Source organism: Pseudomonas sp. GP01-A4 (assembly GCF_058780865.1).
Genome location: NZ_JBYSWF010000059.1, coordinates 1 through 48,746, shown reverse-complemented (window position 1 = coordinate 48,746; position 48,746 = coordinate 1). Strand labels below are relative to the sequence as shown.

Genomic DNA, 48,746 nt, shown 5'->3' with positions numbered 1-48,746 from the left:
TGAATGAACGCGGCGCTCTCAGGTTTTTCGCGAGCAAGCCCGCTCCCACAGAAAAGCAGATCTGTTTTCGCTCTGGTCTTTGCTTTTAACACTCAAGCCCGCCGGGAGGCCGCTGTGCTCTTGCTTTTGATTTTAATCTGACTGCCCCAATAAGTCCGAGGCCGAACGCAGGTATTGCGGAGCGGCGGCCCGCGGAGCAATGCCGTTTGGTGGACTTTGCCGCTGTTGCAAAGTGACTCGCTGTAAGAGCGAAACCATACGCCGCCGTTACCCAAATAACGGATATGTACCCAATCACTGAGCTGGCTTGCAGGCCATGGCATCAGGTTTTTGCAGCCAACTCCCGCAGCACCTTGAGCAATGTGGTCTCACCCTTAACCACGTCCGCCTGCTCAAAGCAGATCCAACCTTCGTTAAACCCATCAATCATGCGCATGCGCGGCATTGGATTCTGCGCGCCTTGCTCACGAAACATCGGCTCCCACGCATCGCGAGGCACCACCTGTGCTGTCACACCACGACCAAGCACTTCGGTCAACGTGCGAGCGATGTCGTTCGGGCTGACCCATTGGCCTTCCAGCTCAACTACCCGACGCCCGCTCCAGTGTTGCTGCAACAATTGCGCGGCAAGGCGGCCGACGTCGGCAGTAGCGATCATCGGCACGGCTTTATCCAGCGGTTGCAGGAAGCTGTGGATCACTCCGTGTTCGCGGGCGGTGGCTACGTCGTAGGCGGCGTTTTCCATAAACCAGCCCGGACGCAAAAAGGTCACCGGCACGTTCAACGCGCTCAGCGCCTGTTCCATCAAGGTTCGTTGGGTCAGCAGGTTCAGGTGTTCGGCCTGGGCGCCGATGGTCGACAGGCAAACAACTTTCTGCGGGGCCGCAGCTTCAATGGCCTGAGCGACGGCGGCAATCACCTTGCGCGCCTCGGGAAAACCCGGCTCCGGGTCGAAATCCGAAGGCGGCAGGATGAACACGCCGGTGGCACCCTTGAATGCTTCAGTGAGGGCCGCAGCGTCGTCCATATTGGCGATGGCGACCTCGCAACCAAGGGCGGCCCATACGGCGCCTTTGCCCGCATCGCGAATGACTGCGCGCACGGGTTGACGATCGTTGAGGAGAAAGCGCGCGAGGGCGCCGCCGACTTTGCCTGTGATTCCGGTGATGACATACATGGTGTTTACGCCTGTTGTTCCAATGTGTGGATCAAGCATAAACACCGCCCTGGATTGACAGAATAGCGATCCCGTCACTGCATCAGTGACTCAAAATCACGAATCACCCAGCGGTGGCAGCCGGCGCTTTACCGGGGTTTTCTTGACGATGGCCGTGTTGGTTTCGGCGTACGCGTTGAGCCGGTCCAGCAGGGTGTCCAGTTGGTCCATGGTGCGCACATGCAGGCGTGCGATGAAGCAGTCATCGCCGGTCACCTTGTCGCACTCGGTGAACTCGGGGATCGCCTGGATCTGGCGCTCCACCTCCTGCAGTTTCCCGGGCAAAGGGCGAATGCGCACGATGGCTTGCAGCAGATAGCCAAAATGCTTGGGGTCAATGTCCACGGTGTAGTTCTTCAACACGCCACGCTCTTCCAGGCGCCGCAGCCGCTCGCCGACGCTGGGGGAGGACAGGCCGGTGATACCCGCCAAGGCCTTGAGGGACAGGCGCGAATCGTCCATCAGCGCGGCGATCAGTTGCTGGTCAATGCTGTCAATCATGGTCTCTCCGAAAGCGATTGCTCAGGTTTGCCTAATAAGAATAGGCGAAATGCAAGGTTCGCCTTATTTAGAATCTGGAGTCGCTACAGGCCAGATTGCCATAATTGAGCCTCACTTGAGGAGCTCAATCATGGACAAATCCATACGTCGCGGTTCATGGGAAATGGTCGCCGCCATGCTCATATCCGGCACCATCGGCTGGTTCGTGCTGGTATCGGGAGTGCCGGTGGTCGAAGTGGTGTTCTGGCGCTGCGTGATCGGCGCGCTGACGTTGCTGGTGGTGTGCTGGCTGCTCGGCTATCTGCGCCTGGACTTGCTGGACTACCGCAAACTCGGGCTGGCGATGCTCAGCGGCGTGGCGATCGTGGGCAATTGGTTGCTGCTGTTCGAGTCCTACGCCAGGGCATCCATTTCCATCAGTACAGCGGTGTATAACGTGCAGCCGTTTATGTTGGTGATGCTGGCGGCAGTGTTCCTGGGCGAGAAAATCACCGTGCAGAAGCTCGCCTGGCTGAGCGTGGCGTTCGTGGGAATGCTGGCGATTGTCACTGCCCATGGCGATCAGTCAAATACCGGGGACGACTATCTGGTGGGCGTGGCATTGGCGCTGGGCGCGGCGCTTTTGTACGCGATTGCCGCCCTGATCATCAAGCGCTTGAAGGAGGTGCCGCCGCATTTGATGGCGTTGATCCAGGTGACCACAGGCGCCTTGCTGCTGGCACCGCTGATGCAGTGGCACAGCCTGTCTGCATCGATGGATGCTTGGGCGGCATTGCTGACCTTAGGCGTGGTGCATACCGGCTTGATGTACGTGCTGCTGTATGGCGCGATCCAGAAGTTGCCGACGGCAATCACCGGGGCGCTGTCGTTTATCTACCCGATTGCGGCAATCTTTGTCGACTGGATTGCCTTTGGGCATCGCCTGGGCTGGTTGCAATGGCTGGGCGTGGCGGCGATTTTGCTCGCGGCGGCGGGGTTGCAGCGGGGTTGGTGGTGGCGTTCGAAAACAGTGATGAGCGTCACGCCGTAGCATGACGCTCACCGGCGACTCAATGTGCGCCGCGCGGGATGGTCTTGAGCAGGTCATCCGGGCTGATATAACCCACCACGCTGCCCGGTTGCGGCAGGCCGAGGATGTGGCCCTTGATCTTGCCGATCACGTGCATCTCGCAAGGCTTGCAGTCGAACTTCAGCGTCAGTACTTCGTCGCCGTGGATCAACTGCATCGGCGCAACCTTGGTCTTCACCCCCGTCACACCCTTGGCCTGTTTGGGGCAGAGGTTGAACGAGAACCGCAGGCAGTGCTTGGTGATCATCACCGGCACTTCGCCGGTTTCTTCGTGGGCTTCGTACGCCGCGTCGATCAGTTGCACACCATGGCGGTGATAGAAGTCGCGAGCCTTCTGGTTGTAGACGTTGGCCAGGAACGACAGGTGCGATTCCGGATACACCGGCGGCGGCGTGGTTTCTGCCTTGCGGCCGCCCCGTGGATGGGCCTGGATACGCGCCTCGGTCAGCGCCTCGATCACTTCACGGCGCAGGGCCTTGAGCTGCGAGTTCGGGATGAAGAACGCCTGCGGCGCATCCAGTTCGATCGCGGTGGCGTGGTACTGGGTGGTGCCCAGTTGGCCCAGCAGGTCGCGCAAGGTTTCCAGTGCCTGTTCCGGTTTGTTGGCCACGCCAAACGGGCCGGGCAGCGCAACGCTGGCGCTGATGCCTTCTTCGCTGGTGACGGTCAGTTCCAGGCGGTCTTCCTGCAGGCGAACGTTCCACGACACACCGATACGGCGCTCGGCGGAAGTCTTGAGCAGCGCCTGTTGCCAGTTATGGTCCAGGTTGCGGTTCAGCGGATGATTCGGGCGCAACTGATGCAGGCCGGCCGGCATCTCGTTGGGCTCGACGCGGTAGCGGTAGCGCTTCTCGCCGTCTTCTTCGAACTCACCTTTTGGCTCGGCGATGTTAGCGCGGAAACCCACCACTTCACGCTTGATCAGTACATTGAGACCGTCGCCATTGGACAGCGGCTCATGGGTGACCACTTGCAAGTCACGCTTGCCGGCTTTTTCCACCACACCCACCGGCAGGCCGGTAAAGGTCGGGGTGTCGAAGGCGCCAATGTCGACCTTGCGGTCGGTGACGAAGTAGTCGGTGCTGCCACGGTGGAAGGTCTTTTCCGGGTCCGGCAGGAAGAAATGCGCGGTGCGGCCGCTGGAAGCGCGAGCCAGGTCCGGACGGTCTTCGAGGATCTCGTCGAGGCGCTGGCGGTAATAGGCGGTGATGTTCTTCACATAGCCCATGTCCTTGTAGCGGCCTTCGATCTTGAACGAACGCACGCCGGCATCCACCAGGGCGCGCAGGTTGGCGCTCTGGTTGTTGTCTTTCATCGACAACAGGTGCTTTTCAAAGGCAACCACACGGCCCTGGTCATCCTTGAGGGTGTAGGGCAGGCGGCAGGCCTGGGAGCAATCGCCACGGTTGGCGCTGCGGCCATTCTGGGCGTGGGAGATGTTGCACTGGCCGGAGAAGGCCACGCACAAGGCACCGTGGATGAAGAACTCGATGGCGGCATCGGTTTCATCGGCAATCGCACGGATTTCCTGCAGGTTCAGCTCACGGGCCAACACCAGCTGCGAAAAACCGGCCTGGTCGAGGAACTTCGCCCGGCCCAGGGTGCGGATGTCGGTCTGGGTGCTGGCATGCAGTTCGATGGGCGGGATATCCAGCTCCATCACCCCCAGGTCCTGGACGATCAGCGCGTCGACGCCGGCATCGTAAAGCTCGTGGATCAGCTTGCGCGCCGGCTCAAGCTCGTTGTCGTGCAGGATCGTGTTGATGGTGGTGAACACCCGCGCATGGTAGCGCCGAGCGAACTCCACCAACTGCGCGATATCGCTCACGTCGTTGCAGGCGTTATGGCGCGCGCCGAAACTCGGGCCGCCGATGTACACGGCGTCGGCGCCATGCAGGATGGCCTCGCGGGCGATGGCAACATCGCGCGCAGGGCTGAGCAATTCCAGGTGATGCTTGGGCAAGGACATAGTTTTTTTAGTCAGGCTTGTCACGGAGGCGGGCATTGTAGCTGTGAAATGCGCTATCGACATCTATCAAGCCCCAGGTGTGCTCCCAAATTGGAATGCACTCAACGGTGGGAGCCGGGCTTGCCCGCGATGCAGACACCGCGGTGTATCAGTGACACCGCGGCGATCCCATCGCAGCCTCGCTGGGGCTCGACAGCTCCCACATCTGATCATCGTTGGTTGATATAGAGCGTTTGGCTCAGCCCTTGGCGGCCATCGCAGTGACTTCAACCCGCATGCCTTCGACGGCCAGGGCGGCAACACCAACCGCCGCACGCACCGGCCAAGGCTTGGCGAAGTAGCGCTTGTAGACTTCATTGAAAGCGGCGCGGTCGGCCATGTCGGTCAGGTAGATGGTCAAATGCATGACCCGGTCAATCGAACTGCCGGCACGTTCCAGGGCCACCTTGAGGGCTTGCAGGGTGCATTCGCTTTGCAGGGTGATGTCGCCAAGCTCCAGGCTGCCGTCGGCGCGGGTAGGGATTTGCGTGGAGACGAGGATGCCGTTGAAGCCGATAACGTCGGAAGAGATGGAGTCCGGGTCGAGATCGGGGGTGAAGGCGAGGTCGTGGTTGGCCATGGGATTCCCTTGGGTGACATCAGAAAGAAGGCCGATATGGTCCCCGAAAAAAAGGCCCGGGGCAAACCCGGGCCTTTTCGGCGAAGCAGCAAGGTAAAACGAAAGTCCACGATCAACCGTGTTTGTTTAACTAGCCTGTTGTTTCGTGGATAGTTTAATTGCCAATAGTTGCGTGCGCAGGTGCACTGCCGATTAAACTCGATTAATTAAAATTCACTGTGCATATGCGCACGCTGCTGTAGTTTTAACCCTGTCTTAGCCGCTCTGCTTCGACAACATCCTTTGGTTTGCCGCCGCAGTCTCTGCGGCGGATTTTTTATGGGCGCTGATGTATATATATTTAACTTATTTATAAAGTGGCACTTTGATAGTTGGTTTAATCAAACTATCAGTACACCAAGAGAGGCTTGTGCCTGCCCCATTTCGCACAACTGCTGTGCAAGATGAGGGATTAATCCACCGCCGCTGAATGCCTATAGTTCTTTCACCGCCGCAGCGCCCCACGGGGCATGCGAAATCCAGTCGTAGATTGAGGTGATCATAATGAATAGCGAATTCAAGCCTGACGTGGCCGATACCCAACCGCAGCACCTGCTCGATGCCGAATACTTTGAATACAGCAAGGCCGCCAATCCCATCAGCGCCAACCTGATCACCCGCATTCCCTATCACAGCTTCCCGGCCTCGCTGTACGACAGTGGGCCCTCTCGGGTAGTGCCGCTGGACCTCAGCGATGCCTTGGGTTGCGAAGGTCCGGCCACCGGTCCGGGGCTGTGTGCGAACTTCATTCGCCTGAACGCCGGCGATACGCTGGAACTGCACCCCAACGCCACCTCACAGGTGTTTTATGTCATCGCAGGGCAGGGCAGTGTGGTTCAGGGCGCGCACCGCATCGACTGGACCAAAGGCTGCTTCATTGCGCTGCCAGGTCTGCAGCAAGCGCAGTTCAGCGCATCAGAGGATGCGCGCCTGTATTACGTCCACGATGAGCCGCTGTTGCGTTACCTGGGCGTGACCCGCAGTGCCGATCGCTTCGTGCCGACGCTGTATCCCGCGGAGCTGGCCAACGCAAAACTGCGGGAAGCGGCCGATGATCCCCGCGCCCAGGACCGTAGCCGTATCAGCATCCTGCTGGGCAATCGCAACTTCCCGCAGACCCGTACCGTGACCCATGTGCTGTGGGCGATGTACGGCATCCTGCCGCCGGGGTCGATTCAGAAGCCCCACCGACACCAGTCGATTGCGCTGGATTTCATCATTGATTGCCCCAAGGGCTGCTATTCGCTGGTGGGCACCGAACTGGACGCCGATGGGCAGATCCGCAACCCGGTGCGGGTCGACTGGTCGCCGGGCCTGGCGTTCGTGACGCCGCCAGGTTACTGGCATGCCCACTTCAATGAGTCCGACACGGAAGCCTTCCTGATTCCGATCCAGGATGCGGGGCTGCAAACCTATCTGCGGTCGCTGGATATCCGCTTCAGCTGAGACGTTTCCAGTGCGGTGTTTCGCCCAGTTGCTCGACGATAAAGTCGATGAAGCACCGCACTTTGGAAGACACGATGCGCTTGGGTGGATAAACGAACCAAACCGCCGATTCACGGCCTGCGATGCGGATATCCCACTCAGGCAACCACACCAGCAACTCGCCGGTTTCAATGGGTTTGGCTACCAGCCAGTCGGGGAGCAAGGCAAATCCCAGGCCCTGTTGTGCGGCGATCAATTGTGCGTCCAGGTCGTTGATCCGGATGCTGTCTTTATGCACCAGCGGTGACACCTCACGCCCGTTGGCAAATGCGCTGTCAGCCGCTCCCAGGATCGCCGGCATGGCAGCCAGGTCGGCAGGGTTGACCGGCGCCGGATACTCCCGGCAAAACGCCGGGCTGGCCACCAGCCGGTAGCGCTCATCGCAGATCTTGCGTGCCTTCAACGTGGAATCCGCCAGGGTGCCAATGCGGATCGCCAGGTCCGCGCCGGCATGAATCAGGTTGACGTGGCTGTCGTCCAGCACCAGTTCCAGCTTGATCTGCGGGTAGCGGGCCAGGAAGGCATTCAAGGTGGGAAGGATATGGTGGCGGGCAAAGGCGGGCGGCAGGTTGAGCTTGAGCACGCCCCGTGGTTGTTCGTTCAGCGCGGAGGTGGCCGCCTTGGCTTGTTCCAGCTCGTCCAGCACCCGGCGTGCGTGCGTCAGGAATGTCTGGCCACCCTCGGTCAGGTGCAGCGTACGGGTAGATCGGTTGAACAAGGCGATGCCGAGGTCCTGTTCAAGGTCCTTCACGTAACGGGAAACCGTGGAGGCCTTGATGCCAAGCCGGTCGGCGGCGCGGGAGAAGTTATTGCCCTCGGCGGCTTCGACAAAGGCGGTTAACGCAGCGAAGTAATCCAAGGGCGGCCTCGACTTGACGGTGGGTTGCCTGGCGCTACAGCGGCGTCAGCACGTTCATCACGGTGTCCAGCGCCACCCGGGTATCGTCCAGTTGCACCAGGGAGGCATGCCGCGCGCCGAGGGCGTCACGGTTCTTGATCGCGGTGAGGATCGCTTTGTGCCGGGGCAGGCTGAGGCCCTGGATGTCGGGGCGACGGTTGGTGATGTTGATGGACTCGCGAAGTGGCAGCGACAGCATATTGCACATGTAGGCCAGCAAGTCGTTGCGGGTCGCATCGGCAATCGCCCGGTGGAAGTCCAGGTCGGCCTGCAGCAACGTTTCGTGGGTATTGGCGGTTTCCATGCCGAGGTAGGCTTTTTCGATGGTGGCGATGTCGGCGTCGGTGGCGGTGGTCGCGGCCATCGCGGCGATTTCCGGCTCGAGGATCCGGCGCACACCGGCCAGGGTGTTGAAAAACTCGCTGTGGGGTGTCGACTGCATCAGCCAGGTCAGCACGTCCGGGTCCAGCAGGTGCCACTGCACCCGTGGGCGCACCACGGCGCCGACCTTGGGCTTGGAAATCACCAGGCCCTTGGCGCTGAGCACTCGGGTCGCCTCACGCAATACCGAGCGGCTGACCTTGTACTCCTCGCACAAGGTGGCCTCCATGGGCAACCGTTCTTCCGGCTTGAAGCGCCCGGAAACGATGTGCATGCCCAAGTCCTGGACGATTTGGGCGTGCATGCTCTTGCGCGGCTTGGTCGGCTGCTGATCCATAACAGGGAGGCTACTCTGGCGAAATACGCGGCATCATAGCATTGCTCCCGTCCCAATTAGTGGGAATGACGCGGCACTTCCGCACCACGGCAGCCCACCAGGAAGTCGAAGTCGCAGCCCTGGTCTGCCTGTAATACGTGGTCGATGTACAGCTGCCGGTAACCCCCGACAATCAGTTGCTCGGGCGGCGCAAGGTCGGCCATGCGGGCCGCCAGTTCGGCGTCCGGGATGTCCAGGTGCAGGCGGCCATTGGCGCAATCGAGTTCGATCCAGTCGCCTTCCTTGACCGTCGCCAACGGGCCGCCGGCCGCCGCTTCCGGGGCCACGTGCAACACCACGGTGCCGTAGGCCGTGCCGCTCATGCGCGCATCGGAAATCCGCACCATGTCGGTCACGCCCTGGGCCAGCAGTTTGGCCGGCAAGCCCATGTTGCCGACTTCCGCCATGCCCGGATAACCCTTGGGCCCGCAGTTTTTCATCACCAGGATCGAGTTGGCATCCACGTCCAGTTCCGGGTCGTTGATCCGTGCCTTGTACATGTCGAAGTTCTCGAACACCACGGCACGCCCGCGATGCTGCATCAGTTCGGCACTGGCAGCCGAGGGCTTGAGGACTGCACCCAGTGGTGCGAGGTTGCCCCGCAGCACACAAATGCCGCCGTCGGCGCGGATCGGGTTGTCGAGGATGCGGATCACTTCGTCCTGGCCGTAGATCGGCGCTTCCCGGGTGTTTTCGCCGAGGGACTTGCCGTTGACGGTCAAGGCATTCGGGTGCGGGATCAGGTTGGCCTCACCGAGGCGGCGCAGCACCGCCGGCAGGCCGCCAGCGTAGTAGAACTCCTCCATCAGGAAGCGCCCGGACGGCTGCAGGTCGACGATGGTCGGCATGCCACGGCCCATGCGGGTCCAGTCGTCCAGGTCGAGCTCGACGCCGATGCGTCCGGCGATGGCTTTCAGGTGAATCACCGCGTTGGTCGAGCCGCCGATGGCTGCGTTGACGCGAATCGCGTTTTCGAAAGCCTCCTTGGTCAGGATCTTCGACAGCTTCAGGTCTTCACGCACCATCTCCACCGCACGCATGCCGGACATGTGCGCCAGTACATAACGCCGCGCATCCACCGCTGGAATCGCCGCGTTGTGGGGCAGGGAAGTGCCGAGTGCTTCGGCCATGCAGGCCATGGTCGAGGCGGTGCCCATGGTGTTGCAGGTGCCCGCCGAGCGGGACATGCCGCCTTCGGCCGCGAGGAAATCGTCGAGGGTAATGGTGCCCGCCTTGACCTGTTCGCTGAGCTGCCACACCACGGTGCCCGAGCCGATGTCCTGGCCCTTGTGCTTGCCGTTGAGCATCGGCCCGCCGGTGACGACGATCGCCGGCACGTCGCAACTGGCGGCGCCCATCAGCAGCGCCGGGGTGGTCTTGTCACAGCCGGTCAGCAGCACCACGCCGTCGATGGGGTTGCCGCGAATGGCTTCCTCCACGTCCATGCTGGCCAGGTTACGGGTGAGCATCGCGGTGGGGCGCAGGTTCGATTCGCCGTTGGAGAACACCGGAAATTCCACCGGAAAGCCACCGGCTTCGATCACGCCGCGTTTCACATGCTCGGCAATCTGGCGGAAGTGCGCGTTGCAGGGCGTCAGCTCCGACCAGGTATTGCAGATCCCGATGATCGGTTTGCCGTGGAACTGATGATCGGCAATCCCCTGATTTTTCATCCAGCTGCGGTACATGAAGCCGTTTTTATCGGCGGTACCAAACCAGCTGGCGGAGCGCAGGACGGGCTTTTTCTCGGACATGGCTGACTCTCTTATTGTAAGACTATATTGATCCATTCTCGGCTTAACATAGGCGTAAATTCGGGTGTTTGGAAGTGTTGTTGATTAAATAGTATTACTATATAGTCCGATTCAACGAGGCCTGGCCCTGGCGGTTTTCCGCGAGAGGCGACCCGAAACGCTCTATAAAAATAACAATCGGAGACCGCTCACATGAGCCAGGAACAGCGGCTGATACGTCGCATCACGCTGAAACTGATTCCCTTCCTGATCTTGCTGTACCTGATTGCCTACGTGGATCGCTCGGCCGTGGGCTTCGCCAAATTGCACATGGGCGCGGATGTCGGCATCGGCGATGCGGCGTATGGACTGGGAGCAGGGCTGTTCTTTATTGGCTACTTCCTGCTGGAAATCCCCAGCAACCTGATGCTCGACCGTTTCGGCGCGCGGCGCTGGTTCGCACGAATCATGGTGACCTGGGGCGCGATTACCATCGGCATGGCATTCGTCCAGGGCCCCCACAGTTTCTATGTGATGCGCTTTCTGCTGGGCGCCGCCGAAGCCGGGTTCTTCCCGGGTGTCCTCTACTACATCACCCAATGGTTCCCGGTGAGGCACCGCGGCAAGATCCTCGGGCTGTTCATCCTGTCCCAACCCATCGCCATGATGATCACCGGCCCCGTGGCGGGCGGCTTGCTCGGCATGGACGGGATACTCGGCCTGCACGGCTGGCAGTGGTTGTTCATCGTCATCGGCACCCCGGCGATCCTGCTGACCTGGCCGGTGCTGCGCTACCTGCCGGATGGGCCGCAACAGGTGAAATGGATGGACCAGGCGGAGAAGGCCTGGCTCACCGGCGAGCTGGCCAAAGACCTGCAAGCCTACGGCCAGACCCGGCACGGCAACCCGCTGCATGCGCTGAAGGACAAGCGCGTGCTGCTGCTGGCGCTGTTCTACCTGCCGGTGACTTTGAGCATCTATGGCCTGGGCCTGTGGCTGCCGACCTTGATCAAGCAGTTTGGCGGCAGCGACCTGACCACCGGGTTTGTGTCGGCAGTGCCCTACATCTTCGGGATCATCGGTTTGCTGATCGTCCCGCGCAGTTCCGATCGCCTGAATGATCGCTACGGTCATCTCGCCGTGCTCTACGTGTTGGGCGCCATCGGCCTGTTCCTCAGCGCCTGGCTGACAGTGCCGCTGTGGCAACTGACAGCGCTGTGCCTGGTGGCGTTTGCGCTGTTTTCTTGCACGGCGGTGTTCTGGACCTTGCCGGGACGTTTCTTTGCCGGCGCGAGTGCAGCGGCGGGCATCGCCTTGATCAACTCGGTGGGTAACCTCGGCGGCTACATCGGGCCGTTCGTGATCGGCGCCCTCAAGGAGTACACCGGCAACCTTGCGTCGGGCTTGTACTTCCTGGCGTGCGTGATGCTGTTCGGGGTGGTGTTGACCGGGGTGGTCTATCGGTTGCTGGAGCGCAGGCACGTGCTGCCGCCCGATCAGTTCGCCGCCAGCGCCCGTGGCGCCACGCGTACTTAATTGGCAATCAGGAGAACACTCATGGGGTTAGTGCAGTTTGAATTGAACAACGGCGAACGCCGAGTGGGCGTGGTCGACGGCGATCAGGTACGCGAGGTGCGGGCCGCCCGCACGGTACGCGACCTGGCACTCGCCGCCATCGAGGCTGGCGTCACCCTGCAACAGTACATAGACCACCTCGGCCTGGCCGAGAGCCACGACTACGCCAAACTGCTGGCCGCGCAGAAGATCTTGCCACCGCTGGATCACCCGGACCCGGCCCACACGCTGGTCAGCGGTACCGGCCTGACCCACCTGGGCAGTGCGTCGGCGCGGGACAAGATGCACCAGAACGCCAGTGACGAAAGCGCGATGACCGACAGCATGCGCATCTTCAAATGGGGCGTGGAGGGCGGCAAACCGGCTGCTGGCCAGGCCGGTGTGCAGCCGGAATGGTTCTACAAGGGCGACGGCAGCATCGTGGTGCGTCCGGGCCAGCCATTCCCGTGGCCGGCGTTTGCCGAAGACGCCGGCGAAGAGCCGGAAATCGCCGGGCTGTATGTGATTGGTCACGACGGCAAGCCGTATCGCCTGGGCTACGCGGTGGGCAACGAGTTTTCCGACCACGTGATGGAGCGCAAGAATTACCTGTACCTGGCCCACTCCAAGCTGCGCAGTTGCAGCTACGGTCCCGAGTTGCGCCTGGGTGAACTGCCCCGGCACCTGGCGGGCACCAGCCGTATCGTGCGCAATGGCGAGGTGTTGTGGCAGCACGAATTCCTCAGTGGCGAAGCCAACATGTGCCACAGCCTCGAAAACCTTGAATATCACCATTTCAAATACACCCAGTTCCTGCGCCCAGGTGACGTGCATATCCATTTCTTCGGCACCGCCACCTTGTCGTTTGCCGACGGCATTCGTACCCAGCCAGGCGATGTGTTCGAAATCAGCCAGGCCGAATTCGGCGCGCCATTGATCAACGGCATTGCCGTGGCCAACAGCGGCGTGGCACCTGGCGGCATAGGCACCCTTTGAAGGAGACAGGCATGACCCGGATTTGTGGCCACAACTACATCGGCGGCCAGCGCAGCGCTGCCGGCAGCATCACCCTGCAGAGCATCGACGCCACCAGTGGCGAGGCATTGCCCTTTGATTTCTACCAGGCCACCGCGCAGGAGGTCGACGCCGCGGCCAACGCCGCCGCTCAGGCTTACCCGGCTTATCGCAGCCTGAGCGCGCAGCATCGTGCGTCGTTCCTGGAGGCGATAGCCGATGAACTGGACGCCCTGGGCGATGACTTTGTCGCCCTGGTCTGCCGCGAAACGGCGTTGCCCGCCGGGCGTATCCAGGGTGAGCGCGGTCGTACCAGCGGCCAGATGCGGTTGTTCGCCAAGGTACTGCGGCGCGGTGATTTCTACGGCGCGCGGATCGACCAGGCGCTGCCGGATCGCCAGCCCTTGCCGCGCCCGGATCTGCGTCAATACCGCATCGGCCTGGGGCCGGTCGCGGTGTTTGGGGCGAGCAATTTCCCCCTGGCCTTTTCCACTGCCGGTGGCGACACCGCCGCCGCGCTGGCGGCCGGTTGCCCGGTGGTGTTCAAGGCCCACAGCGGGCACATGGCCACCGCCGAGCGGGTCGCCGATGCGATCATGCGGGCGGCCGAGCGCACAGGTATGCCCGGCGGCGTGTTCAACATGATCTTCGGCGGCGGTGTGGGGGAAGCGCTGGTCAAGCACCCGGCGATCCAGGCCGTGGGTTTCACCGGCTCGCTCAAGGGCGGCCGGGCCTTGTGCGATATGGCGGCGGCACGCCCGCAACCGATCCCGGTGTTCGCCGAGATGTCCAGCATCAACCCGGTGATCGTCTTGCCCAAGGCCCTGCAAACCCGGGCAGACACCATCGCCCGCGACCTGGTCGCCTCGGTGGTGCAGGGGTGCGGCCAGTTCTGCACGAACCCGGGCCTGGTGATCGGGATTGCCTCGCCAGCGTTCACAGGCTTCACCCAACAGGTCGCCCAACTGATCGGCGGCCAGCCCGCGCAAACCATGCTCAATGCCGGCACCTTGAACAGCTACGGCAAAGGCCTGCACACGCTGCTGGCCCATCCTGGCATCGAGCACCTGGCGGGCCAGACGCAAACCGGCAATCAGGCGCAGCCACAGCTGTTCAAAGCGGACGCCAGCCTGCTGATCAACGGCGATGAAGTGTTGCAGGAGGAAGTGTTCGGCCCCACCACGGTGTTCGTGGACGTCGCCGACCAGGCCCAACTCGCTGCGGCGTTGCACGGCCTGCACGGCCAATTGACCGCGACGATCATCGGCGAGCCGGCGGATTTCACCCAGTTCGGCGAGTTGACGCCGCTGCTGGAGCAAAAGGTTGGCCGCATCCTGCTCAACGGCTACCCCACGGGCGTCGAGGTGTGTGACGCGATGGTCCATGGCGGGCCGTATCCGGCGACTTCGGATGCCCGTGGCACTTCCGTGGGCACCCTGGCGATCGAGCGTTTCCTGCGACCTGTGTGCTTTCAGAATTACCCTGATAGCCTGCTCCCCGACGCGCTGAAGAATGCCAACCCGTTGCGCATTCAGCGTCTGGTAGATGGGCAGCCGTCGCGCGACGCGCTGTAACCGGTACCACCTGAAAACAACAAGAAAGCAGGAGGTTTCATGTCGTGGACCGCAGTCACACCGCACCGGGCTCGGCTGGGCGAAGGGCCGTTCTGGGATGTACCGGGCCAGGCCTTGTATTGGGTGGACATCATCGGCCAGCAGGCCTTGCGCCTGCAGGGCGGGCAATTGCACACCTGGCAATTGCCTGAGCCGGTCTCGGCGTTTATCCCGTGCGCCAGCGGCGATGCACTGGTGACCCTGAGCAGCGGCGTGTATCGCCTCGACCTCGATTCGACGCCGAGCGATCCGCGCCTGACCTTGCTTTGCGTCGCCGATCCGCGACCGGGCAACCGTGCCAACGAAGCCCGCTGCGATGCCCAGGGCCGGCTGTGGCTGGGCACCATGCAGAACAACATCGGCGAGCACGGTGAAGACTTGCCGGTGCTGCGGCGTTCCGGCGGCCTGTTCCGGGTCGATACCGACGGGCAAGTCACGCCGTTGCTGCAAGGCCTGGGGATTCCCAACACCTTGCTGTGGAACGACGCCGCTACCCACGTGCATTTCGGCGACAGCCTGGACGGCACGCTCTATCGATACCCGATGACTGAACAGGGCCAGCTCGCACCCGCGCAGGTCTGGTTCGGGCCTCACTCCCGGGGTGGCCCGGACGGCTCGGCCATGGACGCCGAAGGCTATATCTGGAACGCCCGCTGGGACGGCAGCTGCTTGCTGCGGCTGACGCCGGACGGTGAAGTTGACCGGGTCATCGAATTGCCGGTCAGCCGTCCCACCAGTTGCGTGTTCGCAGGCCCCGACCTCAAGACCTTGTACATCACCAGTGCCGCCAGCCCGCTGGATCACCCGCTGGACGGTGCGGTGCTGGCCATTGAGGTCGATGTGCCGGGGAAAATCTGCCACCGCTTTGCAGGATAACCAACAGGCTGTTTAACGCATTCAAAAACAACAACAAGGAGTCACCCTATGAATCGTCGTCGTGGTATCCGTTCCCTGTGCTGCGCCGCTGTGGCGGTGTCCGCCGTCGGCCTGAGCAGCCTGTTGCTGGCGGCCGAGCCGGTGAAGATCGGCTTTCTGGTCAAGCAGGCGGAAGAGCCCTGGTTCCAGACCGAATGGGCCTTCGCCGAAAAGGCCGGCAAGGACAAGGGCTTCGAGGTGATCAAGATCGCCGTGCCCGACGGCGAGAAAACCCTCTCGGCCATCGACAGCCTGGCGGCCAACGGTGCCAAGGGTTTTGTGATTTGCCCGCCGGACGTGTCCCTCGGCCCGGCGATCATGGCCAAGGCCAAAGCCAACGGCTTGAAAGTGATCGCCGTGGATGACCGTTTTGTGGATGCCAAGGGCAACTTCATGGAAGACGTGCCTTACCTGGGCATGGCCGCGTTTGAAGTGGGCGAGAAGCAGGGCAGTGCCATGGCCACTGAAGCGAAAAAACGTGGCTGGGATTGGAAGGACACCTATGCGGTGATCAACACCTACAACGAACTCGATACCGGTAAAAAGCGCACTGATGGCTCGGTCAAATCACTGAAGGCTGCGGGTATTCCGGATGACCACATCCTGTACGCAGCCCTCAAGACCCTCGACGTCCCCGGCAGCATGGACGCCACCAACTCGGCGCTGGTCAAGCTGCCCGGCGGCGCGAAAAACCTGATCATCGGCGGCATGAATGACAACACCGTGCTTGGCGGCGTGCGCGCCACCGAAAGCGCCGGGTTTGCGGCGGCGAATGTCATCGGCATCGGCATCAACGGCACCGATGCCATTGGCGAATTGAAGAAAGCCAACAGCGGCTTCTTCGGCTCGATGCTGCCCAGCCCGCATATCGAGGGCTACAACACCGCGAGCATGATGTTCGAGTGGGTCACTACGGGTAAGGAGCCGCCGAAGTACACGGCGATGGATGAGGTGACGCTGATCACCCGCGAGAACTTCAAGCAGGAGCTGCAAAAGATCGGTTTGTGGAACTGATGGCCGCTGACGTTTCCCGGCAGCCCTGCTAACGCCGGTACTGTGGGAGCTGTCGAGCTTCAGCGAGGCTGTGATAGCGGTGGGTCAGGCACCTTGGATATTGATAGTGCCGACGTCATCGCAGCCTCGCCAAAGCTCGACAGCTCCCACAGGTTTAGTCAGCAGAGAATTTCAGCACGGTATTCTGCGTGTAGGTCTGGCCAGGATCGAGACGGGTAGAGGGGAAGCTCGGCTGGTTGGGGCCGTCGGGAAAATGCTGGGTTTCCAGGGTGAACGCACTCCAGTGGGCGTAAGGCGTGCCACCCTTGCCCTTGATCGTCCCGTCGAGGAAGTTGCCGGTATAGAACTGCACGCCAGGCTCGCTGGTATACAGCTGCAAGCGGCGACCGGACTGCGGGTCACGAACGTCGGCGGCCAGTTTGCCGATATCACCCTTGGCATCCAGCACCCAGTTGAAGTCAAAGCCACCTTGTTTAGGTTCGGCGAATTTCAGCTGGGGATGATCGTCCTTGATGTGCTGGCCGATGGCAGTGGGCTTGAGAAAGTCCATCGGCGTACCGGCGACCGGGGCCAGTTCGCCGGTGGGAATCAGGGTGCTGTTGACCGGGGTGTAATGGCTGGCATGCAGGGTGGCGACCTGCTTGAGCACATCACCGCTGCCGGCGCCGGCGAGGTTGAAGTAACTGTGGTTGGTGAGGTTGAGCACCGTGGGTTTGTCGGTGGTGGCCTTGTAGTCGATGTGCAGTTCGTTCTTGTCGTTGAGGCTATAGGTAACATCGACTTTCAGGTTGCCGGGAAAACCCATCTCGCCGTCCTTGGACAGGTAGCTCAGGGTCACGCCCACCGAATCGTCCTGCTTGACCGGCTCGGCTTTCCACACATGCTTGTCGAAACCTTGCGGGCCGCCGTGCAGCGAGTTCGGCCCGTCGTTGAGGGGCACTTGATAGCGTTTGCCGTCCAGTTCAAAGCTGCCCTTGTCCAGGCGGTTGCCAAAACGGCCGATGGTCGCGCCGAAGAACGCAGTACCGGCCTGGTAGCCCTGGACGTCATCGAAGCCCAGCACCACGTCGGCGAACTGGCCGTGTTTGTCGGGTACTTTCAGCGACTGCAAGACCGCGCCATAGGTGATGACCGTGGCTTGTACGCCATGGCTGTTACGCAATACATACTGCTCGACGGCGGTGCCGTCATTGGTTTTGCCGAAGGGTTTGTGTTCGCTGGACAAGCCAGCCGCCTGAGCGCCCAGGCTGGCCACCGCCAGGGAGAGGCCAAGGCCGGTAAGCAGGAATCGGGATTGCCGCATGACTGAGCTACCTTTATTGTTGTTAATTAAATAGTTCTACTATTTATTCGGCTGCAGGGCTGATTTATAGCCAATATCGCAAAACATGCAATATAAAATAAGACTAAATACAGCGGAGTGACTGCCCCATGAACACTGAAAAACAGCCCGGCGCGCAGGCGATGTACCCGGACCTGCGGGATAAAACCGTGCTGATCTCCGGCGGTGCTTCCGGGATAGGCGAGGCCATGGTGCGTGCCTTCGCACGCCAGGGGGCCAAGGTAGCCTTCGTGGACCGGGCGCAAGGGCAGGGCGACCGATTGGCGGCGATATTGTCGGCCGAGGGCCATGCCGTCGAATTCGCCCATTGCGATATCACCGACGAGATCGCGTACAAGGCCGCGATAGCGTGCCTGGCGCAGAGCCTCGGGCCGATCGACGTGCTGGTGAATAATGCCGCCAATGACGTTCGGCACACCCTGGATGAAATCGACTCGGAGCGGTTCGACCAACTGATTTCGGTCAACCTGAAGCACGGGTTTTTCGCGGCCCGGGCCGTGGTGCCGATGATGAAGGCCGCAGGCGGCGGGTCGATCATCAACCTGGGTTCCATCGGCTGGATGATGGCTTCCAGCGGCTATCCGGTATACGCCGCCAGCAAAGCGGCCGCCCACGGTATGACCCGGGCCCTGGCGCGGGAGCTTGGGCCCAGCCGTATCAGGGTCAATACGCTGGTGCCGGGCTGGGTGATGACCGAGAAACAACTGGCGATGTGGGTGGATGACGCGGCCCGGGAGTTGATCGCCCGCAGCCAGTGCCTGCCGGGCAGTGTGGAGCCGGAACATATCGCCAATATGGCGCTGTTCCTGGCCTCTGATGTATCGGCGATGTGTACCGCACAGAACTTCATTGTGGACGGCGGCTGGGTCTAGGCCGGGGAAGGGTCGCCATCCCGGATGCAACGAATCGCCGCCCGGGGCCTCATACAGTAACGAACGGTGGTTCATATGCAGCCACCGCAACCGACTACTTCATGGGTGCAGGTGATTGATTTATGACGGACGCCGATAAGAAACATGTGGCCTGGCTGGTGGAACAATCGATGCTGCATGCCGCCAAGCAGCGCGCCAGGCTTTATTCGGGGCAAGGCCGGTTGTGGCAACAGCCATATGCCCATACACGGCCCCGTGATGCTTCGGCCCTGGCATCGGTGTGGTTCACGGCCTATCCGGCGTCCATCGTCACCCGCGAGAACGGCAGCGTACTGGAGGCCCTGGGCGATGAAACCTTGTGGCACGCGCTGTCGAAAATCGGCATACAGGGCATCCATAACGGCCCGCTGAAACGCTCGGGCGGTCTATCCGGCACCGAGCACACCCCCACCATTGACGGCAATTTTGACCGCATCAGCTTCGACATCGACCCGCAACTGGGCACCGAAGCCCAGCTTCAGGCGCTGGCCCGCATGGCCGCCGCGCACAACGCGGTGATCATCGACGATGTGATTCCGTCCCACACCGGCAAGGGCGCGGACTTCCGCCTGGCCGAGATGGCCTACGAAGACTATCCCGGGCTCTACCACATGGTGGAGATCCGCGAAGAAGACTGGCCGCTGCTGCCCGATATCAGCGAGGGCCGCGATGCGCAGAACCTCAGCCCGCAGCAGGTCGACGTGCTCAGGGACAAGCACTACATCGTCGGCCAGTTGCAACGGGTGATCTTCTTCGAACCCGGGGTCAAGGAAACCGACTGGAGCGCGACTGATGTGGTCATCGGCGTGGACGGCAAGCCCCGCCGCTGGGTGTACCTGCATTACTTCAAGGAAGGGCAACCATCGCTGAACTGGCTGGACCCGACCTTCGCCGCGCAGCAGATGATCATCGGCGACGCCCTGCACGCCATCGACGTAATGGGGGCGAAAATCCTGCGCCTGGACGCCAACGGTTTCCTTGGCGTGGAACGAAAACTGGAAGGTAACGCCTGGTCTGAAAGCCATCCGCTGTCCATCACCGGCAACCAGATCCTGGGCGGCGCGATTCGCAAGGCGGGCGGTTTCAGCTTCCAGGAACTGAACCTGACGGTGGACGACATCGCCGCCATGTCCCACGGCGGCGCCGACCTGTCCTACGACTTCATCACGCGCCCGGCTTACCAGCACGCGTTATTGATGGGCGACACCGAGTTCCTGCGCCTGATGCTGCGGGAGATGCACACCCTGGGCATCGACCCCGGCTCGCTGATCCACGCCTTGCAGAACCATGACGAGCTGACCCTGGAACTGGTGCACTTCTGGACGTTGCACGCCCATGACACCTACCTCTATCAGGGGCAGACCTTTCCCGGCGGCATCCTGCGCGAGCATATCCGTGAGCAGATGTACGAACGCCTGGCTGGCGAACACGCGCCGTATAACCTGAAGTTCGTGACCAATGGCGTGTCCTGCACCACCGCCAGCATCATCACGGCGGCGCTGGGCATTCGCGACCTTGAGGCGATTACCCCGGCGGATATCCAGCAGATCCGCCAGATTCACCTGCTGCTGGTGATGTACAACGCGATGCAACCGGGGGTGTTTGCACTGTCCGGCTGGGACCTGGTGGGCGCATTGCCGTTACCGGCGCAGGAGGTGGCCCACTTGATGCTGGATGGCGACACACGCTGGATCCATCGCGGCGCCTATGACCTGGTGGACCTGAATCCGGATGCGGAGCAATCCGCCGGGCAGATGCCACGCCCGAAAACCTTGTATGGCAGCCTGATCAGCCAGTTGGCCGACCCGGATTCGTTTGCCTCGCAACTGCAAAGAATCCTCGCGGTGCGCCGAGCCTACGACATCGCCGCCAGCCGCCAGATCCTGGTGCCGGATGTGCAGCACCCGGGGCTGTTGATCATGGTGCACGAGCTGCCGGCGGGCAAAGGTACTCAGATCACGGCGCTGAACTTCGGCTCGACGCCGATTACTGAAACCCTGCACCTGCCCGATATTGCGCCCGGGCCGGTGGTGGACATCATCAATGAGCGAGTGGAGGGTGATTTGACGCCCGAGGGTGATTTCACCATCACCTTGGATGCGTATGAAGGCTTGGCGCTGCGGGTAGTGATCTGACCCACTGATCCACTGTAGGAGCGAGCCAGCTCGCTCCTACACGGGGACCGGCTGTTCCGCCTCCTGATGGTGCGTTGAACCAATGAACATATACATCGCCGGCACCATGAACAGCGTCAGCACGGTACCGATCGACAACCCGGCGAAGATCACCAGGCCCATGTCATGCCGTCCCGCAGCCCCGGCACCGGAGGCCCACACCAGCGGCACCACGCCCAGCACCATGGCGGCGGTGGTCATCAGGATCGGCCGCAAACGCACGCCGGCGGCTTCTTCTATGGCCTCACGCTTGCTGTGACCGGCGCGCTGCAACTCGTTGGCAAACTGCACGATCAGGATCCCGTGCTTGGTGATCAACCCCAGCAACGTCACCAGCCCCACCTGGGTGTACACGTTGATCGAGGCAAAGCCCATGGTGATAAACGCCAGCGCGCCGAAGAGTGCAGGGGGCACCGAGAACAGGATCACCACCGGGTCGCGGAAACTCTCGAACTGAAACGCCAGGGCCAGGTACACGATCAGGATCGAAAACATCAGCAGGCCGAAGAACCCGCCGGATTCCTGCATGAACTGGCGAGATTCGCCGGAGAAGTCCGAGGTGTAACCCGACGGCGCAATATTGGTCAGAATGGTGTTCAATTTCGCCAGCAGTTCGCCCTGGGCCACGCCGCTGACGCCCGACAGGGTCGCCGAGTTGAGTTGCTGGAAGTGGTTGATGGATTCCGGCTGGGTTGAAGTTTCGATATGCGCCACGGTGCGCGCCTGGATCATGCTGCCGGATGGGGTGCGGATGTAATAATCGAGAATCTGGTCCGGGTTGAGGCGGTCAACCTGCAACACCTGGGGAATCACTTTGTACGAGCGCCCGGCAGTGGAGAAGTAGTTCACGTAGTTGCCGCCCAGTGCCGCGGACAGCGCCGCACCGACGTCGGCCTGGGTCATGCCCAGTGCGGCGATTTTTTCCCGGTCCACCACCAGCTTGGCTTGTGGCTTGTCGAGTTTCAGGTCCATGTCGGAGAAATAGAACAGCTGTTGTTTCTGGGCCTCGGCCACCACGGCCTGGGCGACTTCGTTGAGGTTTTCCACCGAGTCGGTGGTGGTGATCACGAACTGCACCGGCAAGCCCTGTGCGCCCGGCAGCGATGGCAGCGGGAAGGCCGCAATGGTGGCGCCCGGCACCTGGTTCCATTTCTGCTGGAGTTCCGATATCAGTTGGGCCTGGGAGCGCGAGCGGTCGCCCCAGTTTTTCAGCAGCACACCGCCCAGGCCCTGGTTGAGGATAGGCAACCCGGTCAGCTGGAACATCTGCGCGTATTCCGGCTCTTTGTTGGCGATCTGGAAGGCCTGGTCGGCGATGCGCTCCATCTGCTGCGGAGAGGCGGTGGGCGGGCCCTTGATCTGCATGAACACCAGCCCCTGGTCCTCGGTGGGCGACAGTTCGCTTTTGGCGGTCATGCCGCTGGCGGCCACCAACAGGAACAGCACAAAACCAAACGTCACCAGCACCGGCCATACGTTCAGGCCGCCCGAGAGTACGCGGTGGTAACGGCCCCGCAACCAGTCAAAGTACTGATCGAGCTTGCGGGCGAAACGACCTTCTTCCTGCCCGGTCTTGAACAGCCGGGACGTCATCATCGGCGAAAGCGTCAACGCCACCACGGCCGACACAGTCACGGCACCCGCCAGCGAGAAACAGAACTCCTTGAACAGCGCACCGGTAAGGCCGCTGCGCAGCCCGATGGGCACGTAGGCCGCGATCAGCACCACGGTCATCGCGATGATCGGCCCACCCAGTTCCCGCGCGGCAACCAGCGCAGCCTCCAGCACGCCTTTGCCTTCTTCCTTGATATGCCGGTCGACGTTTTCCACCACGATAATCGCGTCGTCCACCACCAGGCCGATCGCCAATACCAGGGCAAGCAGGGTCAGCAGGTTAATCGAGTACCCCAGCAGGTACATGATGAAGAAGGTCCCGACCAGCGACAGCGGGATCGCCACCAGCGGCACGATCACCGCGCGGAACGAGCCGAGGAACAGGTAGATCACCACCGACACAATGATCATCGCCTCGACCAGGGTCTTCACCACCTCATAGATCGAGGTGTTGATGAACTCCGTGGAGTCATACACGATCTCGCCGCGTACCCCGGTGGGCAACTGGGATTGCAGCTCGGGGAAGGCCTCGCGCACGCTGTCGGCCACCGTCAGGATATTGGCAGTCGGCGCCGTCTTGATGCCGATGAACACCGAACGCTTGCCGGAAAACGCCACGCTGCTGTCGTAGCTTTCGGCGCCGAGGGTGACGGTGGCCACGTCCTCCAGGTACACCAGGCCATCGCCTTTCTGCTTGACCACCAGCCGCTTGAATTCATCCACCGTGTGCAAGTCGGTCCCGGCCGTCAGGTCGACCGTCACCGTTTGCCCACGGGTGGAACCGACGGCAGACAGGTAGTTGTTGTTGGCCAGGGCGGTGGACACGTCCTGGGCGGTCACGTTATGCGCCGCCAGTTTGTTCGGGTCCATCCAGGCACGCAGGGCGAACTGGCGCCCGCCGAGGATTTCGGCGGTTTGCACGCCCTGGATCGAGTCCAGCTTGGGCTTGACCACCCGCACCAGGTAATCGGTGATGTTGTTGGTGGGCAGGGTGTCACTGTAGAAACCCAGGTACATGGCGTCGGTGGTCTGCCCGACCGCCACCGTCAGCACCGGTTCCTGGGACTGCGCCGGCAGTTGGTTCTTGACCGAGTTGACCTGGGTGTTGATCTCGGTGAGGGCCTTGCTCGCGTCGTAATTCAGCCGCAGCGTGGCGGTAATCGTCGAGACACCGGTGATGCTCGTTGATGACAGGTAGTCGATGCCCTGGGCCTGGGCGATGGCCGATTCAAGCGGCTGGGTGATAAAGCCGGCAACGGTGGAGGCGTCCGCGCCGTAGTAGGCGGTGGTGATGGTGACCACGGTATTTTCGGTGCGTGGCCATTGGTTCACCGGCAATTCGAAGATCGAGCGCAGCCCCAGGATCAGGATGAACAGCGAGACGACAATCGCCCAGACCGGCCGCTGGATAAAGGTATCGGTAAGCTTCATGGGACACCTTTAGTGTTCTTGGGGAGTCGGCGCAGGATCGTTCAGCGGCGCGGCGCTGTTATCGACCTTCACCGGCGAGCCATTCTTGAGCTTCATCTGGCCGCTGGTGATCAGCAGGTCACCTTCCTTCACGCCCGACAGGATCGCCACCTGATCGCCCCGGGTCGGCCCGGTCTTGATAAAGGTCTGTTGCGCGGTGAGGCCTTCCTCACCCTTGTCGTTCTTGCTCGATGTGGCAATGAATACCGTGGTGCCGTAAGGGTTGTAGGTCACCGATGTCTGCGGAACGGTGAGGTAGCGCTGCGTCGCACCGGAGTTGACCACGGCGCGGGCAAACATCCCGGGCACCAGGTTCTGTTTGGGGTTGTCGACGGTGGCTTCCACGGTGACATTGCGCGTGGTGGCGTCGAACTGGGTGTCGATGGTGCTGATCTTGCCGGTGAAGGTTTGATTCGACAGGCCGTCGGCCGTTACCGAAACCCCTTGGCCGATGGCGATGGCCTCCATTTGAGTCTGGGGCACCGTGAAGTCGATGTAGATCGGATCGAAGGTTTGCAGCGTGGCGATCTTGTCGCCGGGGTTGAGGTATTGGCCAGGGTTGACGCTGGTGATGCCGATGCGCCCGGCAAACGGTGCGCGGATGGTTTTTTTCGCCACCAGCGCGCGCTGTTGTTCGGCGGCGGCGAGCTTGGCTTTGAGGTCGGCGGTGTCAGTGTCCACTTGTGCCTGGGAGATGGCGTTAACCGCCAGTTGCGCCTTGTCACGCTTGAGGACGATCACCGCCAGGTCGGCCGTGGCCTCAAGGGAATGCAGTTGCGCGATGTCCGAGTCGGCATTCAGCTGGACGAGCAGCGCCTGGGCCGCCACTTCTTGCCCGGGCGTGAAGCCGATGGTGCGCACGATGCCGCCCACTTCAGTGGTCACATCCACCCCCCTGACCGCTTTCATTGAGCCCACGGCGCTGACATTCGGTTGCCAGTCGCTGAACGGCACCTTCATGGCCGTGACCACGGAGGCGGGCAGGGGCATTTTCGACTGGGCGATCAGCGCCGAAATCTGCACGAACTTCACCCCGGCAATGATCGCCACAATCACCAGCACCACCACGATCATGATGATCATCGGCCGCCACAGTCGGCGCTTGCGCGGTGCGCCGGGCTCGGTGGGCAGGGGAGAGGCGGTTATGACGTCAGCCATGGATGTTCTCGCTGTTTCAAGAGTTCAGTTCAGTTGAACCGTGCCGAATCGGCAGGCGCTGCCTCGTTCCTGGCCGGCATGATCTCGTTCCACGACGGCAGGCCGAACCGATCAGGCCGGCCCTTGGTGGCAGGGTCCACATCGGCACGGTTCCACCATCCGCCACCCAATGCCTGGAAGAGCGCGGTGGTGTCGCTGTAGCGGGAGGCCTGCGCCCTGACCCGGGCCAGCACGGTGTTCTGGTAGGTTTGCTGGGCCGTGAGCAGGTTGATGTACGCCACGGCACCGAGTTTGAACTGCGCCTGCACCAGGTCCAGGTTGGCTTGGGCAGAGCGCTCGGCCACCACCTGCTGGTTGAGCGCATCGGCATCCGCCTCCAGCGCCCGCAGTGCGTTGGCCACGTCCTGGAACGCGCCGATCACCGTGCCACGGTAGCGGGCTGCCGACTCGTCATAGGCGGCCACGGCAGCGCGTTTGCGATGTTCGAGTGCGCCGGCATCAAAGATCGGTTGGGTGATCGACCCGGCGAGGCTCCAGACCCCACTGCCCGCCGAAAACAGTTTGGTCCCGCTGGCCACCGTGGAGCCCACCGACCCGGTAATGCTGAACTGGGGCAACTGATTGGCGACGGCCACGCCGATATTGGCACTGGCCTGATGCAGTTGCGCCTGCGCAGATCGCACATCGGGCCGCTGGCCAACGATGGCCGAAGGCAGGCTGAGCGGCAGTTCTTCGGGCAGGTGCAGGGAGGCGAGGTTGAAGCGCTCGTCCCGGTCCTGGTTGGGAAACCGGCCGAGGTAGGCCATCAACTGGTTGCGGGTCTGGGCGAACTGCTTTTGCAGGGGCGGCAAGGTGGCACGGGTTTGCGCCAGCGCGGTCTGCTGTGTGAGCACGTCGGAGTCGCCGATCGCACCCAGCCGGCGCTGCGCCTGCAGGACGTCGAGCTGATCACTCTGCAGCCGAATGATGGTTTCGGTGGCGGCGATCTGGTCGCGTATAGAGGCCAGGCTGACTGCGGTGTTCACCACATTGGAGGTCAACGTGAGGTAGGTCGCCTCCAACTGGAAGCGCTCGTACTCGGCCTGGGCCGAGGTGGATTCAATTTGCCGGCGCGTGCCGCCGAATACATCCGGGGCATAGGACACGCTCAGCGACGCCGAGCTCACCGTGAGAATCGGCGACTCCGGCAGGCCCGAGGTGACGCCCGATACTTTCTCGCGGGCCTTCTGCACGTTGCCGCTCACCGAGGGAAACAGCGACGCCTGGTCGGCATAGACCAGTTCATTGGCCTGGCGTAATGCCGCCTGGGCGGCGGTGACATCCGGGTTGGCGCGCAAGGCTTCTTCCACCAGCGCGTTCAGTTCCGGCGAGCGGAACAGCGTCCACCATTGCCCGGGAATATCCATCCCGGCGATCAGCCGCTGTGCCGCACCGCCGGTGTCGATATCGGCCTTGGCGGTGGAGGTGAGTTTTTCTCGTGAATAATCGGCGTTCGCCGGCACCTCAGGACGCGCGAAATCGGGCCCGACGGTGCAGCCGGCGAGGGCGATGCACAGCAGGCTCAACGGAGCCAGAAGGTGGGGTGGTCGAAAAAGGGCGCGGCTGTGCGCCACTGGTTGCGGTGCCGATGCAAGCTGCCGAGGCTGCTCTTTCATATTTACTCTGATTAATCAGTTGGTTAACTGCTTTATTTGTTGAGCAATGAGTGCGCGGGCATCGGGCCATACGGCTGAAAAAATGGCGCGAGAGTCACCGAATTCAAATCAGTGTAGGTGGTGCAGGCGGGTACGCAATGTCCGTGCGCGCCGACCACCCACAAAAATGCATTTAACGCATTAATATAGAATTAGGTTATGCGTTATAAGTATTTTACATGCAGCCGTCAGCCCCTCATCGTAGCCCTCCCTACGAACACTGCCGAGACCGCACGCGCGGATCGACTTTCAATGCTTGAGAAGGCATCTGGAGACGAACGTGCGTTACCTGACAAAACTGGCGGCCGGGTTGGCCGCCACGCTGCTGTGCCTGACCGCGAACGCGCAAACGCTGGTGGTCGGAGACCAAAGCTACAACGCCCAGGCCGTGATGGAAGCGGCGGGGGTGCTGGATGATCTGCCCTATACCCTTGAATGGAAGCAATTCACCGCCGGGTCTCCCGTGGCGGAAGCCCTCAATACCAACAGCCTCGACATCGGCCTGCTCGGCGATGCGCCCGTGCTGTTCCTCGGTGCACTCGGCGCACCGATCAAGGTGATTGCCATCAGCCGGCAAAACCTCGAGGGCGTGGCCATTCTGGTGAAAAAGGATTCCTCGATCCACAGCCTTGCGGACCTCAAAGGCAAGCGCGCCGCCATCTGGAAAGGCTCCTGGAGCCAGCAACTGCTGCTGACCGCTCTGGATAAGGCCGGCGTGCCGAAAGACGCCCTGGAGTTGCGCTACCTCAGTGCACTGGATGCTTCCCACGCACTGGAAGGCGGTTCGGTCGACGTCATCGCCACCTGGGAACCCTACGTCACCCAACAGGAACGCCAGGGTGCACGGGTATTGGCGACCGCAGACGGGCTGATCCCGGCCCAGAGTTTCGTCGCCGCCAGCACCAGGGCCGTCGATAACAAGCGTGCGCAAATCAGCGATTTTCTCCAACGCCTGAAAAAAGCCCGTGACTGGACGCGCCAAAGCCCGGCCAACGCCGACGCGTATGCAGATGCGTGGGCCAAACGCACCCGCGCAGATGCCGACATTGCCCGCGCCTGGTTTGCCCGGGCACGCACGACGGTCGAACCGGTGACAGCCCAGTCGCCTGTAGAAGCACAAAAGACCGTGGACTTTTTCGCAAGCCAGGGACTGGTCAAGTCTTACCCGGCAGCCAAGCTGTTCGACGACTCCTTCGCGGCGTCCTTGCAGCCAGCCGTCGCCAGAACCCAGCCCTGAACGCTTCCAGGAATACGTTGGACATGACTAAAAGACAGCTCAAACTCGGCGCCCTGACCATGGGCTGCGGCGGGCCCGGCCGCCACAATCTGTGGCTCGACCCGCAATTGCCGGCCGATGCCAGCGTCAACGTCGACTGGTACATCGACATTGCACGCCAGGCCGAGGCGGCATTGTTCGACTTGATGTTCATCGTCGACAGCCAATTCATCACACCGGGTTCGCCATCCCACTACCTGAACCGGCTGGAGCCGCTGACGCTGTTATCGGCACTTGCCGTAAGCACCCGGCACCTGGGCCTGGTCGGTACGCTGACGACCTCTTACAACTCGCCCTATAACGTCGCGCGGCGCCTGGCCTCACTCGACCTGATCAGCAAAGGCCGCGCCGGCTGGAACGTGGTCACCAGCGGCGACGCCGGTACCGCCGGCAACTACAGCCGCGACGAACATTATGACTACGACACCCGCTATGGCCGGGCGGCCGAACACGTCCAGGTCGTGCAGGGCCTGTGGAACTCCTATGAGGAAGATGCCTTCGTGCGTGACCGCGCCACCGGCCGGTTTCTCGACCCCGCCAAACTCCACAGCCTGAATCACAAGGGCGAGCACTTTTCCGTGGTCGGGCCGCTGAATATCCAGCGCTCCCCCCAGGGCCAACCGGTGATCTTCCAGGCTGGCGATTCGGAACAAGGCCGCGACCTCGGCGCGGCCACGGCCGATGTGATCTTTACCCATGCGGCCAGCATCGAGCAGGGCCAGGCTTTTTATCGGGATATCAAGGGCAGGGCGCTGCAACATGGCCGTGACCCGAAGCAATTGCTGGTGATGCCCGGCGCCGAGATTTATGTAGGCGATACCGATGAACAGGCGCGTGAAATCGAGCGGCACTACCATCAGGCCGACCACAGTTTCGAGCTGGCGCTGAAGGAGTTCGGACGCAATTTCGGCTGGCATGATTTCAGCCAGTACGACCTTGATGCGCCGTTCCCGCAGGAGAGCCTGGAGGCGGCACGCAGCAGCTTTTTTACCGCGGCCAAACGCATTGCCGATCAGGCACGGGAGAAAGGTTTTACATTGCGCCAGGCGGTGGAGTTCGGGCGGCAACTGCGCCCGGGAGCGTTTGTCGGATCGGCGGATACCGTCGCTCGGAAAATGGCTGACTGGCTTGAAGCCCGCGCGGTGGATGGTTTCAATATCTACATCGGCCATCCGGAGCAGTTCAAGCGCTTCACGCACGAGGTCATCCCGTTGTTGCAGGAGCGCGGCGTGTATCGCACGGCTTATGAAGGTACGACCTTGCGGGAAAGCCTGGGATTGAAGATTCCACGGTTTGCGCGCAACGGCGGCGGTTGACTCAAAAAAATTGTTCAGATGAATAAATTGGTGGGCCGGGGATTTTTTTAGACATACTGAGGGCTCAAGCCACTCATTTGTCCCGAGACTTTCCTGATGCCATCCCATCCTGCACAAGGGCCTTTCAATCAGGACGACCGGTATCGACTGCTCGTCGACGCAGTGGTCGACTATGCCATCTATATGCTTGATACGAACGGCTTGATTCGCAGTTGGAACTCCGGGGCGAGAAAGATCAAGCAGTACGAACAGAGTGAAGTGCTGGGCAGGCATTTTTCGCTGTTCTACACCCCGGAAGACCTGGCCTCGGACTTGCCGGGCCGGGCACTCAAGAGCGCCGAGCAGTCAGGGCGCTTCGAGGGCGAAGGTTGGCGCATCCGCAAGGATGGGACTCGTCTCTGGGCACTGGTGATCATCGACCCGATACGCGCCGACGACGGCACGTTGATTGGCTTCGCCAAGGTCACACGGGACCTGACCGAGCGTAAGGCCGCGGAGCAGGCGCTGCGCCAGAGCGAGCAGCAATTCAGCCTGCTGGTGCAAGGCGTCACCGACTACGCGCTGTATATGCTGGACCCCAACGGCGTGATCACCACCTGGAACGCCGGCGCCCAGCGCATCAAGGGTTATCAGCCGGCAGAAGTCATCGGCAGGCATTACTCCATGTTCTTCCAGCGTGAGGACGTAGACCACAACGTCCCGCAGCGCGCCCTTGAAACGGTGCTCAGGGAAGGTCGTTACGAAGGGCAGGGCTGGCGCCTGCGCAAGGACGGCACGGGATTCCTCGCCCATGTGGTTATCGACCCGATCAAGAATGAACTGGGTGAGCTGGTGGGGTTTGCGAAGATCACCCGGGACGTTACCGAAAGCGTCCAGGCTCAACAGGAGATCAAGGAAACCCGAGAGGCGTTATTCCAATCCCAGAAAATGGAGTCCCTGGGCCAGCTCACCGGCGGCATCGCCCATGACTTCAACAACCTCCTGATGGTGATTCTGGGGAGTCTTGAACTCGCCAAGAAGCGTGTCCCGCAGGACTCGAGAACCTGCGCCTTACTGAATAATGCCATCGCGGGCGCCCAGCGGGGCGCAACGCTGACTCAGCGCATGCTGGCCTTTGCCCGTCGCCAGGAGCTTGATCCTCAGCCTGTGGATGTGGGCGATCTGATCCGCAACATGTCAGACCTGCTGTCCCGCATGTTGGGCGCAGGCATCAACGTCGACACACAGTTCCCCTTGATCCTGCGGCCGGTATTGGTCGACATGAGCCAACTGGAAATGGCCGTCATGAACCTGGTGATCAACGCCCGGGACGCAATGGAAGGTCGGGGCAGGATCCTGATTTCAGCGCGGGAGGATGCGTTTCCCGGCGGGGCGAATGACTCGCAAAGGCTGATTTGCATCTCTGTCATCGACACCGGCCCCGGGATGAATGACGCGACCTTGCAACGGGCCATGGAGCCGTTCTTCACCACCAAGGGAGCGGGAAAAGGCACCGGGCTTGGGCTTTCGATGGTGCATGGCCTGGCGGCACAGTCACAGGGCCACTTTGTGCTGAAGAGCCGGGTAGGAGAGGGCACAACCGCAGAGCTCTGGTTACCGGTGGCGGTGACCGCCACCACACAGTCTGCGGCGCTGGCATCAACTGCAGATACACCCGATGCAGCCCATCAGCAATGCCTCGAGATTCTGCTGGTAGATGACGACCCGCTGGTGCTGATCAGCACCGGGGCGATGCTTGAAGACCTGGGCCATCATGTTGTGTCGGCAGGAGATGGGCATGCTGCGTTGGCGTTCCTGGCGCAAGGCGCGTGCTTTGACCTGGTCGTGACAGACATGGCAATGCCGGATATGACCGGGATCGAGCTTGCCGGCAACATCGAGTCGTTGTATCCCAACCTTCCCATCATTCTTTCCTCAGGCTTTGCGGAAATCTCCCTGGACCTCAAGACCACATTGACGCGCTTACCCAAGCCATTTGATCAATCTGCACTGGCCAGGGTGATCGCCGAAACCATGCGCAGCCGGATCGACAAGCCGTGTTGAGCCAGGCGGCTGGCCGTCCGTTGTTTGTTTCCATGGATGGCCCCAAGGGTACTGGCAAAACCACATTGCTGGAGGCCGTTACAAAAGCACTGAGGGCTGACAACAGAATGGTGATCCGGCTTTGCGAGAGAAAAAGCGATCCCTTCAGAAGTGAAACAATGACCCTCGTTAACAGACTCGCCAGGCATCCCGGCCTGGATCTGGAGTGGGAGGTTTGTGAACGCTTCGCTGATAGCCGCGCGTGGATTTCCCGGCACGTGCTGGCTAGACAGCCACCAGGCAGCATCGTCCTGATCGACCGCTGGTACCCGTCTGATGCCGCGTTTCGCCGGGAAGTCCCGCTGGCAGAAATCCTGCAGTTGAACATTGATCGAAACGTGCAAGTGCCGGACCTGCATATCGGGGTCGTCACCGACCCTGATATTTCATGGGCACGGGCCGCGGCACGCCGGCGTGGGCTGAGCAGTACCGTGATCCACACGCTGGCAGAACATGTCGCCTGTACCCAGGCGTTCGAGCGAGCGGTTGCGGATCACGGCTGGGTGTTATGCCGGAATGAAGGAACCATTGAGGGCGCAACACGGCAGGTGGTTGCCGAAATTTATAACGTCCTTGAGTCCTTCCAGTGTGAATGACCCCACCAATACGGTCGGCTATAGAGCCCTGTTCAGGCACTTGCCCCGTTGAACATGCTGACCAGGCTATAGGGTGCATCGTCACCAAACAGCAACTCGTGCAGTTCATTCCCCTCGGCAGCCATTTGCGCGCTGCGCGGGAACATGGCCTGTTCGTATTCGCCCAGGGCGGCTTCGACGTCATCAGGGTATGAGGCGATGGCCTTGCCGAGTTCGGCACCATCGTACATGGCCAGGTTGGCACCTTCGCCATTCGGGGCCGCAAGGTGTGCGGCATCACCGATCAGCGTTACGCCCGGCACCCGCTCCCAGCGGTGCTCAACCGGCAGCATAAAGAGCGGGCGCCATACCAGTTCGGTGTCGCTGTCGGTGATCAATGCCGTGAGGGCAGGGGACCAGCCTGCGAATTCCTGCGCGATCCGTGCCGCCGCCGTTGGCGTGTCGGTGAAATCGATGGCGGCAAACCAGCTTTGGGATTCGGTGAGCACTACGTAGGTGTGCAGCGTGGCGCCCGTCTCACGGTGCGCCTGGATCCCTTTTCCCGGTTGAAGTGCGAACATCGCACCGCCACCTACCGCCCTGGAGGTGGCCGGGTGCCGGGCGTCGCTGTCATACAGGTAGGTTTCGATCAACGAGCGGCCCATGTACTCGGGGGCAGCGTCGCTGAGCAGCGGCCGGACCTTTGACCAGGCTCCGTCCGCGCCAACCAGCAGGTGGGTGGCAACGCAAGTACCGTCGGCGAAGGTCACTTCGTGGCGACCCTCGCCGAGGGCGCGCACGCTCTTGACCTTGTGGCCCCAGCGCACAGTACCGGCGGGCAGTGAATCGAGGAGCATCTTGCGCAGCTCGCCACGCATGACCTCGGGACGGCCGCCTGTGCCGTCGTCGGGTTGATCCAACAGAGTGGCACCCTGCCAATCAAGCACCCGAGTCGCCTCGCGACCTTTCAGGATAAGCGCGCGGAACTCGTCCGTCAGGCCCGCTGCCTGCAAGGCCAGTTGGCCGTTGTAGTCGTGGATATCGAGCATCCCGCCTTGGGCGCGTGCGGTTGCCGACGGCTCTGCTTCATAGACGGTGGCGGCAATGCCGTGGACGTACAGCACGCGAGCCAGGATGAGACCGCCCAGGCCAGCACCGATGATTGTGACGGGGGTGTGCATAGGGTACCTGTTGAATGTGAGAAATCTTCCGGACTGTTTTTACGCTATTTTGTGGAAAAAATGGCCTGGTTCAAGGGGTTTACTTTCCGCAGGCGATTGAATATAAAGTTTGCTTGGGCGCACAACCGTTGTTGCGCCCCATGATGTTGACAGGAGGAAGCTATGTCACCGTTAAACGTGATGAAGTTCTAAACGATCAAACCGTCACCCCCTCGCTTGAAAACCTCGAAACACGCTGGTCTCAGCATTGGCAGCTCGAAGGCACGTATGCCTTTGACCACAGCGCCCAACGCGACGCTGTATTCTCCATCGACACGCCGCCACCGACAGCCTCAGGTTCGTTGCACGTTGGCCATGTCTTCAGCTACACCCACACCGATATCATCGCCCGGTTCCAGCGGATGCGCGGCAAGGCTGTGTTCTACCCCATGGGTTGGGACGACAATGGCTTGCCGACCGAACGCAGGGTCGAGAATTTCTACGGCGTACGTTGCGACTCGTTGGCCGCTTACCAGCCTGGCTTCAAACCCTCCGAGTCAATTCCATTAAAACGGGCTGACTTTGCCGTCATCAGTCGGCGCAACTTTATCGAGTTGTGCCATGAGCTGACGGCCATCGATGAGCAAGCGTTCCGTGCACTGTTCGTGCAACTGGGCTTGTCCGTTGATTGGAGTCTTTCATACGCCACCATTGATGAACGCTCCCAACGAGCCAGTCAGCGCGCGTTACTGCGTAACTACCAGCGTGGCGAACTGTATAGCCAGGAGGCTCCGTGCCTCTGGGATGTGACGTTCCAGACGGCCGTAGCCCAGGCAGAGCTTGAGGAGCGCGAGGTTGCGGGTGCGTATCACGAACTCGGCTTCGACGCGGCTGATGGTGCCGAACTGAAGATTGCTACGACTCGACCTGAGTTGCTGATGGCATGCGTGGCGCTGGTGGCTCACCCGGACGACGCTCGTTATCAGGCGAGGTTCGGGCAGACCGTGCGTGCGCCGATTTTTGACCTGGACGTTCCGCTGCTGGCCCACCCTTTGGGTGACCCCGGCAAGGGCACCGGGTTGGCGATGGTCTGCACCTTTGGCGATCTAACCGATGTGATTTGGTGGCGGGAGTTGCAGCTGCCCACACGGTCAGTCCTGGGAAAGGACGGGCGCCTGTTACTTGAGACGCCCTCCTGGTTGACGACGCCGCGCAGCCAACAGGCCTACGCAGGCCTGGCCGGCCGTACCCTGTCCCAGGTTCGTACGCAGCTCGTTTCGATGTTGCGTGACTGCGGCGCCATGCGAGATGAACCACGACCGATTAACCACGCGGTAAAGTTCTTCGAGAAAGGCGACCGGCCTTTGGAAATTCTCGCGACGCGGCAATGGTACTTGCGCAATGGCGGACGCGACGCGAACCTGAGGGACGTGTTGCTCGACGCTGGCCAGGCGTTGAACTGGCATCCGCCGCACATGCTCAGGCGTTACGAGCATTGGGTAGGGGGGTTGAATGGAGACTGGCTAATCAGTCGTCAACGTACGTTCGGCGTGCCGATTCCGTTCTGGTATCGCCTGGACGCGCAAGGCGAAGCCGAGCATGGCGCTCCGATTATCGCCAGTGAGGCAAGCCTGCCTGTCGATCCAGGCCTGGATACACCGCCTGGGTATCGACCCGAACAACGTGGTCAACCCAACGGGTTTATCGGCGAACAAGACATCATGGACACCTGGGCCACCAGTTCCCTGACGCCTCAGATTGCCGGCGGCTGGGGAGAGGACGATGGGTTGTTTGCCAAAATATACCCGATGGACCTCAGGCCCCAAGGTCACGACATAATCCGAACCTGGCTGTTCTCGACACTGGTACGCAGCCATTTTGAACACGGTTGCGCGCCATGGCGCAACGTCGCGCTTTCCGGGTGGATCCTTGATCCCGATCGCAAGAAAATGTCCAAGTCCAAGGGGAATGTGGTCACCCCTCAAGCCTTGCTCGACCAGTATGGAAGTGACGGCGTGCGCTATTGGGCTGCCTCGGCGCGGCTCGGCAGTGACACAGCCTTTGAAGAGCAGCAGATGAAAATCGGCCGCCGCCTGGCCGTCAAGCTGTTCAATCTTTCGAGGTTGGTTCAAGGCTTTGCGAAGGATGACACCGGGGATATCGACCAACCGCTGGATCAAGCCATGCTCGAACGCTTGGGTGGCGTAGTCCAGGACGCTACCGTCGCGCTGGAGGCCTATGACTACAGCGGGGCGTTGTCGCGTATCGAAGGATTCTTCTGGTGGTTTTGCGATGACTACGTCGAATTGGTCAAGCGTCGTGCCTATCGACCCGACGGCTACTCGGCGCGTAATGCATTGGCACATGCGCTGAGCGTGCAGCAGCGACTGTTTGCGCCATTTCTACCCTTTGTGTGTGAGGAGGTCTGGCAATCCTGGAATTGCGGCTCAGTGCACAAGGCGCCCTGGCCGCAAGGGGACGCTTGCCCTGACGCGGCTGTTGAACAGTTATTGATGAGCCTGAGCAGCGTGCTGTCTGCGATTCGCAAAGCAAAGTCTGACGCCAGCCAATCCATGAAGGCTCCGGTAGCACGTGTTGAGCTGGTCGACAGCGCCGCGCAGCTTGAACTGATAAAAGGCGTCAGCCAAGACCTGATAGAGGCGGGGCAGGTCGAGGCCTTGGTGTTTATAGAGGGCGCGGAGCGGCAGGTCGATGTCTGGCTGACGTAACGTGGAGTAGTGCCGACCGCCTCAGTGACACCCACTGGGGCGGGCCGGACCATGCATCAGCCTGCGTCAATCGAGCCACATCGGGACAATTGAGCGTATAAGCAGAAGCGAATAGGAATAGGCAAGCCTCATAGATGATCCGGCATAGGTCGCCAGCGGTTGCTTGGCTACCATTAGCACTCAGTAACCGAGAGGAATTTCCATGAGCACTCGCAAAACCCTGTTCATCACCGGCATCAGCAGCGGCTTTGGCAAGGCCCTCGCGACCGAGGCACTGGCTGCAGGCCACCGTGTCATTGGTACCGTTCGCAACGAAGCCGCGCTGCAAACGTTCGAGGCATTATCAGCGGAGCGTGCTCATGGCGTGATCCTGGATGTCACCGACTTTGAGCGGATCGACAGCGTCGTTGCCGAGATCGAGACCCGCTACGGCCCGGTGGATGTCCTGGTGAACAACGCAGGTTACGGCCATGAGGGCATTTTCGAAGAGTCGCCGCTGGAAGAAATGCGTCGTCAGTTCGACGTCAACGTGTTCGGCGCCGTTGCCGTGACCAAGGCGTTCGTGCCGTACTTCCGCCAGCGCCGCAGCGGGCACATCATCAACATCACGTCCATGGGCGGCACCATCACGATGCCGGGTATCGCCTACTACTGCGCCAGCAAGTTCGCGCTGGAAGGCATCTCCGACACCCTGAGCAAAGAACTCAAGCCATTCAACATTTTTGTCACCGCCGTGGCGCCAGGCTCATTTCGCACCGATTGGGCCGGCCGCTCGATGCAGCGTACGCCCCGCAGCATCGCCGACTACGATGCCAGCTTTGATCCGGTACGCCAGGCGCGCGAAGCGAAAAGCGGCCACCAGTTGGGGGACCCGCAAAAAGCTGCGCAAGCCATGCTGCAGTTGATCGCCAGCGACAACCCACCGGCCCACCTGCTGCTCGGCAGCGATGCCATAGGCTTTGTGCGCGAAAAGCTGACGCAATCCCTGCGTGACATCGACCAATGGGAAGCACTGACACGCTCTACGGATGGTCACGCTTCGTGAAACCGCAAGAGGGGCCTATGAATCATTTTGCCGCGCGAACCCGGCGCATGGTCCAACTGATGGAGCAGTTGGCCCCCCTGGAGGGCTACAACCTGAGCGCACTGGAAGACATACGCTTCCTGCGCTCCAATCGCCCGCTGACCCGCACGCCAGTGCTCTACGAGCCTGGCATCGTCATCCTGTGCCAGGGGCGCAAGCTCGGCTATCTGGGCGACGAGGTCTACCTTTACGACGCCCAGCACTACCTGGTGGTGTCTGTGCCAGTGCCTTTCACCATGGAAACCGACGCCAGCGAAGAGGAACCGATGCTGGCGGTATACATGCGCCTGGATTTCAAACTCGCTGGCGAACTGATCCTGGAAATTGACGAAAAATCCGGTCCGACCCACGAACGTCCCAAAGGCATGTATTCCTCGCCGATGGACGAGATGTTGCGCGAGTCCACACTGCGCTTTCTCGAAGCGATGAGCCATCCGGTCGACGGGCCGATCCTCGGCCCGTCGCTGGTGCGCGAGATTTACTACCGGATCATCGCAGGTGAACAAGGAGGGTCCATGCGGGCGGCCCTTGGCAAGCAAGGCCATTTCGCAAAGGTGACCCGCGCCATTCGCAAGATACACAGCTGTTACCAGGAGCGGCTGGACGTCGAGTGCCTGGCCCAGGAGGCGAGTATGAGCGTACCCAGCTTTCATCTGCACTTTCGAACAGTCACCGACTCATCACCCATGCAGTACCTGAAATCGACTCGTCTGCACCAGGCAAGGTTGTTGATGCTCCGCGACGACATGTCGGCCTCATCTGCGGCTTTTAACGTGGGCTATGAAAGCGCATCGCAGTTCAGCCGAGAGTTCAAGCGCTACTTCGGCCGCACACCCCATGCTGAAGTCGAATGGATGAAAGCAACCTATTCGCTGCCAGCGCCGGCGCAGCCTTCTGTCTATGTGTCTTCGCACTGACCTGACAGCCAGGGCGCTGCCCCGTATCTGATTTTTCTGCATATGCCAATTTGACAGGCTATTGTTATTTTTTATTCTTTCCTAACCTATGCTCCCCTCATGCAAAGTCCGCCTCCAGCGATGGCTTTCCATTGCTCATCAACCGCCAGGCTGAATGGCCTTTATTCGCATGGAGCATGCAATGGGTGTGAATCAGAACCCACATTTCGGTCTGATTGGGCAGATGTTCAAAAGTGACTACAGTTGGCTTTGCACGCGGGTAAGCCGGGCGATGGGTTGCGCCCATGGGGCTCAGGACATTGCATCGGAGACCTTCCTGCGGGTACTGGCATTGCCCGACCCTTCGCAAATCCGCGAGCCGCGGGCGTTGCTGACCACCATCGCGCGGCGCCTGATGTATGAGGGCTGGCGTCGCCAGGACCTGGAACGTGCCTACCTGGAAGCATTGGCCCAGGCGCCGATGATGGTGCACCCGTCGCCCGAGGAGCGTTTGCTGTTGATCGAGACGCTGCTGGAAGTCGACCGCTTGCTCGACGGTTTGTCGGCCAAGGCCAAGGCGGCGTTTTTGTATCACCAGCTGGACGGTTTGACCTATGCGCAGATTGCCGAGCGCCTGCAGGTCTCGGTCAGCCGGGTTCAGCAATACATGGCCGATGCGTTCAAGCGCTGCTACCTGGCGATGACACAGCCATGAGCCACAGCGCGCCGGATGAGGCGATCATCGACGAGGCGGCGCAGTGGATGGCGTTGCTGCAATCCGGGCACGCCAGTGCTCAGGAGCACCAGGCGTTCCGTCGCTGGAGTGAGGGCGACCCACGGCGTGCCGAAATCTTCAACATGATGGGCGGCTTTCCGGCCGTGCTGAACAATGACGAACTGCGCCGCATGCCCCGCGACAGCCTGTTGCACACCCTCAACGCACCGTCGGGCCGCCGGCGCTTCTTGCGCAATACCCTGGCGCTGGTTGGCGTTGTGTCGTTTGGAAGTCTGATCACGCGGCTGTCCGACAGCTGGTTGCCGTTGGGCGCTTTGCGCACCGGTACGGGCGAGCGCCTGAACCTCACGCTGGAGGATGGCAGTGCATTGACCCTGGATGCGCGCAGCAAGGTGCTGACGCATTTCGATGCTCGGCAACGGCTGTTGCAGTTGCTCGACGGCAAGCTGCTGGTCGACGTTTTCAAGGACAGCCTCAGACCGTTTATCGTCGAGACCGAACACGGCCGCATGCGCGCGTTGGGTACGCGGTTTCTGGTACAGCAGGGCGAGGATCGAACCCAAATCACGATGCTGCATTCCCAAGTGGAAATCACCACGCGCGACGGCGCTGTGCAGGTGATCAGTGCCGGCCAGAAAGCCACGTTCAATGCCCACGGCATCCTCGACCTGGAAACCGCCAGCGGCGGCGAGGCCTCGTGGACCCAAGGCTTGCTGGAAGTGCGTGACCGCTCATTGGGTGAAGTGGTGCAAGCCCTGCGTGACTACCGGCGCGGCATCATCCGCGTCAGCCCCGAGGCGGCGAGCCTGAGGCTGAGCGGGATTTTCCCGCTGGACGACAGCCAGGGCGCCCTGCAATTGCTGGCCAAATCCCTGCCGGTGCAGATCGATTATCACAGCCCTTATTGGGTCAGTATCGAGCGCCGATAAAAATAATTTTCCCCAGCCCTATAAAACCCCCGCCACTGTTGCACAACCCAATACAGGCCGGGGTGTATCTGCCTGGGAGTGTTGTTTCGGGCCGTTATAAACCCATGCTTTTTTAGCCTAACGGCCGCCTATAAAAAAAACCGATCTGTTGTTCAACCCATCAACGGCATATCAATGATGGGAACCTCAACCATGCAACTCAAACCTCTCAGTCGCGCATCTCTGGCGGCACTGTCTCTGACGATTGGCCTGACTTTGGCGGGACATGGCACGGCGGTGCTGGCACAGCCGCTGTCTGCGATATCGACCGCCCAGACTTTTGATTTTGATATCGCCAGCGGCCCCCTCGACCAAGCGCTGTTGACCCTGTCGCGCAGCAGCGGGCAGATCATTTCCTTCCAGCAAGACCTTGTGCAAGGCCTGACCAGCGCGCCGGTGCGGGGCACCTTCACCACCGAGCAAGCGCTGCGACAGGCACTGCGCGGTGCAGCCCTTGACGCCGTGCCGAGTGGCGACGGCGGTTGGACCCTGCGCCGGGCGGCCAAGCCACCTGCCGCGGCGGTCAAGGCTGCGCCCACGGCGGCGAAAGTCCCGGGCGATGTGGCGTTGGAAAAGGTCGTGGTCACGGGGTCACGCATTGCCCGTGCCCAGGTTGAAGGGCCGTCGCCGGTCACGGTCATCACCGCTGACGAAGTCACCCGCAGGGGCTACAAAAACGTTTACGACGCCATCGCTTCGCAAACCCAGAACACCGGCATGACCCAGGGCGAAGACTACGGCAACACCTTCCAGCCGGCCGCCAGTGCCCTCAACCTGCGAGGGCTGGGGCCGAACCACACACTGGTGCTGATCAACGGCAGGCGCGTGGCCGACTACCCCACGGCGTACGACGGCGCGGTCAACTTCACCAACCTTGCCAACATCCCGGCGGTGATGATCGAGCGTATCGAGATCCTCAGCAGCGGCGCCTCGGCGGTGTATGGCTCCGACGCGATTGCCGGGGTGGTGAACATCATCCTCAAAGACAAAATCAGCGGCGTGGACGTCAATCTGCGTGGTGGCGCCGCCGAGCGTGGCGGCGGCGACAACCAGCGCCTGCAGATCAGCGGCGGCGACACCTGGGGCGATTTTGACGGGGTATTCGGCCTGGAGCTGACCCAGCGCCAACCGATCTGGGCCAACCAGCGCGGCTTTATGAGCGACGGCCCGGCCAAGGATGTGGGCTACCGCCGTAACCTCGACAGCGGCGCCTACCTCGGCCCCGGTTGCGGTGCCTACGGCGGTATCTACAACGGCAAGCTCGGTGGCAGCAGCACCCGCTGCACCACCAACCAGTACTACAACGACTACTGGACCTTGCAGGCGCAAAAGGAAAACTATGACGGCTACACGCGCGGCACCTGGCATTTCAGCGACACCGGCAAAGTGTTTGCCGACTTGATGTTTGGCTTTGATCACACGCAGAACAACACGCGCGGCCCAAGCTTCACCTCGCCGGACTTTATCAACCGCAACACCGGCAACCTGGAGCGCTGGTCACGCAACTTTTCCAGCGAGGAAATCGGTGGCAAGACCAGCAACAACAGCAAATGGCGCGAAGTGTCCTGGACCGGTACCCTGGGCCTGGAAGACAAGTTCACCAACAGTGACTGGGGTTATCAGATTGCGGCGAACCGCTCCGAGTACACCAGCGACCGCACCACCCGCTACACGCCTTTGAGCGGCATCCGCGATTACTACCTCGGGCCGCAACTGGGCACACAGGACGGGCACCCGGTCTTCGCGCCAGACCCTTCGCGGCTGGACCAGCCGCTGACTCCGGAGCAGTGGGATCAGTTTCGCGGCAACCTGGTGCAGAAGAGTAAATCGGTTTCCCAAACCTTCAGCGCCAACATCAACGGCGACCTGTTCGAGCTGCCCGCCGGGCCGGTGGGCTTTGCCGGTGTGACCGAAGTGGGGCGGCAATCCTACAGCGTCGATGTCGACGACCAACTCAATGACGGCACGTTTTACAACACCACGCCGGCCTCCAATTCAGGCGGTTCGCGTGACCGCTACGCCGCGGGTGGCGAGCTGAGCATTCCCGTTACCGACACCTTGCTCGCCTCGGCGGCCGGGCGCTGGGACCAATACAAATTCAGTGGCCGCACCGAGCAACAAAAAACCTACAACCTGGGCCTGGAATGGCGCCCGGTGACCAGCCTGCTGTTTCGTGGCAGCTACGGCACCAGCTTTCGCGCACCCGACCTCAACTACCTCTACCAGGCCGCGACCAATGGCTACACGCCTGACCAGATCGACTATTACGGTTGCAGCAAGGGCGTAGAAGGGGCGTGTGACCGGGGCCGCGTGGATTACACCCAGACCGGTAATTCGGACCTCGCCTCCGAGCGTGGCAAGTCCTGGACGTATGGCTTTGTCTGGTCGCCCTCGCATCAGTTTGATTTCTCCGCCGACTTCTGGCGCGTCGAAATCAAGGACCTGTTGACCACCGTCGACATCAACCGCTTGCTGCAACAGGAAAACCAGTGCCGCAACGGCCAGCTTGATGCGACCACTTGCGCCGACGTCCTGGCACGCATCCAGCGCAATGCCAGCACGGCGGCAGTGGACCCGAACGTGCTGCAACGGGTGCAGGTCAATGCGATCAACGCCGCCAGCGAGCGGGTCAGCGGCCTGGACCTCAAGAGTAATATTCGCTGGGGCGCAGGCCAGTACGGCGCGTTCAGTTCGGCGATTGGCTACAGCCTGGTGCTGTCCCACTACCTCAAGGAATCGGACGATGCGCAAACCCAGAACCTGCGCTCCAGCACCGACAACCACGACTGGCGCAGCAAGGTCAACGCGAGCCTGACCTGGGACTACCAGCACCTCACCACCACGCTGACCGGCATTCGCTACGGCAGCGTGACCAATGGCGCCGGAGATGGGCGCCTGTCGCCGTGGACCACCTTCAACGCCAGCGCCCGTTACCAGGTGAACGAGCAGGCGAGTGTCGGCCTGACCGTCAACAACCTGCTCAATCAGGTCAAGCACGATGACTCCGCCGGCTGGCCGTATTACCCCAGCGGCAACTACGACCCCTATGGCCGCCAGGTCTGGCTGGACGTGAGTTACCACTTCGGCAAGTAGCGCATAAGCACATGCGCTAACGGTCTAACCGGTGCTCTATAAAAACCCTTGCGTCGACGCACAACCCTGCATAAGTGAGTCTTCAGTGTTTTTGGAAAAGGAGTTGAGTTTGTGAGCCTGTTTCGCTTCATGGTGTGGGCACTGCTGACGGGGCTTTGGGCGCCGTCACTGCTCGCTCAACCGACGCACGCTTTGACGGTATACGGCGAAGCGCCCAAGTACCCGGCCAACTTCAAACACCTGGATTACGTCAACCCGAACGCGCCCAAGGGCGGCAGTTTTCGTCGTTCGTCCATGGAAGGCGGGGCGTTTGATCACCTGATCCCGTATGTCGACAAAGGCACCGGCATCACCCAGATCCAGGGTTGGCTCTACAGCCCGTTGGCGTACCGTTCGCAGGATGAGCCGTACACCGTGTACGGGTTGGTCGCGCAAGGCATGGAGCTGGCAGATGACCATTCATGGCTGCGTTTCTACCTCAATCCCAAGGCGCGGTTTGCCGATGGCACGCCCATCACCGCGCAGGACGTGGCCTACACCTTCAAGCTGTTCACCACCGAAGGCAGCCTGGCGTATCGCCAAAGCTTTGCCGATGTGGACCAGGTGCTGGTGGAATCGCCGACCCAAGTGCGGTTCACCTTCAAAAGCGCCGACAATCGCACCTTGCCTCTGGACCTCGCTTCACTGCCGGTGCTGCCGGAACATTGGTGGCAGGGGCGCAATTTCGCCAACGGCGGCGGCTTTGAACCGCCGGTGGGCAGCGGCCCGTACCGTATCAGCAGCGTGGACAACGGCCGCAGTGTCACCTTCGAACGGGTCAAGGACTGGTGGGGGCGAGACCTGCCGGTGACGCAGGGGCAGTACAACTTCGACACCCTGCGGCTTGAGTTTTTTGCCGACGGCGACGTGTCGCGCCAGATCCTGCAAGCCCAGGGTTACGACTTCAATCGCGAATTTTCCGCCACCAGTTATTCGGTGGGCTACGACGGCGAGGCTTTGCGCGACGGTCGTCTGCAACGTGAACAACTGGCACCGAATGCCGTGCAGGGCACCCAGGGTTTTGTGTTCAACCTGCAAAAACCGCAGTTCCAGGACCGCCGCGTGCGCGAGGCGCTGAGCCTGTTGTGGGATTTCGACTGGAGCAACCGGCAGATGATGCACAGTCTGTACCTGCGCCAGCGCAGCTTCTTTTCCCGCAGCGCATTGGCGGCCACCCAGCTGCCGGATGCCCAGGAACTGGCCATTCTGGAACCCTGGCGCGGGCAAGTGCCGGAGGAGGTGTTCACCCAGGTCTACCAGCCGCCGCGCACCGATGGCAGCGGGCGCATTCGGCCGCAGCAGGCGCAAGCGCTGAAGTTACTGGCCGAGGCGGGCTGGACCCCGCGCGGCGACCAGTTGGTTAACGCCGAGGGCACGCCATTGCAGTTCACCTTCCTGAATGCCCAGAAAGGCTTCGAGCGTTTGCTGCTGCCATACAAACGCAACCTGGCGCAGATCGGCATCGGCTTCACGATCCGCATGATCGACTCGGCCCAATACGCCAACCGCGTGCGCGCACGGGACTACGACATGATCGTCAACGGCTACCCGGTCAGCCCATCGCCGGGCCGCGAGCTGACCAACTACTTCGGTTCCGAGAGTGCCGATGACCCTGGCTCCAACAATTACATGGCACTGCGCAACCCGGCGGTGGACGCCTTGATCGATGGCCTTGTCCGCGCCAACGACCGCCCGACCATGGTGCGCTACGCCCATGCCCTCGACCGCGTGTTGCAGTGGGGCTTCTACTGGATTCCCAACTATTACCCGCCGGGCTCGTCCTCGCTGTGGTGGAACCGTTTTGGTCGGCCCCGCACAGCGCCGATCAATGACGTGGGCATCGACACCTGGTGGGAAGTGAGCCCGACACCGCTGACCACCGCACAGATGCGTCAACTGACTGAGGCTTCCCAACATGCTGGCCTATAGCGCGCGCCGTTTATTGCTGATCGTACCAACGCTGGTGTGCATCCTGCTGGTCAACTTTTTTATCGTGCAAGCCGCCCCGGGTGGCCCGGTTGAGCAAGCCATCGCGCGCTTGCAAGGCATCGGCAGCCAAGCGTCGGTGGCCGGCACACGGGTGGAAACCGGCAGCGCTGAATCGCGCACAACTCGTGGCCTGGACCCCGCGCTGGTGGCCGATATCGAGCGCCAATACGGCTTCGACAAGCCCCTTGGCGCGCGGCTGTGGTTGATGCTCAGCAGCTACGCGCGGCTGGATTTTGGCGATAGCTTCTTTCGCGGCGCCAAGGTCACCGACCTGATCCTGCAAAAACTGCCGGTGACTTTGTCCCTGGGCTTCTGGGCCACGCTGATCAGCTACCTGGTGTCGATCCCGCTGGGCATCCGCAAGGCCGTGCGCCATGGCAGCCGCTTCGATGTGTGGAGCAGTGCGGCGGTCATTATCGGCCACGCCATGCCGGCGTTCCTGTTCGCCTTGCTGCTGATCGTGGTATTCGGCGGCGGTAGCCTGTTGAACTGGTTTCCGGTGCGCGGCCTGGTCTCGGAGAACTTTGCCAGCCTGTCATGGGCGGGCAAGGTCGTGGACTACTTCTGGCACCTTGTCTTGCCGGTATCGGCGCTGGTGATTGGCGGCTTTGCCACACTGACCATCCTCACCAAAAACAGCTTCCTCGACGAGATCAGCCGCCAGTACGTAGTGACCGCGCGGGCCAAGGGTTTCAGCGAAAAACAGGTGCTGTACAAACACGTGTTTCGCAACGCCATGCTGCTGATCGTGGTTGGCCTGCCCCAGGCGCTCACCGCGATGTTGTTCGGCGGCTCGTTGCTGATTGAAGTGATTTTCTCCCTCGACGGCCTCGGTCGCCTGAGCTACGAAGCGGCAGTGGCACGGGACTATCCCGTGGTCTTCGGCACGCTGTTTATCTTTACCCTGGTCGGGTTGGTCATCAAGTTGCTGGGCGACCTGTGCTACCGCCTGCTGGACCCCCGGCTGGATTTTTCCGCGAGGTCGCACTGATGCCGGTTTTTACTCCGATTACCCGTCGCCGCTGGCTGCACTTCAAGCGCAATCGCCGCGGCTGGTGGTCGCTGTGGATGTTCCTGGCGCTGTTCGCCGTATGTCTGGGTGCCGAACTGCTGGCCAACGACAAGCCACTGGTGATGGCGTACCAGGGCTCACTGTATTTCCCGGCCTTCGAGCGCTACACCGAGCAGGATTTCGGCGGCACGTTGCCGTTTCAGCCGGATTACCGTGACCCTTACGTGCATGAACTGATTGAAGGGCAGGGCGGCTGGATGCTGTTTGCGCCCATTCCGTTCAGCTACGACACGGTCAACTACGACCTCACGACCCCTTCGCCGGCGCCGCCCAGCGCGAGCAACTGGCTCGGCACCGATGATCAAGCCCGGGATGTATTGGCGCGGGTGATTTTCGGCACCCGGGTATCGCTGTTATTTGCCTTGGCACTGACCGTGGTAAGCACTTTGATCGGGGTCGCCGCCGGCGCGCTGCAAGGCTATTACGCCGGTTGGGTCGACCTGTTGGGGCAGCGCCTGATCGAGATCTGGTCGGGGCTACCGGTCCTGTACTTGCTGATCATCTTGTCCGGGTTTGTCGAACCGGGTTTCTGGTGGCTGCTGGGGATCATGGCGCTGTTTTCCTGGCTGACCCTGGTGGATGTGGTGCGCGCCGAGTTCCTGCGCGGGCGCAACCTGGAGTACGTGAAGGCCGCGCGGGCCCTGGGTGTGGGCGATGTTCAGGTGATGTTGCGGCACATTCTGCCCAACGCGCTGACTGCCACCTTGACCTACTTGCCGTTCATTTTGACCGGGGCCATTTCGACCCTCACCGCCCTGGATTTTCTTGGCTTCGGCATGCCCACGGGCAGTGCGTCCCTGGGTGAATTGATCGGCCAGGGGAAAAACAACCTGCAAGCCCCGTGGCTGGCGCTGACCGCGTTTTTTGCGTTGGCGTTGATCCTGTCCCTGTTGGTGTTTATCGGCGAAGCCTGCCGCGACGCCTTCGACCCCCGATCCTGATAAGCGAGCTGTGCCGTGACTGACGCGTTGATTGAAATTCGTAACCTGAAAGTGGCGTTCGACGGGCACAAAGCGGTGCGTGGCATCGACCTGGATATTCACCCGGGCGAGTGCCTGGCGCTGGTGGGCGAGTCGGGCTCCGGCAAATCGGTGACCGCCCACTCGATCCTGCAATTGCTGCCGCCCCACACCACGCGTACCCAGGGCAGTATTCGCTACCAGGGCGAAGAGCTGCTCGGCGCGCGGCCGGAGCGTTTAAGGCAGATTCGCGGCAATCGCATCGCGATGATCTTTCAGGAGCCGATGACCTCGCTCAACCCGCTGTACAGCGTGGAACGGCAGCTGTCCGAAACCCTGCTGCTGCACAAAGGCCTGGGCGGTGCGGCGGCGCGTGAGCGCGTGTTGGAGTTGCTCGAACTGGTGGGCATCCAACAGCCGCGCCAGCGCCTTGCAGCGTACCCGCATCAGCTCTCCGGGGGGCAGCGCCAGCGGGTGATGATCGCCATGGCCCTGGCTTGCGAACCGCTGCTGTTGATCGCCGACGAGCCCACCACGGCCCTGGACGTGACCGTGCAGCGACGCATTCTTGCGCTGCTCAAAGACCTGCAGCAACGCCTGGGCATGGCGCTGCTGTTGATCAGCCACGACCTCAACGTGGTGCGCAGCATCGCCCAGCGCGTGGCGGTAATGCGCGCCGGCCAGATCGTCGAACAGGCCGACTGCCAGGCACTGTTTGCCGCGCCGCAGCACGCCTACAGCCGGCAGTTGCTCGAGGCTGAGCCCGAGGGCAGGGCGGTGGTGCGTGAGACGGCGGACAACCTGCTGGAAGTGGACAACCTCAAGGTCTGGTTCCCGCAAGGCGGCCTGCTGCGGCGCAAACCGCCGATCAAGGCGGTGGACGGCATCGACCTGCGCCTGCAACGTGGCAAAACCTTGGGCATTGTTGGCGAATCCGGCTCGGGCAAATCCACCCTTGGCCAGGCGATCCTGCGGTTGATCGACGCCCAAGGCAGCATTCGCTTCCAGGGCCAGGCCCTCGACGCACTCAAAGGCAAGGCCCTGCGTCCGTGGCGGCGCAAACTACAGGTGGTGTTTCAAGACCCGTTCGGCAGCCTCAGTCCGCGCATGAGCGTGCAGCAAATCATCGAAGAAGGCCTGCGCGTACACACGGACCTCAATGCTTGCGCGCGCGAAGCTCAAGTGATTGCCGTGTTGCGCGACGTCGGACTCGACCCCGATACGCGCCATCGCTTCCCCCACGAATTCTCCGGCGGCCAGCGCCAACGCATCGCGATCGCCCGCGCACTGGTGATCAAGCCGGATTTGATATTGCTCGACGAACCCACCTCAGCCCTCGACCGCACCGTGCAAAAGCAGGTGGTGAGCTTGCTGCGCAGGTTGCAGGAGGAGCATGGGCTGACCTACTTGTTTATCAGCCACGACCTGGCGGTGGTAAGGGCGTTGGCTCACGACTTGATCGTGGTGAAGGATGGCGTGGTCGTGGAGGCGGGGAGTACCGAGCAATTGTTCGACGCACCGGAGCATGCCTATACGCGGGATTTGCTGGTAGCGTCGTCGTTGAGGAATCGCGAGTAGTACAGCCTAGTGGGCGCTGATCTCACGCTTTACCGTCTGCTGTGCTTCTGCCAACAACCAGTCCCGGAACGTCGTCAGTTTGGGCAGGCTGGCGCACTCTGGCCGATAAATGACGTAGTAGGCCAGATCCGAGTGTTCGGCGTAATGGCGGTCGGGTCTTTTTCGTCGGGTGGGCTGCTGTCGGCTTATGGCTGGAATACAGTGCTGTGGGTTTCGCTTTTACCGCTGGTGTTGGCTGTCGTCGCGCTGGCACTGACTGTCCCCAAGTACATGGCCGGTCGGTTTGATCTGAAAAGGCAAGGTGCGTTAGCCACTCGAGCGCATTTCCTGCTCAAACAAATCCCGGGCGCTATACGTAATTTAACTTATGGGCGATGTCAGATGTTCATGGGTCGCTCATGAGTCGAACACCGTTGGCTTAATGCTCCAGAAATG

The 48,746-nt window shown here is 61.5% G+C and carries 35 protein-coding genes; 23 read left to right on the top strand and 12 right to left on the bottom strand.

The window, feature by feature from the left end; genetic code table 11:
• Nucleotides 1-322 precede the first annotated feature (322 nt).
• Nucleotides 323-1,177, bottom strand: a complete 855-nt coding sequence (locus tag AC3WKX_RS26505) for an NmrA family NAD(P)-binding protein (RefSeq protein WP_102604311.1) — start codon at nt 1,175-1,177, stop codon at nt 323-325.
• Between the two features lie 96 nt (nt 1,178-1,273).
• A complete protein-coding gene (locus AC3WKX_RS26500; protein ID WP_008433323.1) occupies nt 1,274-1,717 on the bottom strand; it encodes an Lrp/AsnC family transcriptional regulator in 444 nt (147 codons plus the stop codon).
• A 130-nt stretch (nt 1,718-1,847) separates the two neighbouring features.
• Between AC3WKX_RS26500 and AC3WKX_RS26495 the strand changes: the two genes are divergently transcribed.
• The gene (locus tag AC3WKX_RS26495) at nt 1,848-2,747 is read left to right on the top strand and encodes a DMT family transporter (RefSeq protein WP_003217803.1); all 900 of its coding nucleotides are present in this window, start codon (nt 1,848-1,850) and stop codon (nt 2,745-2,747) included.
• 19 nt (nt 2,748-2,766) lie between these two features.
• Here the strand turns inward: AC3WKX_RS26495 and AC3WKX_RS26490 are convergent, their stop codons facing one another.
• Nucleotides 2,767-4,755: a peptidase U32 family protein gene (locus tag AC3WKX_RS26490; protein WP_102604312.1), complete on the bottom strand. Its 1,989-nt coding sequence runs from the start codon at nt 4,753-4,755 to the stop codon at nt 2,767-2,769.
• Between the two features lie 238 nt (nt 4,756-4,993).
• The gene (locus AC3WKX_RS26485) at nt 4,994-5,374 is read right to left on the bottom strand and encodes a RidA family protein (protein WP_003217799.1); all 381 of its coding nucleotides are present in this window, start codon (nt 5,372-5,374) and stop codon (nt 4,994-4,996) included.
• Between the two features lie 543 nt (nt 5,375-5,917).
• On the opposite strand from AC3WKX_RS26485, the gene AC3WKX_RS26480 reads away from it, so the two are divergent.
• Nucleotides 5,918-6,859 (top strand): cupin domain-containing protein, encoded by a 942-nt coding sequence (locus AC3WKX_RS26480; RefSeq protein WP_102604313.1) that lies wholly within the window; start codon nt 5,918-5,920, stop codon nt 6,857-6,859.
• Here AC3WKX_RS26480 and AC3WKX_RS26475 read toward each other — a convergent pair.
• The 3 genes from AC3WKX_RS26475 to AC3WKX_RS26465 are packed head-to-tail and all read right to left on the bottom strand — an operon-like array spanning nt 6,852 to nt 10,307.
• Nucleotides 6,852-7,757, bottom strand: a complete 906-nt coding sequence (locus tag AC3WKX_RS26475) for a LysR family transcriptional regulator (protein WP_102604314.1) — start codon at nt 7,755-7,757, stop codon at nt 6,852-6,854. The genes AC3WKX_RS26480 and AC3WKX_RS26475 overlap by 8 nt on opposite strands.
• A 34-nt stretch (nt 7,758-7,791) precedes the next feature.
• On the bottom strand, nt 7,792-8,514 hold the full coding sequence (locus tag AC3WKX_RS26470; RefSeq protein ID WP_003217775.1) for a FadR/GntR family transcriptional regulator: 723 nt from the start codon (nt 8,512-8,514) through the stop codon (nt 7,792-7,794).
• A 56-nt stretch (nt 8,515-8,570) separates the two neighbouring features.
• Complete coding sequence (locus AC3WKX_RS26465; protein ID WP_102604315.1) at nt 8,571-10,307, bottom strand: IlvD/Edd family dehydratase; 1,737 nt, start codon at nt 10,305-10,307, stop codon at nt 8,571-8,573.
• Nucleotides 10,308-10,499: 192 nt separating this feature from the next.
• Between AC3WKX_RS26465 and AC3WKX_RS26460 the strand changes: the two genes are divergently transcribed.
• The 5 genes from AC3WKX_RS26460 to AC3WKX_RS26440 are packed head-to-tail and all read left to right on the top strand — an operon-like array spanning nt 10,500 to nt 16,396.
• The gene (locus AC3WKX_RS26460; RefSeq protein ID WP_102604316.1) at nt 10,500-11,822 is read left to right on the top strand and encodes an MFS transporter; all 1,323 of its coding nucleotides are present in this window, start codon (nt 10,500-10,502) and stop codon (nt 11,820-11,822) included.
• Between the two features lie 21 nt (nt 11,823-11,843).
• Nucleotides 11,844-12,836: an AraD1 family protein gene (gene araD1, locus AC3WKX_RS26455; protein ID WP_102604317.1), complete on the top strand. Its 993-nt coding sequence runs from the start codon at nt 11,844-11,846 to the stop codon at nt 12,834-12,836.
• A gap of 11 nt (nt 12,837-12,847) precedes the next feature.
• A complete protein-coding gene (locus AC3WKX_RS26450; protein WP_102604318.1) occupies nt 12,848-14,428 on the top strand; it encodes an aldehyde dehydrogenase (NADP(+)) in 1,581 nt (526 codons plus the stop codon).
• A 39-nt stretch (nt 14,429-14,467) separates the two neighbouring features.
• Nucleotides 14,468-15,343, top strand: coding sequence for an SMP-30/gluconolactonase/LRE family protein (locus AC3WKX_RS26445; protein ID WP_102604319.1), 876 nt, complete (start codon nt 14,468-14,470; stop codon nt 15,341-15,343).
• Between the two features lie 48 nt (nt 15,344-15,391).
• A complete protein-coding gene (locus AC3WKX_RS26440) occupies nt 15,392-16,396 on the top strand; it encodes a substrate-binding domain-containing protein (RefSeq protein WP_087693833.1) in 1,005 nt (334 codons plus the stop codon).
• Nucleotides 16,397-16,550: 154 nt separating this feature from the next.
• Here AC3WKX_RS26440 and AC3WKX_RS26435 read toward each other — a convergent pair whose 3' ends face one another.
• Nucleotides 16,551-17,699 carry an aldose epimerase family protein gene (locus AC3WKX_RS26435; RefSeq protein WP_102604320.1) on the bottom strand — a complete coding sequence of 383 codons (1,149 nt, stop codon included), beginning with the start codon at nt 17,697-17,699 and terminating at the stop codon, nt 16,551-16,553.
• Nucleotides 17,700-17,827: 128 nt separating this feature from the next.
• Between AC3WKX_RS26435 and AC3WKX_RS26430 the strand changes: the two genes are divergently transcribed.
• Both AC3WKX_RS26430 and treS read left to right on the top strand, forming a co-directional pair.
• Nucleotides 17,828-18,610, top strand: a complete 783-nt coding sequence (locus AC3WKX_RS26430) for an SDR family NAD(P)-dependent oxidoreductase (RefSeq protein ID WP_003217767.1) — start codon at nt 17,828-17,830, stop codon at nt 18,608-18,610.
• Between the two features lie 122 nt (nt 18,611-18,732).
• The gene (treS, locus tag AC3WKX_RS26425; protein ID WP_008433350.1) at nt 18,733-20,784 is read left to right on the top strand and encodes a maltose alpha-D-glucosyltransferase; all 2,052 of its coding nucleotides are present in this window, start codon (nt 18,733-18,735) and stop codon (nt 20,782-20,784) included.
• Between the two features lie 36 nt (nt 20,785-20,820).
• On the opposite strand, the gene AC3WKX_RS26420 is transcribed toward treS, so the two are convergent.
• The 3 genes from AC3WKX_RS26420 to AC3WKX_RS26410 all read right to left on the bottom strand — a co-directional run bounded on the left by AC3WKX_RS26420 (nt 20,821) and on the right by AC3WKX_RS26410 (nt 26,720).
• Nucleotides 20,821-23,868: an efflux RND transporter permease subunit gene (locus AC3WKX_RS26420; RefSeq protein ID WP_102604321.1), complete on the bottom strand. Its 3,048-nt coding sequence runs from the start codon at nt 23,866-23,868 to the stop codon at nt 20,821-20,823.
• Between the two features lie 9 nt (nt 23,869-23,877).
• Nucleotides 23,878-24,990, bottom strand: coding sequence for an efflux RND transporter periplasmic adaptor subunit (locus AC3WKX_RS26415; RefSeq protein WP_102604362.1), 1,113 nt, complete (start codon nt 24,988-24,990; stop codon nt 23,878-23,880).
• 104 nt (nt 24,991-25,094) lie between these two features.
• Entirely contained in the window at nt 25,095-26,720 is a 1,626-nt protein-coding gene (locus AC3WKX_RS26410; RefSeq protein WP_146013702.1) for an efflux transporter outer membrane subunit, read from the bottom strand.
• A 319-nt stretch (nt 26,721-27,039) separates the two neighbouring features.
• Here AC3WKX_RS26410 and AC3WKX_RS26405 point away from each other — a divergent pair, with 319 nt between their 5' ends.
• From AC3WKX_RS26405 to AC3WKX_RS26390, 4 genes are all read left to right on the top strand, one after another.
• On the top strand, nt 27,040-27,996 hold the full coding sequence (locus AC3WKX_RS26405) for an ABC transporter substrate-binding protein (RefSeq protein WP_008433361.1): 957 nt from the start codon (nt 27,040-27,042) through the stop codon (nt 27,994-27,996).
• A 23-nt stretch (nt 27,997-28,019) separates the two neighbouring features.
• Nucleotides 28,020-29,351: an LLM class flavin-dependent oxidoreductase gene (locus tag AC3WKX_RS26400; protein ID WP_008433363.1), complete on the top strand. Its 1,332-nt coding sequence runs from the start codon at nt 28,020-28,022 to the stop codon at nt 29,349-29,351.
• Nucleotides 29,352-29,447: 96 nt separating this feature from the next.
• On the top strand, nt 29,448-31,394 hold the full coding sequence (locus AC3WKX_RS26395) for a hybrid sensor histidine kinase/response regulator (RefSeq protein ID WP_102604323.1): 1,947 nt from the start codon (nt 29,448-29,450) through the stop codon (nt 31,392-31,394).
• Nucleotides 31,395-31,426: 32 nt separating this feature from the next.
• Nucleotides 31,427-32,029, top strand: coding sequence for a dTMP kinase (locus AC3WKX_RS26390; RefSeq protein ID WP_102604363.1), 603 nt, complete (start codon nt 31,427-31,429; stop codon nt 32,027-32,029).
• A gap of 32 nt (nt 32,030-32,061) precedes the next feature.
• On the opposite strand, the gene AC3WKX_RS26385 is transcribed toward AC3WKX_RS26390, so the two are convergent.
• Nucleotides 32,062-33,189, bottom strand: coding sequence for an FAD-dependent oxidoreductase (locus AC3WKX_RS26385; RefSeq protein WP_102604324.1), 1,128 nt, complete (start codon nt 33,187-33,189; stop codon nt 32,062-32,064).
• 140 nt (nt 33,190-33,329) lie between these two features.
• Here AC3WKX_RS26385 and valS point away from each other — a divergent pair, with 140 nt between their 5' ends.
• The 10 genes from valS to AC3WKX_RS26335 all read left to right on the top strand — a co-directional run bounded on the left by valS (nt 33,330) and on the right by AC3WKX_RS26335 (nt 48,311).
• On the top strand, nt 33,330-35,897 hold the full coding sequence (gene valS / locus AC3WKX_RS26380; RefSeq protein ID WP_173883024.1) for a valine--tRNA ligase: 2,568 nt from the start codon (nt 33,330-33,332) through the stop codon (nt 35,895-35,897).
• Between the two features lie 202 nt (nt 35,898-36,099).
• Nucleotides 36,100-36,942 carry an oxidoreductase gene (locus tag AC3WKX_RS26375; RefSeq protein ID WP_003217687.1) on the top strand — a complete coding sequence of 281 codons (843 nt, stop codon included), beginning with the start codon at nt 36,100-36,102 and terminating at the stop codon, nt 36,940-36,942.
• 17 nt (nt 36,943-36,959) lie between these two features.
• Nucleotides 36,960-37,898 (top strand): AraC family transcriptional regulator, encoded by a 939-nt coding sequence (locus tag AC3WKX_RS26370; protein ID WP_003217685.1) that lies wholly within the window; start codon nt 36,960-36,962, stop codon nt 37,896-37,898.
• Nucleotides 37,899-38,079: 181 nt separating this feature from the next.
• A complete protein-coding gene (locus tag AC3WKX_RS26365; protein ID WP_003217684.1) occupies nt 38,080-38,592 on the top strand; it encodes a sigma-70 family RNA polymerase sigma factor in 513 nt (170 codons plus the stop codon).
• Nucleotides 38,589-39,542 (top strand): FecR domain-containing protein, encoded by a 954-nt coding sequence (locus AC3WKX_RS26360; protein ID WP_102604326.1) that lies wholly within the window; start codon nt 38,589-38,591, stop codon nt 39,540-39,542. The genes AC3WKX_RS26365 and AC3WKX_RS26360 overlap by 4 nt, the downstream gene beginning before the upstream one ends.
• Before the next feature lie 192 nt (nt 39,543-39,734).
• Nucleotides 39,735-42,674: a TonB-dependent receptor gene (locus AC3WKX_RS26355; protein WP_102604327.1), complete on the top strand. Its 2,940-nt coding sequence runs from the start codon at nt 39,735-39,737 to the stop codon at nt 42,672-42,674.
• A 129-nt stretch (nt 42,675-42,803) separates the two neighbouring features.
• Nucleotides 42,804-44,642: an extracellular solute-binding protein gene (locus tag AC3WKX_RS26350; RefSeq protein ID WP_102604365.1), complete on the top strand. Its 1,839-nt coding sequence runs from the start codon at nt 42,804-42,806 to the stop codon at nt 44,640-44,642.
• Nucleotides 44,629-45,693: a microcin C ABC transporter permease YejB gene (locus AC3WKX_RS26345; protein WP_102604328.1), complete on the top strand. Its 1,065-nt coding sequence runs from the start codon at nt 44,629-44,631 to the stop codon at nt 45,691-45,693. The genes AC3WKX_RS26350 and AC3WKX_RS26345 overlap by 14 nt, the downstream gene beginning before the upstream one ends.
• The gene (locus tag AC3WKX_RS26340; protein ID WP_173883025.1) at nt 45,693-46,715 is read left to right on the top strand and encodes an ABC transporter permease; all 1,023 of its coding nucleotides are present in this window, start codon (nt 45,693-45,695) and stop codon (nt 46,713-46,715) included. The genes AC3WKX_RS26345 and AC3WKX_RS26340 overlap by 1 nt, the downstream gene beginning before the upstream one ends.
• A gap of 15 nt (nt 46,716-46,730) precedes the next feature.
• Nucleotides 46,731-48,311: an ABC transporter ATP-binding protein gene (locus AC3WKX_RS26335; RefSeq protein ID WP_102604329.1), complete on the top strand. Its 1,581-nt coding sequence runs from the start codon at nt 46,731-46,733 to the stop codon at nt 48,309-48,311.
• Nucleotides 48,312-48,746: the final 435 nt, after the last annotated feature.

What these genes read in the sequence shown, in the direction of transcription:
- AC3WKX_RS26340 (WP_173883025.1), top strand. Translation starts at nt 45,693, where the DNA reads ATGCCGGTTTTTACTCCGATTACCCGTCGCCGCTGGCTGCACTTCAAG.
- treS (WP_008433350.1), top strand. Translation starts at nt 18,733, where the DNA reads ATGACGGACGCCGATAAGAAACATGTGGCCTGGCTGGTGGAACAATCG.
- AC3WKX_RS26440 (WP_087693833.1), top strand. Translation starts at nt 15,392, where the DNA reads ATGAATCGTCGTCGTGGTATCCGTTCCCTGTGCTGCGCCGCTGTGGCG.
- AC3WKX_RS26360 (WP_102604326.1), top strand. Translation starts at nt 38,589, where the DNA reads ATGAGCCACAGCGCGCCGGATGAGGCGATCATCGACGAGGCGGCGCAG.
- AC3WKX_RS26495 (WP_003217803.1), top strand. Translation starts at nt 1,848, where the DNA reads ATGGACAAATCCATACGTCGCGGTTCATGGGAAATGGTCGCCGCCATG.
- AC3WKX_RS26485 (WP_003217799.1), bottom strand. Translation starts at nt 5,374, where the DNA reads ATGGCCAACCACGACCTCGCCTTCACCCCCGATCTCGACCCGGACTCC.
- AC3WKX_RS26370 (WP_003217685.1), top strand. Translation starts at nt 36,960, where the DNA reads ATGAATCATTTTGCCGCGCGAACCCGGCGCATGGTCCAACTGATGGAG.
- AC3WKX_RS26355 (WP_102604327.1), top strand. Translation starts at nt 39,735, where the DNA reads ATGCAACTCAAACCTCTCAGTCGCGCATCTCTGGCGGCACTGTCTCTG.
- AC3WKX_RS26400 (WP_008433363.1), top strand. Translation starts at nt 28,020, where the DNA reads ATGACTAAAAGACAGCTCAAACTCGGCGCCCTGACCATGGGCTGCGGC.
- AC3WKX_RS26450 (WP_102604318.1), top strand. Translation starts at nt 12,848, where the DNA reads ATGACCCGGATTTGTGGCCACAACTACATCGGCGGCCAGCGCAGCGCT.
- AC3WKX_RS26410 (WP_146013702.1), bottom strand. Translation starts at nt 26,720, where the DNA reads ATGAAAGAGCAGCCTCGGCAGCTTGCATCGGCACCGCAACCAGTGGCG.
- AC3WKX_RS26505 (WP_102604311.1), bottom strand. Translation starts at nt 1,177, where the DNA reads ATGTATGTCATCACCGGAATCACAGGCAAAGTCGGCGGCGCCCTCGCG.
- AC3WKX_RS26465 (WP_102604315.1), bottom strand. Translation starts at nt 10,307, where the DNA reads ATGTCCGAGAAAAAGCCCGTCCTGCGCTCCGCCAGCTGGTTTGGTACC.
- AC3WKX_RS26500 (WP_008433323.1), bottom strand. Translation starts at nt 1,717, where the DNA reads ATGATTGACAGCATTGACCAGCAACTGATCGCCGCGCTGATGGACGAT.
- AC3WKX_RS26415 (WP_102604362.1), bottom strand. Translation starts at nt 24,990, where the DNA reads ATGATCATCATGATCGTGGTGGTGCTGGTGATTGTGGCGATCATTGCC.
- valS (WP_173883024.1), top strand. Translation starts at nt 33,330, where the DNA reads ATGATGTTGACAGGAGGAAGCTATGTCACCGTTAAACGTGATGAAGTT.
- AC3WKX_RS26390 (WP_102604363.1), top strand. Translation starts at nt 31,427, where the DNA reads ATGGATGGCCCCAAGGGTACTGGCAAAACCACATTGCTGGAGGCCGTT.
- AC3WKX_RS26470 (WP_003217775.1), bottom strand. Translation starts at nt 8,514, where the DNA reads ATGGATCAGCAGCCGACCAAGCCGCGCAAGAGCATGCACGCCCAAATC.
- AC3WKX_RS26350 (WP_102604365.1), top strand. Translation starts at nt 42,804, where the DNA reads ATGGTGTGGGCACTGCTGACGGGGCTTTGGGCGCCGTCACTGCTCGCT.
- araD1 (WP_102604317.1), top strand. Translation starts at nt 11,844, where the DNA reads ATGGGGTTAGTGCAGTTTGAATTGAACAACGGCGAACGCCGAGTGGGC.
- AC3WKX_RS26480 (WP_102604313.1), top strand. Translation starts at nt 5,918, where the DNA reads ATGAATAGCGAATTCAAGCCTGACGTGGCCGATACCCAACCGCAGCAC.
- AC3WKX_RS26430 (WP_003217767.1), top strand. Translation starts at nt 17,828, where the DNA reads ATGAACACTGAAAAACAGCCCGGCGCGCAGGCGATGTACCCGGACCTG.
- AC3WKX_RS26460 (WP_102604316.1), top strand. Translation starts at nt 10,500, where the DNA reads ATGAGCCAGGAACAGCGGCTGATACGTCGCATCACGCTGAAACTGATT.
- AC3WKX_RS26365 (WP_003217684.1), top strand. Translation starts at nt 38,080, where the DNA reads ATGGGTGTGAATCAGAACCCACATTTCGGTCTGATTGGGCAGATGTTC.
- AC3WKX_RS26420 (WP_102604321.1), bottom strand. Translation starts at nt 23,868, where the DNA reads ATGAAGCTTACCGATACCTTTATCCAGCGGCCGGTCTGGGCGATTGTC.
- AC3WKX_RS26385 (WP_102604324.1), bottom strand. Translation starts at nt 33,189, where the DNA reads ATGCACACCCCCGTCACAATCATCGGTGCTGGCCTGGGCGGTCTCATC.
- AC3WKX_RS26345 (WP_102604328.1), top strand. Translation starts at nt 44,629, where the DNA reads ATGCTGGCCTATAGCGCGCGCCGTTTATTGCTGATCGTACCAACGCTG.
- AC3WKX_RS26445 (WP_102604319.1), top strand. Translation starts at nt 14,468, where the DNA reads ATGTCGTGGACCGCAGTCACACCGCACCGGGCTCGGCTGGGCGAAGGG.
- AC3WKX_RS26395 (WP_102604323.1), top strand. Translation starts at nt 29,448, where the DNA reads ATGCCATCCCATCCTGCACAAGGGCCTTTCAATCAGGACGACCGGTAT.
- AC3WKX_RS26435 (WP_102604320.1), bottom strand. Translation starts at nt 17,699, where the DNA reads ATGCGGCAATCCCGATTCCTGCTTACCGGCCTTGGCCTCTCCCTGGCG.
- AC3WKX_RS26490 (WP_102604312.1), bottom strand. Translation starts at nt 4,755, where the DNA reads ATGTCCTTGCCCAAGCATCACCTGGAATTGCTCAGCCCTGCGCGCGAT.
- AC3WKX_RS26375 (WP_003217687.1), top strand. Translation starts at nt 36,100, where the DNA reads ATGAGCACTCGCAAAACCCTGTTCATCACCGGCATCAGCAGCGGCTTT.